The organism is Nostoc sp. LPT, from assembly GCF_017115165.1.
In the GTDB taxonomy this organism is placed as follows: domain Bacteria; phylum Cyanobacteriota; class Cyanobacteriia; order Cyanobacteriales; family Nostocaceae; genus Nostoc.
On sequence record NZ_JABXKF010000123.1, the window covers coordinates 57,672 to 111,509 of the forward strand.

Annotated in this window: 53 protein-coding genes, 1 tRNA gene and 5 pseudogenes (1 of these 59 cut by a window edge); 24 read left to right on the forward strand and 35 right to left on the reverse strand. The window is 42.0% G+C overall.

Going from position 1 to position 53,838, the window contains the following annotated elements; translation table 11 throughout:
• Both HWQ58_RS22785 and HWQ58_RS22790 read left to right on the forward strand, forming a co-directional pair.
• Nucleotides 1-315, forward strand: the 3' portion of a protein-coding gene (locus tag HWQ58_RS22785) for a glycoside hydrolase family 15 protein (RefSeq protein ID WP_292867473.1). Its footprint begins 2,892 nt before the window's first position; 315 of the gene's 3,207 nt are visible here — the last part of the coding sequence; the start codon falls outside the window, past its left edge; the stop codon is at nucleotides 313-315.
• Nucleotides 316-361: 46 nt separating this feature from the next.
• Nucleotides 362-724 (forward strand): annotated as a pseudogene (locus HWQ58_RS22790) (GxxExxY protein).
• A 117-nt stretch (nucleotides 725-841) separates the two neighbouring features.
• On the opposite strand, the gene HWQ58_RS22795 reads toward HWQ58_RS22790, so the two are convergent.
• From HWQ58_RS22795 to HWQ58_RS22805, 3 genes are all read right to left on the reverse strand, one after another.
• A complete protein-coding gene (locus tag HWQ58_RS22795) occupies nucleotides 842-1,156 on the reverse strand; it encodes a YkvA family protein (protein WP_292867476.1) in 315 nt (104 codons plus the stop codon).
• A 331-nt stretch (nucleotides 1,157-1,487) separates the two neighbouring features.
• On the reverse strand, nucleotides 1,488-3,209 hold the full coding sequence (locus HWQ58_RS22800) for a serine/threonine-protein kinase (protein ID WP_292867479.1): 1,722 nt from the start codon (nucleotides 3,207-3,209) through the stop codon (nucleotides 1,488-1,490).
• A 236-nt stretch (nucleotides 3,210-3,445) separates the two neighbouring features.
• Nucleotides 3,446-4,294, reverse strand: coding sequence for an alpha/beta hydrolase (locus HWQ58_RS22805; RefSeq protein WP_292867616.1), 849 nt, complete (start codon nucleotides 4,292-4,294; stop codon nucleotides 3,446-3,448).
• 323 nt (nucleotides 4,295-4,617) lie between these two features.
• On the opposite strand from HWQ58_RS22805, the gene HWQ58_RS22810 reads away from it, so the two are divergent.
• Nucleotides 4,618-6,150, forward strand: coding sequence for a SagB/ThcOx family dehydrogenase (locus HWQ58_RS22810; RefSeq protein ID WP_292867619.1), 1,533 nt, complete (start codon nucleotides 4,618-4,620; stop codon nucleotides 6,148-6,150).
• Between the two features lie 120 nt (nucleotides 6,151-6,270).
• Here HWQ58_RS22810 and HWQ58_RS22815 read toward each other — a convergent pair.
• The 3 genes and pseudogenes from HWQ58_RS22815 to HWQ58_RS22825 form a co-directional block, all read right to left on the reverse strand.
• Nucleotides 6,271-6,462, reverse strand: a pseudogene (locus HWQ58_RS22815) (IS4 family transposase); the annotation flags it as partial.
• A gap of 342 nt (nucleotides 6,463-6,804) precedes the next feature.
• Nucleotides 6,805-7,533 (reverse strand): ABC transporter ATP-binding protein, encoded by a 729-nt coding sequence (locus tag HWQ58_RS22820; protein ID WP_292867482.1) that lies wholly within the window; start codon nucleotides 7,531-7,533, stop codon nucleotides 6,805-6,807.
• A gap of 77 nt (nucleotides 7,534-7,610) precedes the next feature.
• A complete protein-coding gene (locus HWQ58_RS22825; RefSeq protein WP_292867485.1) occupies nucleotides 7,611-7,835 on the reverse strand; it encodes a ferredoxin family protein in 225 nt (74 codons plus the stop codon).
• 288 nt (nucleotides 7,836-8,123) lie between these two features.
• On the opposite strand from HWQ58_RS22825, the gene HWQ58_RS22830 reads away from it, so the two are divergent.
• Both HWQ58_RS22830 and HWQ58_RS22835 read left to right on the forward strand, forming a co-directional pair.
• Complete coding sequence (locus HWQ58_RS22830; RefSeq protein ID WP_292867488.1) at nucleotides 8,124-9,125, forward strand: TIR domain-containing protein; 1,002 nt, start codon at nucleotides 8,124-8,126, stop codon at nucleotides 9,123-9,125.
• 56 nt (nucleotides 9,126-9,181) lie between these two features.
• Nucleotides 9,182-9,397 carry a hypothetical protein gene (locus HWQ58_RS22835; protein ID WP_292867491.1) on the forward strand — a complete coding sequence of 72 codons (216 nt, stop codon included), beginning with the start codon at nucleotides 9,182-9,184 and terminating at the stop codon, nucleotides 9,395-9,397.
• Nucleotides 9,398-9,414: 17 nt separating this feature from the next.
• Here HWQ58_RS22835 and HWQ58_RS22840 read toward each other — a convergent pair whose 3' ends face one another.
• The 6 genes from HWQ58_RS22840 to HWQ58_RS22865 form a co-directional block, all read right to left on the reverse strand.
• Entirely contained in the window at nucleotides 9,415-9,642 is a 228-nt protein-coding gene (locus tag HWQ58_RS22840) for a putative toxin-antitoxin system toxin component, PIN family (RefSeq protein WP_292867494.1), read from the reverse strand.
• A gap of 5 nt (nucleotides 9,643-9,647) precedes the next feature.
• On the reverse strand, nucleotides 9,648-10,862 hold the full coding sequence (locus HWQ58_RS22845; RefSeq protein WP_292867497.1) for an ATP phosphoribosyltransferase regulatory subunit: 1,215 nt from the start codon (nucleotides 10,860-10,862) through the stop codon (nucleotides 9,648-9,650).
• Nucleotides 10,862-11,818, reverse strand: a complete 957-nt coding sequence (locus HWQ58_RS22850; RefSeq protein ID WP_292867499.1) for a J domain-containing protein — start codon at nucleotides 11,816-11,818, stop codon at nucleotides 10,862-10,864. Before HWQ58_RS22850 ends, HWQ58_RS22845 begins: the two co-directional genes overlap by 1 nt.
• 74 nt (nucleotides 11,819-11,892) lie before the next feature.
• Nucleotides 11,893-12,705 carry an inositol monophosphatase family protein gene (locus HWQ58_RS22855; RefSeq protein WP_292867502.1) on the reverse strand — a complete coding sequence of 271 codons (813 nt, stop codon included), beginning with the start codon at nucleotides 12,703-12,705 and terminating at the stop codon, nucleotides 11,893-11,895.
• A gap of 166 nt (nucleotides 12,706-12,871) precedes the next feature.
• A complete protein-coding gene (locus tag HWQ58_RS22860; RefSeq protein WP_292867505.1) occupies nucleotides 12,872-13,417 on the reverse strand; it encodes a thermonuclease family protein in 546 nt (181 codons plus the stop codon).
• A gap of 99 nt (nucleotides 13,418-13,516) precedes the next feature.
• Nucleotides 13,517-13,885: a 2Fe-2S iron-sulfur cluster-binding protein gene (locus HWQ58_RS22865; protein WP_292867508.1), complete on the reverse strand. Its 369-nt coding sequence runs from the start codon at nucleotides 13,883-13,885 to the stop codon at nucleotides 13,517-13,519.
• A 106-nt stretch (nucleotides 13,886-13,991) separates the two neighbouring features.
• Between HWQ58_RS22865 and HWQ58_RS22870 the strand changes: the two genes are divergently transcribed.
• Nucleotides 13,992-14,076, forward strand: a tRNA-Ser gene (locus tag HWQ58_RS22870).
• A gap of 449 nt (nucleotides 14,077-14,525) precedes the next feature.
• On the opposite strand, the gene HWQ58_RS22875 is transcribed toward HWQ58_RS22870, so the two are convergent.
• From HWQ58_RS22875 to HWQ58_RS22900, 6 genes are all read right to left on the reverse strand, one after another.
• Complete coding sequence (locus HWQ58_RS22875) at nucleotides 14,526-16,004, reverse strand: alpha-amylase (RefSeq protein WP_292867511.1); 1,479 nt, start codon at nucleotides 16,002-16,004, stop codon at nucleotides 14,526-14,528.
• Nucleotides 16,005-16,116: 112 nt separating this feature from the next.
• Nucleotides 16,117-16,743 carry a DUF1003 domain-containing protein gene (locus HWQ58_RS22880; RefSeq protein ID WP_292867514.1) on the reverse strand — a complete coding sequence of 209 codons (627 nt, stop codon included), beginning with the start codon at nucleotides 16,741-16,743 and terminating at the stop codon, nucleotides 16,117-16,119.
• A gap of 184 nt (nucleotides 16,744-16,927) precedes the next feature.
• A complete protein-coding gene (locus HWQ58_RS22885; protein ID WP_292867517.1) occupies nucleotides 16,928-19,162 on the reverse strand; it encodes a glycoside hydrolase in 2,235 nt (744 codons plus the stop codon).
• A 116-nt stretch (nucleotides 19,163-19,278) separates the two neighbouring features.
• Entirely contained in the window at nucleotides 19,279-19,509 is a 231-nt protein-coding gene (locus tag HWQ58_RS22890) for a NifU family protein (protein ID WP_292867520.1), read from the reverse strand.
• A 448-nt stretch (nucleotides 19,510-19,957) separates the two neighbouring features.
• Entirely contained in the window at nucleotides 19,958-21,721 is a 1,764-nt protein-coding gene (locus tag HWQ58_RS22895; protein WP_292867523.1) for an ATP-binding protein, read from the reverse strand.
• A gap of 173 nt (nucleotides 21,722-21,894) precedes the next feature.
• Complete coding sequence (locus HWQ58_RS22900; RefSeq protein WP_104909959.1) at nucleotides 21,895-22,131, reverse strand: hypothetical protein; 237 nt, start codon at nucleotides 22,129-22,131, stop codon at nucleotides 21,895-21,897.
• Nucleotides 22,132-22,713: 582 nt separating this feature from the next.
• On the opposite strand from HWQ58_RS22900, the gene lepA reads away from it, so the two are divergent.
• The 4 genes from lepA to HWQ58_RS22920 all read left to right on the forward strand — a co-directional run bounded on the left by lepA (nucleotide 22,714) and on the right by HWQ58_RS22920 (nucleotide 26,701).
• Complete coding sequence (gene lepA / locus HWQ58_RS22905) at nucleotides 22,714-24,525, forward strand: translation elongation factor 4 (RefSeq protein ID WP_190891937.1); 1,812 nt, start codon at nucleotides 22,714-22,716, stop codon at nucleotides 24,523-24,525.
• Between the two features lie 304 nt (nucleotides 24,526-24,829).
• Nucleotides 24,830-25,108 carry a hypothetical protein gene (locus HWQ58_RS38555; RefSeq protein ID WP_366838464.1) on the forward strand — a complete coding sequence of 93 codons (279 nt, stop codon included), beginning with the start codon at nucleotides 24,830-24,832 and terminating at the stop codon, nucleotides 25,106-25,108.
• A gap of 135 nt (nucleotides 25,109-25,243) precedes the next feature.
• Nucleotides 25,244-26,431: a glycosyltransferase family 4 protein gene (locus HWQ58_RS22915; protein ID WP_292867531.1), complete on the forward strand. Its 1,188-nt coding sequence runs from the start codon at nucleotides 25,244-25,246 to the stop codon at nucleotides 26,429-26,431.
• A gap of 78 nt (nucleotides 26,432-26,509) precedes the next feature.
• Entirely contained in the window at nucleotides 26,510-26,701 is a 192-nt protein-coding gene (locus HWQ58_RS22920; RefSeq protein ID WP_292867534.1) for a hypothetical protein, read from the forward strand.
• Here the strand turns inward: HWQ58_RS22920 and larC are convergent.
• Nucleotides 26,659-27,942 (reverse strand): nickel pincer cofactor biosynthesis protein LarC, encoded by a 1,284-nt coding sequence (gene larC / locus HWQ58_RS22925; protein WP_292867537.1) that lies wholly within the window; start codon nucleotides 27,940-27,942, stop codon nucleotides 26,659-26,661. The two genes, HWQ58_RS22920 and larC, sit on opposite strands and share 43 nt — an antisense overlap.
• An 81-nt stretch (nucleotides 27,943-28,023) precedes the next feature.
• Between larC and HWQ58_RS22930 the strand changes: the two genes are divergently transcribed.
• The 4 genes and pseudogenes from HWQ58_RS22930 (at nucleotide 28,024) to HWQ58_RS22945 (ending at nucleotide 32,093) form a co-directional block, all read left to right on the forward strand.
• On the forward strand, nucleotides 28,024-28,683 hold the full coding sequence (locus HWQ58_RS22930) for an L-threonylcarbamoyladenylate synthase (RefSeq protein WP_292775607.1): 660 nt from the start codon (nucleotides 28,024-28,026) through the stop codon (nucleotides 28,681-28,683).
• Between the two features lie 405 nt (nucleotides 28,684-29,088).
• On the forward strand, nucleotides 29,089-30,309 hold the full coding sequence (locus HWQ58_RS22935; protein WP_292867540.1) for a HetZ-related protein: 1,221 nt from the start codon (nucleotides 29,089-29,091) through the stop codon (nucleotides 30,307-30,309).
• Between the two features lie 100 nt (nucleotides 30,310-30,409).
• Nucleotides 30,410-30,619, forward strand: a complete 210-nt coding sequence (locus tag HWQ58_RS22940; protein ID WP_292867543.1) for an addiction module protein — start codon at nucleotides 30,410-30,412, stop codon at nucleotides 30,617-30,619.
• Nucleotides 30,620-31,618: 999 nt separating this feature from the next.
• Nucleotides 31,619-32,093, forward strand: a pseudogene (locus HWQ58_RS22945) (PD-(D/E)XK nuclease superfamily protein).
• Here HWQ58_RS22945 and HWQ58_RS22950 read toward each other — a convergent pair.
• A complete protein-coding gene (locus HWQ58_RS22950; RefSeq protein ID WP_292867546.1) occupies nucleotides 32,065-32,922 on the reverse strand; it encodes a DNA adenine methylase in 858 nt (285 codons plus the stop codon). The pseudogene HWQ58_RS22945 and the gene HWQ58_RS22950 sit on opposite strands and share 29 nt — an antisense overlap.
• A 165-nt stretch (nucleotides 32,923-33,087) precedes the next feature.
• Here HWQ58_RS22950 and HWQ58_RS22955 point away from each other — a divergent pair, with 165 nt between their 5' ends.
• The 3 genes from HWQ58_RS22955 (at nucleotide 33,088) to HWQ58_RS22965 (ending at nucleotide 35,052) form a co-directional block, all read left to right on the forward strand.
• Nucleotides 33,088-33,294, forward strand: coding sequence for a DUF751 family protein (locus HWQ58_RS22955; RefSeq protein ID WP_292867549.1), 207 nt, complete (start codon nucleotides 33,088-33,090; stop codon nucleotides 33,292-33,294).
• Between the two features lie 124 nt (nucleotides 33,295-33,418).
• The gene (gene rbfA, locus HWQ58_RS22960) at nucleotides 33,419-33,838 is read left to right on the forward strand and encodes a 30S ribosome-binding factor RbfA (RefSeq protein ID WP_292867552.1); all 420 of its coding nucleotides are present in this window, start codon (nucleotides 33,419-33,421) and stop codon (nucleotides 33,836-33,838) included.
• 977 nt (nucleotides 33,839-34,815) lie between these two features.
• Nucleotides 34,816-35,052 carry a DUF4327 family protein gene (locus tag HWQ58_RS22965; RefSeq protein ID WP_012407481.1) on the forward strand — a complete coding sequence of 79 codons (237 nt, stop codon included), beginning with the start codon at nucleotides 34,816-34,818 and terminating at the stop codon, nucleotides 35,050-35,052.
• Nucleotides 35,053-35,577: 525 nt separating this feature from the next.
• Here the strand turns inward: HWQ58_RS22965 and HWQ58_RS22970 are convergent.
• Nucleotides 35,578-35,931, reverse strand: a complete 354-nt coding sequence (locus HWQ58_RS22970; protein ID WP_292867555.1) for a hypothetical protein — start codon at nucleotides 35,929-35,931, stop codon at nucleotides 35,578-35,580.
• Nucleotides 35,932-36,079: 148 nt separating this feature from the next.
• A pseudogene (locus tag HWQ58_RS22975) lies at nucleotides 36,080-36,226 on the reverse strand (SDR family NAD(P)-dependent oxidoreductase); the annotation flags it as partial.
• Between the two features lie 356 nt (nucleotides 36,227-36,582).
• On the opposite strand from HWQ58_RS22975, the gene HWQ58_RS22980 reads away from it, so the two are divergent.
• Nucleotides 36,583-37,488, forward strand: coding sequence for a cation diffusion facilitator family transporter (locus HWQ58_RS22980; RefSeq protein WP_292867561.1), 906 nt, complete (start codon nucleotides 36,583-36,585; stop codon nucleotides 37,486-37,488).
• A 100-nt stretch (nucleotides 37,489-37,588) separates the two neighbouring features.
• On the opposite strand, the gene HWQ58_RS22985 is transcribed toward HWQ58_RS22980, so the two are convergent.
• Nucleotides 37,589-38,419, reverse strand: coding sequence for a class I SAM-dependent methyltransferase (locus HWQ58_RS22985; protein ID WP_292867564.1), 831 nt, complete (start codon nucleotides 38,417-38,419; stop codon nucleotides 37,589-37,591).
• 737 nt (nucleotides 38,420-39,156) lie between these two features.
• A complete protein-coding gene (locus HWQ58_RS22990; protein ID WP_292867567.1) occupies nucleotides 39,157-39,561 on the reverse strand; it encodes a response regulator in 405 nt (134 codons plus the stop codon).
• Between the two features lie 518 nt (nucleotides 39,562-40,079).
• Here HWQ58_RS22990 and HWQ58_RS22995 point away from each other — a divergent pair.
• Complete coding sequence (locus HWQ58_RS22995; protein WP_292867570.1) at nucleotides 40,080-40,397, forward strand: hypothetical protein; 318 nt, start codon at nucleotides 40,080-40,082, stop codon at nucleotides 40,395-40,397.
• Nucleotides 40,398-40,602: 205 nt separating this feature from the next.
• Nucleotides 40,603-41,081, forward strand: a pseudogene (locus HWQ58_RS23000) (transposase); the annotation flags it as partial.
• 57 nt (nucleotides 41,082-41,138) lie between these two features.
• On the opposite strand, the gene guaA reads toward HWQ58_RS23000, so the two are convergent.
• From guaA to HWQ58_RS23045, 9 genes are all read right to left on the reverse strand, one after another.
• A complete protein-coding gene (guaA, locus tag HWQ58_RS23005; protein ID WP_292867573.1) occupies nucleotides 41,139-42,761 on the reverse strand; it encodes a glutamine-hydrolyzing GMP synthase in 1,623 nt (540 codons plus the stop codon).
• 228 nt (nucleotides 42,762-42,989) lie between these two features.
• A complete protein-coding gene (cbiD, locus tag HWQ58_RS23010; RefSeq protein WP_292867576.1) occupies nucleotides 42,990-44,105 on the reverse strand; it encodes a cobalt-precorrin-5B (C(1))-methyltransferase CbiD in 1,116 nt (371 codons plus the stop codon).
• 236 nt (nucleotides 44,106-44,341) lie between these two features.
• Nucleotides 44,342-44,812 (reverse strand): hypothetical protein, encoded by a 471-nt coding sequence (locus HWQ58_RS23015; protein ID WP_292867579.1) that lies wholly within the window; start codon nucleotides 44,810-44,812, stop codon nucleotides 44,342-44,344.
• Between the two features lie 205 nt (nucleotides 44,813-45,017).
• Entirely contained in the window at nucleotides 45,018-45,242 is a 225-nt protein-coding gene (locus tag HWQ58_RS23020; RefSeq protein ID WP_292867582.1) for a DUF433 domain-containing protein, read from the reverse strand.
• Between the two features lie 12 nt (nucleotides 45,243-45,254).
• The gene (locus HWQ58_RS23025) at nucleotides 45,255-45,506 is read right to left on the reverse strand and encodes a hypothetical protein (RefSeq protein WP_292867585.1); all 252 of its coding nucleotides are present in this window, start codon (nucleotides 45,504-45,506) and stop codon (nucleotides 45,255-45,257) included.
• A complete protein-coding gene (locus tag HWQ58_RS23030; protein WP_099099501.1) occupies nucleotides 45,493-45,681 on the reverse strand; it encodes a hypothetical protein in 189 nt (62 codons plus the stop codon). The genes HWQ58_RS23025 and HWQ58_RS23030 overlap by 14 nt, the downstream gene beginning before the upstream one ends.
• Before the next feature lie 48 nt (nucleotides 45,682-45,729).
• Complete coding sequence (locus HWQ58_RS23035) at nucleotides 45,730-46,026, reverse strand: hypothetical protein (RefSeq protein ID WP_292867589.1); 297 nt, start codon at nucleotides 46,024-46,026, stop codon at nucleotides 45,730-45,732.
• 36 nt (nucleotides 46,027-46,062) lie between these two features.
• Entirely contained in the window at nucleotides 46,063-46,659 is a 597-nt protein-coding gene (locus HWQ58_RS23040) for a DUF3177 family protein (RefSeq protein ID WP_292867593.1), read from the reverse strand.
• Nucleotides 46,660-47,138: 479 nt separating this feature from the next.
• Complete coding sequence (locus HWQ58_RS23045) at nucleotides 47,139-47,384, reverse strand: Calvin cycle protein CP12 (RefSeq protein WP_069074399.1); 246 nt, start codon at nucleotides 47,382-47,384, stop codon at nucleotides 47,139-47,141.
• Nucleotides 47,385-47,760: 376 nt separating this feature from the next.
• Between HWQ58_RS23045 and HWQ58_RS23050 the strand changes: the two genes are divergently transcribed.
• Nucleotides 47,761-48,993, forward strand: a complete 1,233-nt coding sequence (locus HWQ58_RS23050; protein ID WP_292867596.1) for an FIST N-terminal domain-containing protein — start codon at nucleotides 47,761-47,763, stop codon at nucleotides 48,991-48,993.
• A 77-nt stretch (nucleotides 48,994-49,070) separates the two neighbouring features.
• Here the strand turns inward: HWQ58_RS23050 and HWQ58_RS23055 are convergent, their stop codons facing one another.
• Nucleotides 49,071-50,198 carry a metallophosphoesterase gene (locus HWQ58_RS23055; RefSeq protein WP_292867599.1) on the reverse strand — a complete coding sequence of 376 codons (1,128 nt, stop codon included), beginning with the start codon at nucleotides 50,196-50,198 and terminating at the stop codon, nucleotides 49,071-49,073.
• 398 nt (nucleotides 50,199-50,596) lie between these two features.
• Here HWQ58_RS23055 and HWQ58_RS23060 point away from each other — a divergent pair, with 398 nt between their 5' ends.
• The 3 genes from HWQ58_RS23060 (at nucleotide 50,597) to HWQ58_RS23070 (ending at nucleotide 52,830) form a co-directional block, all read left to right on the forward strand.
• The gene (locus tag HWQ58_RS23060) at nucleotides 50,597-51,469 is read left to right on the forward strand and encodes an S-methyl-5'-thioadenosine phosphorylase (RefSeq protein WP_292867601.1); all 873 of its coding nucleotides are present in this window, start codon (nucleotides 50,597-50,599) and stop codon (nucleotides 51,467-51,469) included.
• Nucleotides 51,470-51,602: 133 nt separating this feature from the next.
• Nucleotides 51,603-51,857 carry a hypothetical protein gene (locus HWQ58_RS23065; RefSeq protein WP_292867604.1) on the forward strand — a complete coding sequence of 85 codons (255 nt, stop codon included), beginning with the start codon at nucleotides 51,603-51,605 and terminating at the stop codon, nucleotides 51,855-51,857.
• 169 nt (nucleotides 51,858-52,026) lie between these two features.
• The gene (locus HWQ58_RS23070) at nucleotides 52,027-52,830 is read left to right on the forward strand and encodes an Rpn family recombination-promoting nuclease/putative transposase (protein ID WP_292867607.1); all 804 of its coding nucleotides are present in this window, start codon (nucleotides 52,027-52,029) and stop codon (nucleotides 52,828-52,830) included.
• Between the two features lie 370 nt (nucleotides 52,831-53,200).
• Here the strand turns inward: HWQ58_RS23070 and HWQ58_RS23075 are convergent.
• Nucleotides 53,201-53,838, reverse strand: a 638-nt coding sequence (locus HWQ58_RS23075; RefSeq protein ID WP_292867610.1) for a WD40 repeat domain-containing protein, incomplete at its 5' end; no start/stop codon positions are given.

The following is a 53,838-nucleotide window of genomic DNA, read 5'->3' on the forward strand; positions in this document are numbered from 1 at the left end:
CTGTTAGTTGAGCATTTGCTGAATAAAATAGAAGCTCCAGAATACCGCCAAGTTAATATTGAAGCATTAATCGAATTAGCTGCGATCGCTGCCAATAATCCAAAGTTGCAAATTGAAGAATATATCGTGTTGGATGTGTTAATTGGCCATGCAGTGCGATTAGCGTGGCTGGAAAACCATACTCATCGTAGCGATCGGTATGATGAGGATAAGGCGAGTGCGTGGCGATCGTTTTACAATACTTCTCCTAGAGATTGTGCTAGTTATATTTTGAAGGCTTTCCGTTTCTTAACAGAGTTTGTGAAAGATTTTTAAACGCAAAGGGGCGCAGAGGGAAACGCAGAGGAGCGCAGAGAATGAGTTGAGTGGGGTGATTATTGGTTGTGCGATGAGGGTGCATACTGCTTTGGGACCTGGTTTGTTGGAATCGGCTTATGAGGAGTGCTTGGATTATGAGTTGAAGAAAGCCGGGTTGAATGTTGGTAAGCAAATTCCATTGCCTTTGGTTTACCAAGATGTGCAATTGGAATGCGTTTATAAATTAGATTTGATAGTCGAAAACCAAGTAATTGTAGAGATTAAATCTGTAGAATCCTTCCATCCAATTCATTCCGTTTAACTCCTAACCTATCTCAAACTTGCAAACTACAAACTAGGTCTTCTCCTCAACTTTAACGTCCTCCACCTCAAAGAAGGCATTAAACGCGTAGCCAACAACCTCTAACTCCTCCTCTCACTCTCTCTCATCCTCTGCGAACCTCTGCGCTTCCCTTTGCGCCCCTTTGCGTTGAAAAAAAAATATCCCCCACCTCAGATTCCAAAAGCAGGGGTTTTATTAAAACTACTTAACAGAAACAGCATCAACATCAACAGTGCTTCCACTAGAGGTAGAGCCCTCAGTAGTATTAGGTACTTCAGTACCCACCTCACCCTTACGAGCTTTCCAGCCCTCAATTACTAGCCCAGATACCTCACTAACTAGCAGAGTCAAAAGGAAAACATCATCAATTTGCCCCACAACGGGTATAAAATCTGGGAGAACATCAAATGGGCTAACTAAATAGACCAACGTTCCTAAAATTACCCACCAACGGTATTTAGGGTTACGAAGTACACTGCGATACCAGGTGTAAAGTGATTGGATTGAAAATTTCATATTTTGAACCTCCAGTTATCTTTTATTTTGACAAATTATGCTAAAAACTCACGGTGCGAATAACCGTCCTAGTTAGTTAGGAAGACGCTACTAGTAATTTGTCAACAAAGATAAATAAGTAGGTAGCGGGTTCATCCTAAACAGACATGAGTCCAATATAGACCGAACAAGAACAACCCCTTTCCTACTAGCGTTGGCGAGTAAGATTCAAAGCCTTTCTCCTTTTTTACCCAATTTTCGGGTGCAAGGCTGATTAATCGCTTGGTGCTGATATTTGCTGCTCTAGCCATAAGAGATATGCCTATGTACTGATTTTACTTTGCTAGAGATTTTATAAATTGCTCGGTATAGTCTTGAACTTCTGTGCAGACCCCAAAGAATAATCTTCTAATTTAAAATCAGCAAAAGGCTTCTTTTCTAACCTATTCCGTAGCGCCTCGTCAATAATGACACTTGATGATTCTCTTTTAACACCAATAAGTATTACACTTGTCTGATATGTAGTTAAATCCTGATTTGCCTGACAATCACTCCGTTGAAATTGACCCAAATTCAATAAGCGATAACTTTTGACATTTGGTGTATTAATAAATAAATTTTTAACCAAAAGTTGTACTTGTTTAGAACGTTCTAAAGCCACACGTTCTTGAACTAATCTATCACCTTTACAAGAAGCTGTGCCGACAGAGATAATCTCATTGGGAGCTTCCATTATCTTCTCTATACCTTCTTGTTCTAAGTTCAACTTTAAAAGGTCAACACTAATAATTTCATCATTGTATTTAATTTGAAAGTTACTACCTAAAAGCCATTTATATTTTAGTGATAAAACCACTATATTAAACTCAGCTATCCTTCCCTGACTATCCCTACCTTCTTGATAAGAAAAGTAATCGATATTACCTTTTTTTTCTGGATATTGTCTGTAATAAGATGTTTCAGAAAAATCTGATTTCCGCGTTGCTAAAGCCACTATACTAAGTAATCCTAATACCACAAATAGAACTGCAAAAAATACCAATAACGGCACTTTTTCCGGCTGCTTATTTGGAGGTAATGAGTTGTGATTAATATCTACAGGGAAATGTTCAAGGTTAGAAGATTCTAGTATATTACTATTTGTCGGAGTAGTGTCTGTTAATTGAGTTTCGATTTCTTCTAGGGAATGCAAAATTTCTTGAGTACTGGCAGGACGTTTTTCTATATTCAATGCTGTTAGCCAATCAATTAAATTCAATAGTAAGGGTGAAATATGGGTAGCATGATTTTGCCAGTGCAACAAATTTTGCTGGACATCATACATCTCCAAAGGATGATATCCTGTCAGCAAAAATACAAAAGTGCGTCCCAAAGCAAAGAAATCTGACTGCGGTACTGCTTGACCATTCATTTGTTCTGGGGCGCTGTAGCCAGATGACATAAGTGCTGTCATCTTGTCGCCATTGCTTAGTTGGTCTTGGTAGGTTTTATTAATTTCACTGGCGGTGCCAAAATCAATCAGTACTAGATTCCCCCAATCCTTCTCAAGAGGGGGTCTAACCATGATATTAGATGGCTTAATATCTCGATGTAGGTACTGTTTGCTATGTACTACATCTAAAATTTCTATCAACTGTCTTAACCAGTCTATGGCTTGTTCTTGGGATATGGAGCTATTTTGCTGCTGTAGCCACTGTTCTAAGTTGTAGCCATCAATTTTTTCCATTGCAATGCAATGTAGCACTAAACCATTTCGGGTTTGATACTGGAAGTAACTATCTTCTTTGGGAATTCCAGGATGCTTGAATTGTCCCAACACCGTTACTTCTTGCTGAAATAGTTCTACTGCTTTGGCGTCGCCTGATAAATCCTCTTTAAGTATCTTGAGAATTTTGGAGGTATCTTGCTCGTATGCCTCATAAACTTTACTAAAACCTGTTTTGTCACTTAACAGGCGCGTCACCCGATAACGCCCTAGCAATTCTAGATGGGAACCACAACTTTGACAAAAGCGGTTTTGCTGATTATTCGGGTGATTTGGTTTAGGGCAAACAGGGTTGATACAAAGGCTCATGACAGGAGAGTAGGGAGTAGGGAGTGGGGGAGATGAGGGAGTGGAAAAGCAGGGGAGCATACTTCGACTGCGCTCAGTAACCAGGGGAGCAGGGGAGAAGTTGCAGTAAGTTTTTCCCCTCTGCCCCTTTGCACCTCTGCCTCTTGTGCCCAATGCCCCAATGCCCCATGCCCAATCCCCTTAAACATCGCTCCTATTAATTCTTCTGATGCTGTATGACTAATCCCGTCCAATAATCATGAGATTTTTGATCTGTGTTCTGCCAAGAAAGCTGCCACAGTTTGGTTAAATGCCTCTGGTTGTGTCAAAAACGGCCAATGATTACCGGGCACTTGGCAGATACGTAAGTTTTGAAGATAGGTTTTGTAAGGTTGAATTTGCCAATTTTGGCGGTTCAGTCCTTGTTGTGGTTGGACGAATAAGGCAGGAGTGTTAAGGGGAATTGTAAAACCAGGCACTTGCATTACTGCCTCAAAAATTCCGTCGCGGGCGGCTATAGTAAATTTGCTGCCCCAACTCCCATCGGGTTTTTGTTCTATTCCTGCTTGGAAAACTTGCTCTTGTAAGGAAGTCCATCCTTGATATTGCTTTAATTGCCGTGCTTGTTGTTCGGCTTCTTCGTGACTAGCAAAGGGGCCCATGCTTTTAAGAAAAGGCAAGAAGCGATATAACATTGGGAAAGTTACCCTGAGAAGACTGGGCATTTTCCAGATAAAAATCGGATCGACGAGAATTATACTCCGTAAACGCTTTGGGTTTTGTCTTGCCCAGATGGCGGCTAATTTTCCTGTCCACGAGTGACTTACAATATGGGCAAAAGTCCATCCAAGACTATCCATGAGTGCTTCAAGGTCTGCGATCGCACTCTCAAAGCTATAATCTATCTCTGGTTTACTACTTTGGCCATGTCCGCGCATATCTGGCGCAACTATGTTGTAATCCGCCGCTAAGTAATCTCCTAAACTAGACCACACCAGAGCATGATCGCCTAAGCCATGTAACAGCAGTAAAGGTTCTTGACCTTGATTCCATTCTAAATAAGAAAGTTGGATATCAGGCTTTGATAAAGTTTGACGTACAGGCATCATTGCATATCCAGGCTTAGATAGTTTTGCGTTTATATGGTAATGCGAAAGAAGATGGGGAGCAGGGGAGAAATCAATTCAAAATTCAAAATTCAAAATTCACGCATTAAAGAACTTCTGCCTTCTGCTTTCTGCCTCCTCTTTCCCAATGACCAATGACCAATGACAAATGACAAATGACCAATGCCCAATGCCCAATCCTCAATTCAATTGTTACCATTTACCACTTTATGACTCTGAGGATTGTACCAATTGACACGAAATAATGAGGCTAATGAATGCCAAGATCAAGAAAAGGATGCCCCAAGGATATTAAAAGTAGTATGCCAGAATTACACCAATCGATTGCCCAGCATTATCACGAACGGACTAAATACAACCCTGAGACTCTCGCTTCCAAAAGTCCGCGGTTAGACTGGACTAAACAGCCAGTCCCCTTCAAAGAGTACAAAATTGGCTCTACTTTTGATCTCAAACCCTATATCCAAGAAAAAGCAGAGGCTTATGCTAATAACCTAGATGCTCAATGGTGGCAAAGACTTTCACGGCTATTGTTTCGCAGTTATGGATTGACGGCGAAAATGCCTTCTATGGGTAGTGCAGTGTATTTACGCGCTGCTCCCAGTGCAGGCGGACTATACCCTGCCGAGGTGTATGTGGTTTCCCGTGGTACGTCGTTATTGCCGCCTGGTCTATATAATTACCAGTGTCGAACTCATTCTCTCATGCATTATTGGGAAAGTGATGTTTGGCAAACTCTCCAAGCAGCTTGTTTCTGGCATCCTTCTTTAGAAAATACCCAATTAGCAATTATTGTGACTGCGGTTTTTTACCGTTCTGCGTGGCGCTATGAAGATCGGGCTTACCGTCGGATTTTTCTGGATACGGGACATCTGTTGGGTAATATCGAGTTAGCTGGTGCTGTTACTGATTATCGCCCCCATTTAATCGGCGGCTTTGTAGATGAATCGGTCAATGATCTGCTTTATATCGATCCGCAACAAGAAGGTACGATCGCTGTCTTACCTCTGGCAGACTTGTTAGAGGTGAATCAAAATTTACCATTAGGATGTACTGCTTTACCTTCCGCTACTGAAACCAGTTATCCTCAAATCCCCGATGGCGAACTACTAACATATTTCCATCGACACACCCAGATCCAATCAGGTGTAACTGGTAATCTTAATCTACCAACTATTAAACAAGAAAAATCTTTGGAGGATAAATACAATTTTCCTTTCTGTTTAAAAATTCCCACCACCATCGCACCTATAAACTGGGGACAAAAACTATCAGAACTGGAAAGCACTATGTATAAGCGACGCTCTACCCGCGCTTACAATGGTGATGATTTAAGCTTCGATGAATTGAAAAGTTTACTCGATTTCACTTACCAACCGCAAAATTACATTGACCAAAGCTTAGATATTTCTCCAGACTACTTCGATCTAAATTTAATCGAAACATTCATTGCTGTTTGCGGAGTCAAAGGACTAGAGGCGGGTTGTTACTATTACGCACCCAAAGCCCAAGAATTACGCCAAATTCGGTTTAAAAACTTTCGGCGAGAGTTACATTTTCTCTGTTTAGGACAAGAATTAGGACGGGATGCATCAGCGGTGTTATTTCATACAGCAGACTTGAAAGCTGCGATCGCACAATATGGCGATCGCGTTTACCGTTACTTGCACATGGATGCCGGTCATTTGGGACAACGCCTGAATTTGGCTGCAATGCACCTGAATGTAGGCGTCAGTGGTATCGGTGGATTCTTTGACGATCAAGTAAATGAAGTTTTGGGTATTCCTGCTGATGAAGCTGTTTTATATATCACTACATTGGGACGCCCAAGATAAAAATAATCCCAGAGGCGCTAAGAATCCAGAGAGTTCCTTTCTATGTACTTTACGTCTCTGTACAAGCTTACGGGGCTACAACTTGGGCTAGAATGGAGATCAAATAAGCCTCATCGCCCTTTATCCTTGTTGATAGTACTTGCGCTTGTTAGGACTTAGTGTCAATAATTCGGCAACTAACTCGTAGTCATCTTCCATAAAATTTACCCAATTAGATCCATATAATCCAATATAAAAACTGCTATGACGGCGAATAGTCCGTCCAGATTCTTTAATTCGACCGACATATTTTTGGATACCCATACATTTAATTTATGGTTGGGGTCTAAATACCCATCCATGACCTAATTGAGAATTGCGAATTGCGAATGGGGATTTTGGTAAATCCGGGTAATTTACGTTTTTGTCAGTTTTTCCTGAATGAATGTCCTGTTTTGCATCTCGACTAGCTGTAGATGTGATTAGAAACGGATTATTAGGGAGAATTCTTTGAGCATCGAAAACGACGGTCGCGGCAGTGGCAGGTAGTGTTATGGCTTTTGTATTAGTTATAGATAGCGTCGGCGCAGCCCAACCTAGTCATCGCTATAGACTGGTGAAGCTCCGATATTAAGCTGGTGTTATGTTGAATGGGGCAAGAGTGATTAAAAAGGGTTAATGTCTCTTACCTGCTCCCAGATATAGCTCACCCACTTTCGGGTCATTCAACAATTCTTCACCAGGGCCGGAGATCGCATCACGTCCCGATTCTAATACATATCCACGATTAGCCATCTCTAAAGCTTTACGAGCATTTTGTTCTACTAATACGATCGCAGTACCTGCCTGATTAATTTGTTTAATCTGCTCGAACACTTGTGTCACCAAAATCGGCGACAAAGCAGCAGATGGCTCATCTAAAATCAGCAAACCAGGTTCCAACATCAAAGCTTTGCCCATGGCTAGCATCTGGCGTTCTCCTCCAGAGAGAGTACCAGCGCGTTGACGACGGCGATCGCTTAGTCTGGGAAACATAGTAAATATTTTATCTTTAATTGGTTTCAGAGGAACGTTAAGCACAAAAGCACCCATCTCCAAATTCTCTTCAACACTCAAAGAAGGGAAAACATTGGCGATTTGCGGTACGTAGCACATTCCTCGCTGAACTATTTCATTGGACTTTAGCCCGACGATATTTTCACCTTTGAAGGTAATTGTGCCTGTGTGGGGGAGCAAAAGCCCAAAAATTGCTTTTGCCAAAGTAGATTTACCCGCACCATTGGGGCCAATCACTGTCACCAATTCCCCCGGTGCAACCCGAAAATTTACACCTTGCAGGATATCTACATCTTTGATATATCCAGCGTAGACATTTTGAACTTCTAATAAATAGTCATTTGTCATTGGTCATTTGTCATTGGTCATTGGTCATTTGTCAACAGTCAAGTCAAACATCACTATTGACTGTTGACTATGAACTATTACGGAGTTTTTTGCAACTCTGGCCGTTCTTCTGGAAGAATCGCTCCTTCTACAGGGCAAACTTGGAGACAGATGCCACAGTCGATGCAAGTGGCAAAATCAATCCAGTACCAATCAGTTCCCTTGGCATTTTTGCCTGGGCCACCATGAATACAAGCTACTGGACAGGCATCTACGCAGTCTGCGACGCCTTCACAGACTTCTGTAACAATTGTATGTGGCATGTTCTCGATTCCCTTTGTTGTGTATCGGCTGTTTCTAGCCTAGCAGGGGAGTGGGGACTGGAGATTGGAGATACTGGTGTCAAGGTGAGTCTGCATAAGACTGCAATTTTTATTCATTACTAGCTCAGAACTTGGAATTTTCAAATTTACCCTTAGTAGTAACAAAATCAAGGTTTTTGGCGTAAGTAAGCCTTCTTGGCTATTGCCGTTAGGTTCTAGGGAAATTCAGGCAAAAATACTATAATTAATTTGTTACAAGTGTAATTTATCCTACTCCTGAAACGCAAAATGCCAGAGGTATCGCTACAGCTTTTCTTCTCCTACTCTCACAAAGACGAAGCTTTACGGGATGAACTAGCTAATCACCTGAGGACTTTGACACGGCAAGGTGTGATATCAAGCTGGCACGATCGCAAGATACTACCAGGAGACGAGTGGGATCACCAAATTAATGACAATTTAAACACAGCCGATATTATTCTGTTACTCGTCAGTTCAGACTTTATCGGTTCCAGTTATTGCTGGGATGTTGAAGTCACCACAGCAATAGAACGTCACAATACAGGAAAAGCTCGTGTCATCCCAGTTATTCTGCGAAGAGTTGATTGGAGTGATACACCGTTTGCTAAACTGCAATTTTTGCCCAAAAATGCCGAACCTGTTACCTCTTGGACTAATCGAGACGAGGCATTTACAAATGTAGCTCAGGGAATTAGGGCTGCTGCTCAACAACTCAAGGCAGAACGTCAACAAAAACTGATACTGGCACGAAAGGAAACTGCTATAGCTGAATATCGCCAGTTGGTCGAGGAATTTGCGGCTGATGGCGAGATTTCTTTTGTGGAATCCGAAATATTGAAGGATTTACAGGAAAGACTAGGATTAACTGATGAAGAAGCTCGTACAGTGCGAGACAAAGCATTAGAACCTTATGGGAAATACAAAGAAAATCTGGACAGATATAAGCAAATTTTTACGAAGTTAGTAAATGAACAAGAGTATCCGTTAAAGGAAAAAGATAAAGCTGATTTGAAGAAATTGCAGCAATATCTGAAGCTTAAAGATGAGGATGTAGCCTTAATAGATAATGAAGCTGAAGTACAAAAGCAAGAAGCAGAAATACTCCAGCAACAACAGGAAGCAAATAGACTGCAACAACAGCAATCTCCTCCCAATGACCTGTCCTCTGAGAAGGATGTAGACTACACGTGGTTGCGCGATTTACTCAAAGCTGTTCATCCCAAGGTAGTTTCATTTGTCCTAGAGAGGATTTCTTCGGCTTTGTTTTAGCCTTCAACCATACTAATAATTTGTTTTCCGAGCAGTTACGAACTAGAATAAAAATTATGAAAATTAAAGGCATCAAGCGCAAAAACACTATAGAAATATTTGAAGAACTAAACGTTCCTGATGGGCAAGAAATAGTCATTGAGATTTTATACGAAGACTCTACAACTAGTGTCAGTGCTGAATCGCAATTCTGGAAATCCCTAGAAAAATTTCGCCAAAAACAAGAATTAGAATCCGCAGGTATTGAACCAGAAGTTTTTGCAGATGTATGAGATTCTTCACCAGGACTTTAGAATATCTCAGGAAAATACCAATTGAGAAATTCCTGCGGTGTCAAAATGGGAATTGCGTTAAATGCTGTCAGCACCAATAAATCTAAATCGCCAGTTATAATAACTTCAGCATTAGCTGCTACAACAGTTTTTAAAATTACATTATCATCTAGGTCATGTAGCTGGGGAGTGGGGGAGATTAGGGGAGATAAAGCAATGCCCCATACCCCATGTCCAATCCCCAACTCACTTAACGCAATGATTCAATGGTTGGTGAGCCATCAGCTTTGATCCAAGCAATTTGGGCTATGCTGCGATCGCCTGCATATTGGCGAATCGCCTCTGCATTTCTTCCCCCCAAGTCAATTTCTACTCGCACCAAATCAGTAGAATCTCTGAGTTTTTGCGCGTAGACAAAGGCGGCGGCGTTAGCACTAGGCGTTTCTGGTGCTACCAACCAGTCACTCGCTGGAGTTTCCTGTGGTAATTGCTGAGTAAATAGCAGAACTTGGTATAAATCTTCGATACTTAGTCCAAAACCAATTCCGGGAATGTTTTCACCTTGAGGATGATATAGTCCCAAAAGCTGGTCATAGCGACCACCGCGCCCTAAAACTCTGGCTTGGGATTCGGTATCATTGACAACCTCAAAGACGATACCAGTGTAGTAATCTATGGTTTGGATCAGGCTCAGATCGAGGATTAACGGAAATTTTTTCTCTGATTCTAGTAATTCTACTAGGGATTTGAGGTTATTCACTGCCTCTCGCTGTTCTTCATCTAAATCCAAACTACTGACTTTTTGTAACACGTCTGCACTTGGCCCGCGCAAATCCAGGATGATTTGGGCGCGATCGCGCAGTTTGTCACTTAGGGGTAAATTATCTATGGTGATGCGGTCAAGATGAGCGATCGCACTGCGAACTTGATCTTGTAAATTATCAGGAAAGGCACTCAGGAGCGATCGGGTAATTCCCGCCTCACCTAAAATTAAATGCCATCCCTGCAAACCCAATGCTGCCAAACAATCTGCTACTAACAGCAGTACTTCCGCATTTGCCAGCAATCCACCAGCACCTAACAATTCCACCCCAGCTTGATAAAACTCTTGCTGGCGATTGTGTCTACTTTCCCAAGTGCGGCGAAACACATTGGCGTTGTAATACAACCGTTGTGGATAAGTGACACCAGCCATCCGAGTGACAACAGTACGAGCAATAGATGCTGTTAATTCTGGACGTAGCCCTAATTCATCATCTTCGCCATTTTGTTGTAGTTGAATCACCATCTGACGCTGGATTGCTTCCCCCGCCATTAGGGTATCCATGCGCTCTAAAGTCGAGGTGATTATCCTGTGATATCCCCAACGATCAAACACCTGCTGTAACCGATCTTCAATCCAGCGTTTTTTCTCCACATCCAAGGGTAGTAAATCCCTGGCTCCCGCTGCTGGTTGATACACCATTATTTTTTCTTCCCACCAAACAAACCACTGAACAAACCACTACCAGATTTATCTGGTTGCTTATCTCCATTATTGGGGGATGAAGTCACCTTCTGATCGCTAGGTTGTTGTCCTAAAGCCTTATCTATTTTAGGTTTCCATTGCAGAGCCGTTTCGTCACTGGGGTCTAATTTTAGAGCGTTGTCAAAGTGGATTTTGGCCATTTTTAACTGATTTTGCTTCAAATACACCATTGCAATTAAGCTATGACAGCGACTATTTTTCGGTTCTAGCTTCAGGGCATCTTGCAACTCTACTTTGGCTTGGGCAAATTGATTTTTGTCAATTAAAGATTGAGCGCGACGAATATACTGTTCTACAATCAAGTCTTCTTTTGGTGGCGCTGGTGCTGGTGCTGGTGCTGTATTTTTTGGTGTATTTGGCTGAGGTGTACCTGATTGGACTTTGGGTTGAGCAGGTGGTGGCGCTACGGATGCTTTACCCGCACTCCGCATTAAATACACTAAATTCAACTCACTAGCTTGGGCAATGACTTGCAGCGCTTGTTCTAAAGAATCATATTGGGTTTTGGCTAGTTTCGCGATCGCAGTTTTATAGAAATGATCGATATTAACTGCCTCGACTAACTGTTTAGCCAAGTCGGTGTTTAGAGTTACCGAAGTAGACTCTTGTACCAGACGCTTGCCAATTTGCGACAAAATTAGAATATATTCAGTGCGAGTGCGATCGCCAGCAAGTTTTTCGTAAGCTGGGTTAACCAGCTTTGATAACAATTCATTACCGAGATGTTTTTGAGCAGCAGTTTCAGTAAGATTACTGTCTGGGTGCAAACGACGGGCGACTTGGAGATAGCGTTTGCGAATCTCTTTGACATCAGCATCAACTGGAACGCACAACACTGCGTGATGATCTATGAAATCATATTTAAATAGTCCACGATCTATTTTGAAAGACATATAGAGTTTTTACACCAAGGGAGCAGTTAGATTGCTTTTAGTTTACCCAAAGTCAGGCAGAAAGCCCCCATCTGCTATACCCAGGCTGACAGTGGTGGAACCTGTAAAAGTTCGTTACTGAGGGAGTCGTGAATATAACTATTTGTGGCAAGAATTCTACCTGACTCAATTTTGACAGCAGTGCCATTGTAGGCGGTGATTTTGCCCCCGGCTTCTTGTACCAAAATTATCCCAGCGGCAATATCCCAAGGAGAAAGTCCCCGTTCCCAGTAACCATCAACACGTCCACAGGCAACATAAGCCAAATCTAGCGATGCCGAACCGCTACGTCTGACTCCTTGGGTAAGATGGGTGAGGTGAGTAAATTCTGCGTAGTTGTTATCAGAGGTTTCACGGCGATCGTAGGCAAATCCTGTCACTAGTAGGCTTTTACTCAGTTCAGATGTTGCCGAAACCTTGATGGGTTGACGGTTACGCGTTGCTCCTAAGCCAGCAGCAGCACGGAATAGCTCATTGTGAAATGGGTCATAAATTACACCAACCTGGGGAACGCCATTAATTAACAGCCCGATGGAAACGGCAAAAAATGGGTATTGATGAGCGTAGTTGGTTGTGCCATCGAGAGGATCTATTGCCCAGAGATATTCATTTTCTTGATTACCTAATTTCCCTGATTCTTCAGCGAGGATCGAGTGCTGGGGAAAGTGGCGGCGCAAAATTTCTAAAATCAACTCCTCTGAGGCTTTATCAGCAGCAGTGACTAAATCACCAGGGCGTCCTTTTTCAATAATTGCGTCTTCTAACTTACCCAAGTAACCTTGCAAAATAGCACCAGCAGCCAAGGCCGCTTCTGTGGCAATATCGAGAAAAATTTGTACATTAGTCATTAGTCATTAGTCATTTGTGATTTGTCATTTGTCATTGGGAAAGAGAAGGCAGGAGGCAGGAGTTCTTTAATTTTGAATTTTGAATTTTGAATTTTGAATTTTGAATTGATTGCTTCCTCATCTCCCCCTCAGCACTCAGCACTCAGCACTCAGCACTCAGCACTAATTAAAGATTTTGGCGGCGAAACTCAGCAGGAGTAAGGCGCATGGGATTTTCTGAGCTCCAAATTCCTTGCCCCATGAGTCTAGCCCATTGTTGGGCACGTTCTAAACGCAGGTCATACTTATGGTTAGGCGATCGCCCCACAAACATTGCATTCCCTTGTTTGACTAATTCTTCATTCAATAACACCTTATTTTTCCACACATAAGCTAGAGTTCGCCCGATTTTGTCTTTTGCTTCTAAATCAAACTCTAGCGTTACCGATTGTTCTACACCACCAATTAGATTCTCTAACTGTTCTTTTGCTGCTTCCCCCCAAGGGCGCTGTCGCAAATCTGGTGCATCAACACCCACTAACCGCACTTGGGAAATCAAATTTGGTTGTTCAGCCATGCCCAACACTTCCAAACTTTGCCCACTAACTACCCGCGCTACTTTCACCTGGGCTTCATTGTTTGGCAGCTGGTTTTTACCTTGGCAACTCACCAAGAGCAATAAGCAAGCCAAAATCGCTATTTTTCGCACCCAGTCATCAAGACTTACAACCATTACAAATTCGGTGATTTTGAATTGTTTATCGAAACAGAATTCAGGAGTCAGAATACAGAATGACTCCTGACTCCTGAATTCTGACTTCTGAATTCTTCTTCATTCCTCATCTAAGGGTAAACCCGCTTTAATTCTTCCCCTAGCAAAATAGCGTCCAAACTGGAGTTCGTAGACTTCATCTTCATCTTGCGTCTCCACTTCCAAGTCAGAACGGGGGTAACTCACACACAACAAGGCATAACCTTGCCGACGTAAATCTGGTGACAAGCCGATCGCCTCTGGTTGGTAAATTTCTCCTGATAACACTCTCACAGCACAAGCAGTGCAAGCCCCGTTGCGGCAGGAAAACGGTAGTTCCACCCCTTGTTTTTCGCCAGTGTGTAGGATGTAGCGGTCTTCTGGCACTTGTAGGGTGTATGTTTTGCCAGTGGCGCGATCGCGAACTTTAATTGTGTATGTACGGGACATCTGGATTTGCGTTTTAGAATTAGGACTATCAAATTCAACCTAGAATATCTTTCTTTATCTTTGCATTTTCTGGGATTGTATAGTATAATTGAAAATTGTGGCACCTGGAGAGGTGGCCGAGCGGTTTAAGGCGCAGACCTGGAAAGTCTGTTTAGGGAAACTTAACGAGGGTTCGAATCCCTCCCTCTCCGTTGAATGTATACAATTGAATGTATACAATGTAAAGCTTTCAAACTATAGGTATTTGCCATTTTACCGTTTTATACACTGACTTGTCGTTTAGTAAAATGGTTTAGTTGGTTTAGTGAATTGTTGTATCAATAACACCAATTGCTATTGCTTGTAAGCTAATGAGCATTTAAGTTACATAAAACCAGGGCTGTTCGCGAAACGTTTCCGTAGGGTAGCCCTTACTATAAGAGAATCAGCCTGGAAAAATGAATGACGATTAGCTTACTACTGGCAATCATAAAAAATTGTCATTTAAGTTGAGCAATAAGGATGGTTTTGCTTATAACGGGTGACTGATAAGTATACCTTTACTCCTTTCAGTCGTGGGCAGAAGGCAGAATGTATCCTTCTGTCTCCTGCCCTCTGCCTTTCTTGGTAACTTTCTGCATGAATGCTACTAAAACCCCGACTACGACTGTGGAACCCACACAGAAACAGAACCAGCATTACAGCGAAAATCAGCCCAGCCCTCATCATTGGTTGTGACAGGTTCGCTGATATGTTCGGTGATGTCAATGTAAGTGCTGTTGGGTTGCCCAACTTCCATCCACTTAGTCCCCTCTCCTCCATTACTCAGAACAACTGCCATACCGCCAGGGTGTTCTTCATCTCCTTTGCGTGTCCAGCCGATTGTATTAGCGTGGTCGAAATAATCGTATTGGTCGCCATAGGCATAGGTTTGACGAGCGTGCAAAAATTTATCAATTATCCATTGATGACTATCGAGCCAAATCTCGTACTCATTGCCATCTGGGCCCTTATCCTTGTAATTAGCACCATAGTAATCGGCGTAGAAGATACAGGGATAACCCTCACTTCGCAATAGAATCAACGCATAAGCCAACGGTTTAAACCAGCTTTCTACTACAGACTCCAACGACTGCAAGGGTTGAGAATCATGATTGTCTACTAAGGTGACGGCTAAAGCAGGTTGCTGTTGCACCAAGGTGTTATCAAATATCTGCCGCATATCGTAGTCATTGCCTTGTGTACTGGCAGCGCTAAAGTTATAGTGCAATGGCGCATCAAACAGCATCACATCACCATCGGTGACGTTAATAAAATTGTGCAGCGCTTCAACTTCATAAGACCAATATTCACCAACAGCAAAGAGATCGCGACCTGCCTTTTGGCGACAGTGAACTAGCCATTCTGGAAAAAAGCCAGCTCTCACGTGTTTAACGGCATCAAAACGAAAGCCATCTATATCAGTGGTTTCTACAAACCACTCACCCCAGTCATTCAACGCCTCGCGCACTTCTGGACTCTCCATATCCAGATCGCATCCCATGAGATAGTCGAAAGCGCCTTTTTCTAAGTCAACATTGTCGTCAAAATGTTTATCTTTGAACAGATAAACTGCGTTCTCACCTTCGTTGTAAATGTTGTAATCAACTGCATCGAAGTGCCACCAGTGCCATTCCATATCGGAGTATTTGCCTTGACGACCTGGGAAGGTAAAGTGAGTCCAGACTTTAATCTTTTGCATCTCACCGATGGGCTGGTTGCGATCGTCTGGATTATAAGGCGTTGCTTCTACCTCTTCGGGTTCGTCTGCACCTAACTTATGGTTGAGGACAACATCAGCATAGACTCGAATGCCAGCAGCTTTTGCCGCCTTGATAGCAGCGATATATTCGTCTTTTGTGCCGTACTTTGTCCGAACCGAGCCTTTCTGGTCAAACTCGCCTAAATCGTAGATATCATAGACACTGTAGCCGACATCGAAGCCACCTGTTGTTCCTTTGTAAGCTGGGGGTAACCAAACAGATGTAACACCAGCATCAGCCAACTCTTTGACTTTATCTTTCAATTCATTCCAAAGATTGCCATCTGGAGGGATATACCAATGGAAGTACTGCATCATTACACCATTCAGTTGAGCCATGTGCATCCCCCTAGTAAAATTTCCGATAAATTGTGATTTAAGACACAAAAACTGTACATTAAGTTTTATTTTTTGTCTTTCATTAGAAACAAAAGTCTACTAAAAACTGGGATCAACTCATATTGTTTTCTTCTGTGGATGACAGCTCTTCAGCTAGGTTTTTCTGGAGTACTGACAATACCGCGATCGGGTCAGTCGGTTCCTGCATCAATTGGGCTTCAGCATCATGCCGATTTATGACATTAGGCAAATCGGTACGGAGTTCTTCTAAGAGAGCAATAATCTTGGCAATTTTTTGCTCAGAGAGCAGGTTAAGCTGTAGCATCAATTGCGCCCGTTGTTCGGCAAAGTTTTCTTGGCGAGTTTGTCGTACCAGTACTCCGGTTGAGATCACCAATGCAGCTGCGTCTAAGCCTTGACCTGACCAGCTAAACGAGGGCAGATTGAATGGTAAAAAGCGATCAAAAAAACTGCTAAAAATCCAGATCGCCAGTATGACTAGCAAACTATACAGAAATATTGATCGCCCAAAGAATGTAGCGATCGCTTCTAGTATCCGCTGGTGGACGGGAATATCTCGAACTTCCTGGGTATGAAGTGAAATAATCGCTTCAATATTTTTTGCAATCGGGTCTGGTAATGGAGCCGTGATCACTTGATTTCGAGAAGCTTTCTCCTTGGGTTTGTTGACACTTGAACGGAAGTATCTGTTGGCTGTGTTGTCTGCGTTATCGGTCATGCACCAACTCCTGAATCTCAATGTTATTCGATTATTGCTTATCTTCCACTGAGGATAGCGTTATACCCTACCGCAGGCGATCGCATCCTAATACTGCTCGGTTAAGAATATAGGACTTACGCAATTAGGGGCGTACAGATGTACGCCCCTAATTGGTATTTCGTAAAACCAATGGTATTGAGTTCTAAGGTACCTCAATGGGAATCAAAGCATTTTCTGGCAAATAGTTGGAAAAACGCCCTTCATCTGCAAGCACCAAAATCAGGCGTAGAGGATAATCTGGCGGAACTTGCAAGTCTGCCCACGGCACTGCTAACTCTAAACAACTATTTAAAGCTACTTGAGCACGACTGAAACGGGGATGCCATTGATGATTGTCTCCAGCTTCTCGAAACTGAATCGATTGCGTCAGCAAGTTAACTTCTAAAAGATGGTGGAAAAGGTAATTAAGTGGGGCTGCATCTGGTACATCTGCCAAGGGAACTGGGCTATTGACCATTGTTTTTTCTGGATAGAACCACAGCAAATTCAACTCTGTTGGCAAATCCTGCCCTGGTGCAGCGCCACTTTTAAAGTCCAGTCGCAAATAGAAATTTAAGTGATCTACCCCATACCAAAGTCGCTGGATGACGCTGCTATTGTGCATCGTTCCCCGCGCCCCGCCGATTTCTATGCGTCCAGCTTTGTCCCAGTCTTGTTCATCACCCCTACCATCAATCACGGGATGAATAAACCCTTGTGGGGTGTGGTTTCCCTGTGCTTGGTGGTTTTCCACTGGTTGCTTGAGATAGGGCGGTACAGGTTCATTTAATGCCTTGTAAATACCAAATAAGTGTTCTCGAAACAACCGATCAAAGATGGCATCCTGATTTGAGGAGTGTCCTGCACCAAACCACCAGAACCAGTCGGAACCCTCTGCGGCATACAATGCTTCCCATGCTTCTGGATTGTTTTCTTCCGTCGCTTCGGGATGACTTGCGAGCATAATTCTGGCTTCTGTCAAATAATCCCAAGCACGATTTTTGGCGGGATCGCCTATCCAAGTGGTGAAACTGCCATCTACCCAAGAACCACTATGTAGTTGTCCTCCAGGAATGGTGGCTGTGGCTGGAAATTCTTCAAGAAATTCGGAGACAGTGACGAGTTTGAGGCGAGGTTCATCGCTCAGACTTTGATACAAAGCTTCTAGAAAGGGTTTGCCATCTTGGGGATAAAATTCCCAGCAATTCTCGCCATCTAAAGCGATGGTAACTAGCCAAGGTTGTTCGCTTTGACTATCTCTTTGCATTTTAGCGATCGCTTGCAAATGTCCCACTAAATCTGCTGCTGCCTTTTTTGCAGGCATTGCACTATAAGTAAAACCAATCAAATCTGATAATCTATGGTCACGAAACACAATTGATAAATCACCCTCAGCAGTTTGTAGGCGATAGGGTCGATACAACAGTTCTGGTTGCTGCACATTCCCCGCCCCATCCCGATGAAAAAAGTGTTTCAGCGTCCACCCTAAGACGGCTTCATCTGAGCATATCCACTTAAATCCTTGGTTAATAATATCTGGAAGTATCTGTGGACTTACTGACTGTTCCGAAGGCCACAAACCACGAGGTATCTGCCCAAAGCGGTCTTTATAGAAGTCCCAAGCTTTTCGTAAGTGGCGGGGGATATCTTCTGCCCACTGAAAACGTTGCTTAGGTAGTGTCATATTGGGCACAGCTACCCGACCGGAGTTAGTATCAGCTAGCAAAGGTAAAATCGGATGGGTGTAAGGCGTGGTGGTAACTTCTAGCTGCCCCGCCTCCTGCATTTTCCGATGTTGGGGAATAATCCGGCTCAAGATTTCTCGCTGTTTGGAATAAATGCGCTGGCGATCGCTTAAAGTAAAATTCCGTCCCTGTTTTAACCAAGCAGCAATTTCTGGGTCATCCCAAAACAGCGGATCGATCCAAGCCAAATTGTGCCAAGCTAGCAAATCGCCATAATCTGGCAATTCCCAATTTGCTAAACACCAAGCTTGCCCTTTTTCCTGCCTTTGCTGGTACAACTCGGCATAGCGCGGATGAGGATCGATCAGGGTATGGTGATTGGCATCGAAAAAGTGTTGGATAATAAATTCACGCTGTTGATAGGTGAGTTGTTCATCCGGCGTTAAGCTGGCTGCGAGGTAAGGGTCAAAAGCAGTGCCAGCAATATAATCTTCAAGTTGCAATATCAGCGATGGAACTAAATTCACCGTTTGGTGTAACTTTGGATATTGCTCTAAGAGCAATACCAAATCCAAATAATCTTTAGTTCCATGCAAACGTACCCAAGGAAGCCGGTACTGCTGACTAGAAGATAGCGAAACGCCGCTGCCAGGAGATTTGTACAGCGGCTGATGTTGATGCCAGATAAAAGCAATGTAGAGAGGATGGGGCATAGTGAGTGATTAGGAGTTAGGAATTGGGGATTAGAAATTAGGGATTAGGTATTAATGATAAATTATGAATGAAAAAATCCATTCTTCCTCAGTCCCCAGTCCCCAATCCCCAGTTCCTAGACTACTTGCTCAATTTCTGTAATTTCGGGAATCATTTCCTTGAGGCGGCGTTCAATACCCATTCTTAGGGTCATTGCAGAACTGGGACAAGAACCACACGCACCTTGCAACCGCAGTTTTACAACAGGCCCATCAAGTTCTACGAGTTCCACATTGCCGCCATCAGACATGAGATAAGGGCGCATTTCATCTAAGACTGTTTCAACGTTGTCGATTGTGAGTTCCATAGTTTTAGACCTGCTAAGTTAATGATAGGGATTGGGCATGGGGCATGGGGCATTGGGCATTGAATAATAATGATCTCTGTGCCCTATGCACGGTTATTCATTAACCATTATCCAAAATTTTATTTTTCAGCTTTGTTAAATCGATCCTAAATCTAATTGCCGCTAGATTGTCAGATGTCAGTTTTTAATGACTTTTGACTAAACCACTGCTGGTTTTAGCAACTTGATATTAGATTAGCTGAACAATTTGTCGTGCAAGCCCTCCTACTCTACTTTAGCGGTTAAAGTTCTGAAGAGAACGCTAGGAGGTGAGGACAAGGAAAGTTTTTTCCCAATACCCCATGCCCAATATGCTTGTTAAATAATAATTACTAAAAAATTTTAAAGTTTAAAACTCAAAACCCAGTACTGGTAATCTTCCAAATGACTAATGACCAATGACTAATGACTAACACTCAGCACTGTTTATTGAGTCGCTATCATTAGATGAAACCATAACTGGTTGTTGATATAGTGGCACGGTGAATGTGACTGTTGAGCCAAGTCCTTCACCCAAACTATAAAAATGTACCTCGCCGCCCATTGCCTCCACTAGCTTTTGGGATATTGCCAGTCCCAAACCTGTGCCGCCGTACTGGCGAGTGCGGGAACCATCCACCTGAGAGAATAATTGAAATAGTTTATCTTGTTTGTCTAAGGAAACACCAATACCAGTGTCTGCTACACGTACTCTAACCATCCCAGGAAATTGCTGCTCTTGAAAGTTCGCCTTTTTGAGTACTAAATCGGCACTGACGGTAACGCCACCCTCATGGGTAAATTTGATCGCATTACCTACCAAATTGAGCATCACTTGTAGTAACCGTTGGTAGTTGCTTTGGACAATGATTTCATCGGAGGTAGCAGGCATTTGCATCCGAAAGCTGAGGTTTCTCATTTCTGCTTGGGGATGCATGAAACCTTCTACATGACTGAATAGCTCATCTAGCTTGACTGGAGCGTAAGCTAGCTCCATTTTACCAGCTTCGATTTTGGCAATGTCCAAAATATCGTTGATGATATTCAGCAGATGTATCGATAAGTGGTGAGCTTCTGTCAAAAACTGATTTTGTTCTTCTGGATCGTCTGCCATCCCTTCTAAAATCAGCTTCAAAAAGCCAATCATACCGTTGAGGGGAGTACGAATTTCATGGGATACATTAGCCAGAAACTCACTTTTGAGGCGGGAAGCTTCTTCGGCTTTTTGACGCGCTATTTCTAATTCTTCATATAAAGTAGCATGAGCAATCGCAGTTCCCAATTGATCTGCTGCTTCTTTTGCCAATTCTAATTCCGATTCTGTTAATGTATAGCATTCATCCTGCCAATTCAAGGCAACCATTCCATTAGCTTGGTCTTGATAGCAAGTCGCAACTACCAAAGTTTTCTGCCGCCCAGACTCTTTGTATCCAGGCACTTCCATCATAACCGGTTCTAGGGTTGCCAAGGCTTGAGCAAAGGCAGGCTCAGAAGCTATATCTATATCTAAGCCAAGCATTGATTTGAGTTCTGGCTGGCGATATTCAGCCTTCACCTGCACTTTTGAGCTTGAAGGCTGATAAGGACAAATAATGCAGCGTTCTAGCCGCAGTGCTTTCCCCAAACTATCAACTGTTTGCTGCCAAATAATATCTAAATCCAATGTCCGGCGAATATTTCTGGTAATGCGATTTACCAGTTTTTGGTGTTGCTGCGATCGTAAGGCCAACTCTATTTGTGTGGGCGTTTTTGATGCCGCACGCGCTTGTTTTTTATTGAGTGTCGCTTGTACTAAGCGTCCCATCACTAAAACGGTAGTGGCAGTGGTTCCTAAACTTGGCATAATCGGACTAATCACTAAGTCCAACTCAAATAATTCCTTGTGATAGCTAAACCAACACTGAAACCTTTCTGGCACCAGACTTGTCAAAATTCGGTGCAATCGTTCCAAATAAGTAACTTTATCCACCGGGGCAAAGGTTTGCGTCTGGTTCAGCTCGTCAACTATTTTTTCAGTATTTAATCCCAGGAGTTCGCTGTACTGCCAACAAAAGGTCAGATAGCACCCTGCCCCATCTTGCGTATACACCAACTCGGCTCCTAGAGTTGGTAATGAGCCATCAGTCTTACTGGTAATAGATTCCAGATTTTGGGAAAATACATTCGACAATTGGGAATTGGCAGTAATAGTCATTAATTGAGTTGGATAGACAAAGGGTATCCGACCGTAATTTTACTAAAGCCGCTGAAATTTATACATAAATTTTTACAGCTTTTTTGTGTTTTATTGGGTATTTTTTGATGTTCTGAAAACCAGATTGGTAAACTTTACTTTTTTTTACTTGCATTGACAGTTAAATAATGGCGTCAATCGTTCCATTCACCGCGAGGAGGAACAGGAGTACGTACAGGTGTACGCGTTAGTTCGTCATCTCTAAGGATTTCACCCCGTAACCACTGGCGAATCGCCACCTCAATTACTTTGCTTGGGTCATTGGTGAGATGCTGAATTTGCTTTAGTAACTCGGAGTCTAGGCGGACAGCAATTTCTACCTTATCGGCTTGTGTATTTTCCGCTTCGGTAGTTTTCTCTCTCATATTCATAGGTTTATATACTCTGAATTCTTGGAATTGGTTTTGTCTAAAGCTTTGTAAAGTAGTTATATTCATTATTTGGGCTAATTCGCTGAAAAATTTTCAAGGGCACAGTTAAATAGTTCCCTGAAATAGCACCAAAGTAACAGCTTTAAGTTTTAAATCGCATTTTTCATATAACTGACTAGACAATGGCTCTAGAAATTTTGCCGATAGATCAGCGATTGTGGGCAATTACCGATCGCAATTGCCCACGATCCCTACATGATCCCTACATGTACTTATTTACATTTATTGTACGCTCCTAGCTGTTGAATACTAGCAGCGACAAATAGACTTTCATAATATTCTTAAATGTCCACCTATTTAGATCGAAAGTTAAAGATGGGGTGAAGGGAGTGCTGAGTTAAGAGTTAGGAGTTAAGAGTTATTCTCCCCTCTGCCCCACTCAGCACGGGCTAAACCTTAGCTATCCGCTAACGGAACTCGGAACTCAGCACTAAAAGCGGAGCGTCTTGGCTAAGAAAGCATTAAAATACATTAAGTAAATTGCCCTTTTAACTTTGGTTGCTGCTAAGGCAAAGATAGTATATGACTGACGTTCCCGCAGTTCGCATTCGCAATTTTTGTATTATTGCTCACATCGACCACGGGAAATCAACCCTCGCCGATCGCTTGCTACAAGCTACTGGCACTGTTGAAGACCGACAAATGAAGGAACAGTTTCTCGACAACATGGATCTGGAACGGGAGCGCGGCATTACAATTAAGCTGCAAGCTGCCCGGATGAACTACACAGCTAAGGATGGTCAGCAGTATGTGCTGAACCTAATTGATACTCCGGGACACGTGGATTTCTCTTATGAAGTCTCCCGCTCTCTTGTTGCTTGCGAAGGAGCGCTATTGGTAGTAGATGCGTCCCAAGGTGTGGAGGCGCAAACTTTGGCAAATGTATATTTAGCGTTAGAGAATAACCTAGAAATTATCCCGGTTTTGAATAAAATTGATTTGCCAGGGGCTGAACCAGAACGGGTAATTGGCGAAATTGAAGAAATTATCGGTCTAGATTGCAGCGGGGCGATTCTGGCTTCTGCTAAAGAAGGAATTGGTATTGATGAGATTTTAGAAGCAGTTGTCGAGCGGATACCGCCACCACCCAATACGATAAATGAACGCTTACGAGCGTTAATATTTGATAGCTATTACGACAGTTACCGGGGAGTAATTGTGTATTTCCGGGTGATGGATGGCACCGTGAAAAAAGGCGATCGCATTCATTTAATGGCATCGGGTAAAGAATTTGAAATTGATGAGTTAGGTGTCCTTTCTCCGACTCAAAAGCAAGTTGAAGAACTACACGCTGGGGAAGTAGGCTATTTGGGAGCGGCAATTAAAGCTGTAGCTGATGCACGGGTAGGAGACACAATTACCCTCAGTAAAGCAAAAGCAGAGTCACCCTTACCAGGTTACGCAGAAGCGAACCCAATGGTTTTTTGCGGGATGTTCCCCATTGATGCCGATCAATTTGAAGATTTGCGGGAAGCCTTGGAAAAGCTGGAACTCAACGACGCAGCACTGCACTACGAACCAGAAACTTCCAGTGCAATGGGGTTTGGCTTCCGTTGCGGGTTCTTGGGTTTGCTGCACATGGAAATTGTCCAAGAACGTCTAGAGCGAGAGTATAACCTAGATTTAATCATTACAGCCCCCTCGGTGGTTTATAAGGTGATTACCCTCAAAGGTGAGGAACTGTACATCGATAATCCTAGCCGTTTACCTTCTCCCAACGATCGCGAAAAAATTGAAGAACCCTACGTCCAAGTAGAGATGATTACGCCGGAAACTTATGTCGGCAGCTTGATGGAGTTGTCACAAAATCGCCGGGGCATCTTCAAAGATATGAAATATCTCGCCCAAGGACGAACCACCCTCACTTACGAACTACCCTTGGCGGAAGTTGTAACTGACTTTTTCGATCAGATGAAATCGCGATCGCGCGGTTATGCCAGCATGGAATATCACATCATTGGCTACCGTGAAAATCCTCTGGTGAAGCTCGATATCATGATTAACGGCGATCCTGTGGATTCCTTGGCGATGATTGTACATCGAGATAAAGCTTACAACGTTGGGCGGGCAATGGCAGAAAAACTCAAGGAACTAATTCCCCGCCATCAATTCAAAGTGCCAATTCAGGCATCTATTGGCAGTAAAGTTATTGCCAGCGAACATATCCCCGCTCTGCGGAAAGATGTGCTAGCCAAATGTTACGGTGGTGACATCAGTCGGAAGAAAAAACTTTTGCAGAAGCAAGCAAAAGGTAAAAAGCGGATGAAATCTGTAGGTACTGTAGATGTACCCCAGGAAGCCTTTATGGCAGTACTGCGCTTGGATCAAAGCTAATAGAATTCAGGAGTCAAAAGTCAGAATTCAGAATTCAGCTAAATCACGTATTGGCGCTAGAAGTCAAAAATAATGAGTGCTAAAGCCAAAAAGCGCCAAGTGCGTGCGGACAGTTAAGAGCGTTGTCGCAACTTGGCAAGACTTGGCAAATGGAGAAAACAAAAAGCTGGTCTAAACAAATCGATTCTTGATGTTGGCATGGGCATGATAAAGGATGCTCTAAAAGCTAAGTTATCAGATATTGATGGCTTTTTTATTGAGGTTCCTGCTTGTAAAGTTAAGCCATCTCAAACTTGTCCTAAATGTGGTCTATCAAGAAAAGAAAACTTTAGACCAAAGAACTCACGTTTGTCACAACTGTAGATATACTCAACAGCGTGATATTGCTGCTGCGGAAGTTATGCTGCTTTGGCACTCAAATAATCTACAGGGGTTAGGAACTAGCCTCAAAGACGTAGATGATTCTGACTCTACTTCACGTACCCGTAAAAGTGCGGTGATCTTGAAGCAACTAGGTCGCGCGAAACGTCAAAAATCAATCCTTATTGGACTAGATGTAGAAACCAGCCCACGGGCGGAGTAAGGGCTGGTAGTTGATCAAAATCACTGTTAAAAAATCTAAAAATTTTAGTAAAAGTACTCACTGCATTGGCCAGACTTGTATCTTTAGGTAAATGTAGTTTATTAGATATTTATAAAGTGTTGGGGAGGCTAGTAGATGAAGATACTGGTACTGAGTTGGGAGTTTCCACCAAGGATTATTGGGGGAATTGCGCGACACGTGGCGGAGTTGTACCCGGAACTAGTAAAGCTAGGACATGAAATTCACCTGATTACAGCGGAGTTTGGTCATGCATCGATGTATGAGTTAGTTGAAGGAGTAAAGATACATCGAGTGCCAGTGGCATATAGTAATGACTTTTTCCACTGGGTAGTCAATCTCAACCTGAGTATGGGAGATCACGGTGGTAAATTGATTTTAGAAGAAGGGCCCTTTGATTTAATTCATGCCCATGATTGGTTAGTCGGAGATGCTGCGATCGCTCTTAAGCATAATTTTAAAATACCACTAATTGCTACAATTCACGCTACAGAATACGGACGCTATAACGGTATTCACACAGATATCCAAGGTTATATAAATGGCAAAGAAACCTTGCTAGCTTACAATGCTTGGCGAATTATTGTTTGTAGCGACTATATGCGCCAAGAAGTAGAACGAGCGCTCTACAGTCCTTGGGACAAAATCGATGTCATTTATAATGGTATCCGAGCCGAAAAGAAACAGCATCACATAGATTTTCACGCTCTGGATTTTCGCCGCCAATTTGCCACAGACGATGAAAAAATAGTTTATTACCTCGGTCGTATGACCTACGAAAAAGGTGTACCTGTATTGCTCAATGCTGCACCCAAAATCCTTTCCCAAATAGGAGGGAACGTGAAATTTGTAATCGTTGGTGGTGGTAATACTGACCATCTCAAGCGCCAAGCCTGGGATTTGGGAATTTGGCATCATTGCTATTTTACTGGTTTTCTCTCCGATGAATACTTAGATAAATTTCAAACTGTTGCAGACTGCGCAGTTTTTCCGAGTCTTTACGAACCCTTTGGAATTGTAGCTTTAGAAAGCTTTGCCTCGCGTGTACCTGTAGTAGTTTCTGATACAGGTGGTTTTCCAGAAGTAGTGCAACATACCAAAACAGGCATTGTAACTTGGGTGAACAATCCCGATTCTTTAGCTTGGGGAATTTTGGAAGTGTTGAAAAATCCAGGTTATCGCCAATGGCTGATAGATAACGCTTATGAGGATTTAGAGCGACGCTTTAGCTGGCCCAAATTAGCCAAGCAAACCGAGCGAGTATATCAGCAAGTTGTACAAGAGCGATCGCAAATAGCGTGGTAATATAGATCCCCGACTTCTTGAAGAAATCGGGGATCTAAAATTTTATTTAAACTTGCATAAATCTTTAATCAACCTTTGATGAGTATAGCCTTAACGGTAGATTGGGGCTTTTTAGCAATTCGCTATTTTGGTGTAAATGAACGATTTGGTAAAAGAAAAGATTTACAAGGTTTAATTGATGCGGCACATCAAAATATAAGACTATATGGGGTTGCGATCACAAACTATCAGCCATTGACTAAATACCAACGCTGTAGCGCCAGTCGTTGAATTTCGCGCCAGGGAATATTATGCTTTCGAGCTAAGTCTGCACAATCTTCATATTCTGGCTGCACATTTGCAATAACTTTTTCTGGTGATTGCCCTTTCCATGCTATTTTGACACGCACTTTGCCATATTCCGTTTCCACTTGTTGAATTTCCCGTTGTAAAATGGCACGTTGCTGAGTTGTTCGCCGAATGCCCAAAGTTGTAGTTTCGCGGAAGATAACCGCTTCACAACTGAGTAAATTTTCTGGATGACAAATCACAGTTAGTAAAATCCCCGGACGGGACTTTTTCATACCGATCGCTTGGGTAAAAACATCCAGCGCACCAGCCGCAAACAACGCCTCAAACGCATAGCCGATCGCTTGTGGACTTAAATCATCAATTTGGGTTTCTAATACCGAGATGGTTTCCAAATTTGAGCTAGTTTCTTCATAATCACTGAAATTTGACTGTAAACTTGTATTTTCACCCAACCAGAGGCGTAAAATATTGGAAATGGGTAAATTTATAGTTCCTGCTCCCAGTCCTATCTGCTTGATAGCGATCGCAGGTGGTGAACCAAAATCTCTTGCCAAAGTAGTGGCGATCGCAGCTCCTGTTGGTGTTACTAATTCTCTGTCAATGCCATTACTATAAACTGGACAACCCCGCATTTCCCACAGCTTTAATACCGCTGGGACTGGTACTGCCATCTGACCATGTGCAGCGCGAACAGTGCCGCCACCAGTCGGAAACGCCGAGCAGTAAAGCAGGGGCAATCCTTCCTGATTGCTTGCAATCCCCAACCAATCCAACCCCAGGCAAGTACCCACAATATCTACGATCGCATCTACAGCACCCACCTCATGAAAATGAACTTTTTCAGGCGAAATGCCATGCACCGCCCCTTCTGCCACCGCTAGCTGTCGGAATACCGCCAAACTCCAAGCTTCTGCCCGTGATGGCAACTGAGCTTTGAGAATCATCTGCTCTATTTCTGGCAAGTGGCGTGTGTGATGGTGACTGTGTTCGCGATCGTGGTGATGGTGGTGATGATTGTGTACTAAATCCACATGGACTTTAGTCGCCTGCTGACCATTCCGTTGGACAAGTTCTGCCCTTAACTGATATTCCTGTTCAATACCCAACCCATTAAGTTTTGCAATTAAATACTCCACAGGAACACCCAAACTTACCAAAGCACCCAGGCACATATCACCAGAAATTCCTGTCGGACATTGAAGATAAGCGATTTTATTCATAAAAAATTAGTCATTTGTCATTTGTCATTTGTTAAGAGTTAGTAACTCTCTCCCCAGTCTCCAGTCCCCAATCCCCGTCCTATGGCAAAAATTTTCCCAGTTCATCCGGATAATCCTCAAATTCGCCGAATAGAGGAAATAAAGTCGGCGCTCTCTAGTGGCGCAGTCATGCTTTACCCTACTGATACAGTCTATGCGATCGGTTGTGATTTGAATGCCAAGTCGGCGGTAGAACGAGTGCGGCAAATTAAACAGCTAGCAAACGATAAACCATTGACATTTTTATCTCCCTCGCTTTCAAATGTGGCAACTTATGCCTTCGTAAGTGACACAGCCTATCGGATTATGAAACGCCTGATTCCAGGGCCATACACGTTTTTGCTCCCAGCTACGAAGTTAGTACCGCGATTGGTGCAAAGCCCCAAGCGGAAAACTACTGGAATTAGAGTACCAAACCATACTGTATGTTTGGAGTTGCTGGCAGCATTGGGCAATCCGATTATTTCAACTTCAGCACATCTGCCACCAGATGAAGCAGATAATGGCATGATTCGGATAGATCCTGAAACGATTCAGTCGCGGGTAGAGCTATTTGATCGTTTGGACAAGTTGGTAGACATAATTGTAGACACTGGCGAAGAACCTACTTATGAAGTATCTACCATCTTGGATATGACCGGAGACGAAGCAGCAATTATACGGAGGGGTTTAGGTTGGGAAACAGCAGCAGCATGGGTATAAGAATTCCACTTCACAGGCGCACCTTTCCGTTTCGGAAATTGTGATAAAAATAACTCCAGTTTTAAAATTGTCATATTTAAAAGCGATGTCTAGGATGGGCTGAACGGTTACGGCAGTGGATATAAGAGGATGGTGGCAAAACTTGGCACGGTAAGGTATTTGACAACTTTAAGAAAATGGCGGGTACTCGTGTGCCAGCGTTGAGATGGTGGCTTGTGAAAAAACCGACACATTGCCAGAACTGTAACTCTTTCGTATTTCCTATAGTTTTGATATATGAGCTTTAGATGTGAGCATTATATACGGCAAGTCTTGATGGATGAATGCCTAAAGATTCACAAGCCTTGGACGGTCTTGATTGCTGTGTCTGCGTTGTAATTACGGTGCAATACTACTGGAAAAGTCATGAAAGCTAACGTCGTCAATCTACCAAACTCTACACCCATTTTTGACAACCACATTTCAACTGAAGAATTTTCAGATAGCAGCAGCGATCGCTTGATTCAATTGCTGTCTGAGGAAATGCAAGCGCAAGTGAAAGCAACACCCAAGTGTGTAGAAGCTTTAGCAAAGCGCATAGCCGTAGAAGTAGAACGCATTTGTGACAAAAGCTCCCGCATTCAAACATCTGGGGAAATCAAGTCCTGGCAGATGACGTTGGGAAGGCATCGGATGCAAAAGTGCTTACGTTACTACCAACTAGGTTCCAAACAAGGGCGGGTGGAATTACATAGCAATTTGGGTGCTATGGTTTACCGCCATGTAACTATGTCTGGTTCGGAGTTGGGCTTTGATGCTCGTTACAGCCTGATTGAAGATTTTTTACAAGCATTTTATATCGAAGCGATCAAAGCTTTCCGTAGAGAAAACGAACTACCAGAGAATCACACGCCGCGTACTCAGCTGCAATTAGCTGAATACATGGCTTTTACAGAGCAGTATGCCAAACGCCGGATCAATTTACCTGGTGGTGCAAATCAGCAATTGATTATCTTGCGCGCCCAAGGTTTTGCTCGTCGTCAGCCCCAAGAAACTACCGTAGATATTGAAATGGCGGTAGAGTCTGCTAAGGGTGAAGAAGCAGAATCTTACCAGCGCAACTCGGCGGTGCAACAGCTGCGATCGCAAATGATCGCTCAAACTAATTTCGATCCATCTGAAGAATCAGAACGCGATCGCGTCATCACTGAATTGATGAAATATCTGGAGTCTCAAGGTCAATCTGATTGTATGAACTACCTCAGCTTAAAACTTCAAGACCTCTCAGCCCCAGAAATTGACCAAATCCTCGGTTTAACTAGCCGTCAGCGCGATTATCTCCAACAACGGTTTAAATACCACGTCGAAAAGTTTGCCAAACAACACCATTGGCAATTAGTACATCAATGGTTAGGCGCGGGTTTAGAGCAAAAGTTGGGTTTATCTTCCCAGCAGTGGGAAATCTTTGTGAATCAACTCACAGAACAGCAACAGCAAATATTACAGTTAAAAACTGCACGGGAAAACGACGTTGCGATCGCCAAAGCCATCAAATGCACCCCCAAACAGTTACAAAAGCGCTGGACTCAACTTTTAGAACTAGCATGGGCTATCCGCAACGGTCATACTGAGGCACAAACGGGCTAAACCAAAGCAAAATAACTGAATTCATCTAATCTCAGTCTTAGTTACTACATATAATTTTACAAATGATGTAATAATAAGGTGGGTTAAATAACACAAGACTATGAACCCTGTATTTTCTGAACTCTCCAGTCTTTCTAGAGCCGAAAAACTCCAACTGGTAGAGAATTTATGGGATGACATCGCTGCTACACCAGCAGCACTCCCGATTTTAGATTGGCAGAAACAAGAACTAGCCCAGCGCAAAACCAAATATCTGCAAAACCCTACTATTGGTAGTAATTGGGAAGATGTAAAAGCTAGAATTTCTTAAAGGCATGGCTAGACAATTAACTATAGCAATTCTGAATCATTCGTGAGAAAATTCTGAAGTACATAACATAAAAGATATATAGGACTCATATCTGATTTTTGAACAATATTTTAGATAAAACCTAGAGAAAACAGGCTTTTCAGTCTCAGTATGTTTTCAGAAATCAAATCGGAGTCCTAATATATGCTACAAAAATACAGGGCGTAGCTCTGAAGATGCAATTATTGGAAGATTTTATAAAAAATAGCTAAGACAAGCGTGAAATCACGTAAACAATAGCAATTAAAATGCTACTATATAGATACAAGCATAAAGAGATAATACCAGTACTAAGTGTTTTGTCTGGCTTAATCAGTACGTGGAAAAAAGCATTTTTCAAAAATGAAATAGCCCTGGATAATTTACAAGGATAGTTATGGGGATACTGTTTATAGTTTTTTTGGGGTGGTTTTTGATTTCTTTGTTAATTTATAAATTGACAAATTCACGTAAAAGACGCCTAGCCGATGTGATCATCCTGGTTATAATTGTTACAATGTGGCTTGTAAACTATCAATTAGTTGCGTTGATGATGCTATTTGTTGCTGGGTTTAATTACAGTATGGCTACTATACTATATTTATTTGTATCTTTAATAGGTGCATTTCTGAGCAGGAATCTGGTTAGATAACTTTTGGTTCACTGCTCCCCACTAAGAATGTTTTCGACTTCCTCTAAAGCGCGATTACATCCACATTTTCACAATCCCCTTTTAGTTACAAATATTACTTATAAATTTATTCAGTATTTTTTCACGAATGATTTAGGATTGCTATATCCTTTTCCTTGTCCAAATTATTAATACATTTGTATTTATCTAGTACAAAATTACTAAATTATCTTTCTATTTATCTTGTTTGGGTATAGCCAAAATTAAAAATTCATATTAAGCAACTGACTATTTGTTACAGCTTCTGTGAAATCCTATAATAAGCAGGACTTTTGGCACAGGGATTTAGGATGGCTCTGACTCAAGGCGGACGGGCAAATAAGTCTGGTAATATTTTAGAAGCAAATGTAGAAGCAATCTTGAATGGGCATAATTATTTCCAAATAGGGAACTATGTCCCAAAAGAATTTATACTAAATGCTACTTTATTACCAAAACGCTATGGAAAAGAAGTTTATATTGGAACTGGAATTTAATACGTATCTGAAGGTTGATTTTTATGTTGTAGGCTCATCTGTAATGCCATCTGGTTTAATTTTCGAGTGCAAATGGCAAGAAAGCCCCGGTTCAGTTGATGAAAAGTTTCCTTACTTGAACATGAACATTCAGCACTATTACCCTGCACCAACTATCGTAATTTTAGGGGGTGAAGGTATGCGAGAAGGCGCAAGCAAATGGCTGAAAGCAAGAGTTAACGATAACCATAATTTATTAGCAGTTTATAGCTTAGACAGATTCATTGCTTGGGCAAATAAAAATCTTTAAAAGATGTAATTAATAGTTCGTCAACCATGCCTCTATTTTTTATGTTTGAGTTAATTGAACGCGCCGCTTTAATTTTATAGGTTTCAAAATTGATATCAGTATAAATTTTTCTAATAAATTCACTATCAGAATTGCATACCATAACTTTGACACCACGACTTGCTAACTCTGCACAAGCATCTCTTAAAAGTTCTTGGTCTTTTTTACTAAAACAATTTTGACTATAAGCAGTGAAATAGCTAGTGTCACTGATAGGATGGTAGGGCGGATCAAAAAATACAAAGTCATCACTGCTAGTCGCATGATTTAGGACTTCTGTAAAATCTGCTTGTTTAATTTCTGCATGGGAAAGCGCTTCGGAAGCTGCTTTTAATAAAACCTCAGCACAAATATTGGGATTGTCATATCTGCCTAGTGGCACATTGAATTTACCCTGTGAGTTGACTCGATAAAGACCATTAAAACAAGTCTTATTAAGATAAATTAGACGAGCAGCTTTTTCTATATCAGTACCACTAGAGTTGTTTCTGACGCTATAGTAATAATCTTTACCATGTCGGCTTTTATGCTCTTTTAATAGATAAATTAATTCTTCGAGACGATTTCTAACACAACAATAAGCGTTAATTAATTCGGCATTAATATCAGTTAAAATGGCAGCACTTGGTTGGAGATAGAAAAAAACAGCACCACCACCTAAAAATGGCTCATAGTAATTTTTATAACTCTTGGGAAAATAAGGAATATATTGCTGTATTAACCGACTTTTACCCCCTGCCCACTTCAAAAATGGACGCGGGTTAGTTTCCTTTGAGACTTGAATTACCATTTATTTACAATTTAACTGAAAATAATTATGACTAAATAAAGCCAATATAACCGACGAACCAAATTTTAGATTAACTGGCTAATTTTCCAGCCGCATATATTACAATTGAGTAGATAAAGCATATCAAAACAAACGTAAGTATATAACAAGGCAGTTTACATTCAGATGTTTGATGGATTTTGGGATAACGTCTTTCGCTACCCTCGGTACTTAATTAGTATTGTCTTAGGCTTGTTTCTGAACACCTTTGCGCCATTAGTGCCATTATTGAAACGCCCTGTCACCTCGATCGCTATCTTGGGTTTATTTGTGAGCGGCCTAGTCTTCCTTACTTTCACCCTACGGGCAATGTTGGGCTTGAGTACAATCTAGACTAGCGTTATATCGGGGCTATACCCCACAGACAGTTGCTCTTGGCGTTGCTCCCGCTATCGTACTGTCTACCCAACTTGCATCTATTTTTGTCGTACAACCTCTGTGATGAGGCAAAATTTTTATGGCTACAAATCGTCGGGTTTCCCGCGTTGCTGAACTGATCAAACGGGAAGTTAGCCAAATGCTGCTTAACGGAATTAAGGATGACCGTGTGGGTACTGGAATGGTCAGTGTAACTGATGTTGATGTTTCCGGCGATCTCCAACACGCCAAAATCTACGTCAGCATCTATGGTACAGATGAAGCTAAGGTAGAAACAATGGCAGGCTTAAAGTCGGCCACAGGTTACGTCCGCAGCGAACTTGGGGCGCGGGTACGGCTACGTCGTACACCAGAAGTCATATTTCTCGAAGATCGCTCCATAGAACGCGGTAATAAAGTATTGGCACTACTAAACCAACTTAACCACGATCGCCCGCCAGAAAATCTGCTAGCAGTAGAAGACAGCACTGTTCAAAATGATGAAGAATTTTCCGAATAAGTAACTAAAACAACAATGTAACTTCAGAACAATTAATCTCAGCAAATCCGCCAAACAGTTTACAGACGTGACTAGATCGCGTCTGTTTTAATGTAAACATAACCTTATTCAGCAAGACACCTCTCTTCTTGTGAGCAAAACAAGGTTTAAACATTTTTCCTTGCTAAAACTCTATTCCTTTATGGTTGGAATATTCATTAATTCTGAATTCTGAATTCTGACTCCTGTTTATGTGTGTCCTGATTCCGAATTATTATTACTCCACCCTTTTACAGATGTTTTTCAAAAGAAAACTGATAATGTTAGTGCTGAAATTAACTAATAAATTACGGGCTTACTTAAGAAATTGTTAACAGATGCTATGGTTAAAGCCTTCGTAAGCTGATGCGCGTCTAGGTTGTACATTTTTGCATTCAGACCGTCCTTACGTCAATTGGTCATCTGTCCTTTGAAATACAAATGACCAATGACAACTCTCACGATTAAATATATAAATTAAATGCGTAACAGCTTAGTATACTTTAGCCGTTATGTTTTGCAACAGTTTATACCCTAGTAACTGACAAATATTATTGTGTTGTTTACCTTAGATAAATACCAGCAGTTATAGATCCAGCTTTTAAGGTGATTATTTGATATGTAAGCAATCGCGATATAAACTCTCCCCACCCACCAAATCTTGCCTAAAGACAGTAATGGCAAGACTTTCAGACTTGTGGCATCAAAGTCATACAGCTACATAAGCAGGTTAAGTTAATTACTCGGAATTTTTTTTGTAAAGCGGATTTTCCCGAAATGTCAGGATTCTTTGACTTTCTTAACATTTCTTGAGATAATTTCAGGAGATATAGCGTCAAAATAAAAATAGTTCCGTATAGCAAACTACAAAATTGTAGCCACAAGTCTAATTTCTGTAATGTTTGTTCCTAATTTTTAACGGGAACACTATCGTAAGTGTTAATTTGTGAGTAAAAAACATGAGTGTGAATACGGTGCCTTCTATCAATTACTACTCTCTAGATCTGATTCAAGACGAAGCACGCCGACTGGTGCAAAAGGGAATGATTAGCCGACAACAGCCAATATATACCCTCTGCCAATACATTCCAGCGAGAGAGTGGGTTTGCGTTGAATGTGAATTAGAGAAATGTGACTTTTTGTTACGCGATCGCATTGGCGACCTAATTGGTCGCGAACAGTGGGATAACGACTAAATCAATGTTTGATTTCGGGTTTGGGATTGGAAGTTTATTTTTGATGTGTGGATGTCACCATCAACGATTTAACGTTTAATCAGGAGGACAATCTCTGGTTTTTGATGAGCATTGCCCTATACAGAATCTTGCGTTTTTGATTAACACAGAAGCAGTTGAGTCTGAATTTATACAACTTTTCAAGTTAAAGAAGGCATCAAAACCATTTGTTCTGTACATCTGGTGTCATGGCTTGAGTTTAGTATGTAGATTCAGTGAAGTTCCTACATCGATCCAATAGAAGGGTAGGAACTTCACTTTTGACTCGCAATTTATTGCATCGCTTCTCTCAAGTAAGTAATAACCTGCTTGCTGTTCAAAGCCAAAATCTGTCTGAAAAAGTTTGCTAAGTCGGGCTAACGGACACCAGTTGCGACAACAAAGGGAAACTCCGCCAGCAACTGGCTCAACTTTCACAAAATCCAAAATTTGTATCGTATTTTTTCTGAAAAAATCTCGAAAAGCAGAGAAAAATCGGATGAACTATTATCCTACTTGCTCTAAATACTGATTAACGTCTTCAATGATGCGAGTAAGTTCAGCTTCAGTAGTCAGGCGGATGTTGACATTGCGGACAGTCAGCAAAACTTTGGCTGCGAAGGGCGTCGGCCAGATATTCGGATTACAAAAAACTTCTAAAAATACTTCACCCGTATAACGATATTCCAGGGGAGGCTGGGGAGTGACTCTACCACCGCCAGGAGTGGGTTTAGCAGCGATTGCTTTCAGGCGTTCCATCAGTTGATCCGTCGCTGTCTTTAATTCTCGTGCTGCTTGGGGTGAAAAACTGAAGGAGACTGAACCTTCAATTAAGTTCAATGTTAGAGGAATTGAAGACATATTTTTTTTATTAAAACTTCTTGATAAGTACTTATATTACCGGAAGAAGGGGTCTGAATCCCACTCTGATAGTTCCCGGTGTCTTCTTCAAAGACCATTAGTACCGCTTGGCGTAATTCGTTAGTCTGTCACTTTGATCGCAAGCACCAACCTCGTTGGCTTTTTGCAGCGAGCTAGTGTAGGTGAGGGCGACAGCTGCCCCATCCTGGACGAGGCGTTTAGCGATCGCCGCCCCTAGAACGCGTGAGCCACCAGTTACCAATGCCACCTTACCTGTAAGTTTTTTGTTACTCATAATATTCTTTTGTCGTTAAAGTTTTGTATCGTCTGGTATAGATATAAAGCGTGGGGGTAAGCCTGTCAATAAATTATTATACTGATTGACATCTGATGTATTAATAACAAAGTTAATTACAATATTACTTAAAAATTAATGCTAAAAATACGCGGTTATTTCTAAAGCCATTAACAATAAATATCCAGCTTGTAGCTGGCGTTAGTTAAAAATAATCTCAACAAAACGATCTAAAATATAGAGGCTATAGAGAGACTTAGCTCTTACTGCGTAAGACTTTGATACACTTTGTTTGTGTTTATTTGTATTTTGAGGTCTACATTAGAAGTCATAGAATTTGATGTGATAAATTATCTATGACTTACGATAACCGCGCTGAAGTAAGAAAGGTTTTAATTATTACCCTACTACTCAACCTATTTGTAATGGGATTGAAAGCACTTGTGGGCTACTGGACAGGCTCTTTGAGTTTGCTAGCTGATGCCTTGCATAGTGTGACAGATAGCGCCAACAACGTTTTAGGATTAATTGCGAGTAAATTTTCTTCTCCACAACCCGATCGCGAACATCCCTACGGACACAGCAAGTTTGAAGCTGTGGGCGCTCTAGGAATAGCCTCATTTTTAGGAATAGCCTGTTTTGAAATTCTGCAAGGAGCAATCGAGCGAATTCTCAAAGGTGGTGGTGAACCGATAAAAATATTGCCACCTGAGTTGTGGTTATTACTAATTGTGCTGGGTGTAAATATTTTTGTGGCGTTTTATGAACGTGCTGTGGGTAAGCGGGTAGGTAGCTCAATTCTCATAGCTGATGCGACACATACGATGAGCGATATTTGGGTAACAATCTCTGTAATTGGTGGCTTGATAGGAGTTTGGCTAGGTTATCAATGGATGGATTTGGTGTTAGCTTTTCCTGTCGCCTTGTTGGTATTTTGGAGTGGCTGGTCAGTTTTAAAAGAGAATTTGCCTTGGCTTGTAGATCAAATGGCGATCGCACCAGAAGCAATACACGCGATTGCTACTTCTGTTCCAGGCGTAATTAACTGTCATGCGATCGCTTCTCGCGGTGTTCTTAGTCGTCAAGTGTTCATTGAAATGCATTTAATAGTGGATGCAGCAGACGTAGAAACCGCCCACCACATCACTGAAGAAGTAGAAAGCCGATTAGAAGAACGGTTCCGTCCAGTGAGGATTTTAATTCACGTCGAGCCACCAGCATATAAGTCTGAGCAAATTAGCTTTGAAACTGGAGCAAAATAGTCTCAACAATTGAAAATCACGCCCTGTTCTGATGTTCGGAAACCTTATACTCGTAGGGTATTATTAATGACCAATTATTTTAATACTCTTGGACGAGCTACTAGATTTTACGGGCTACAACGTACATATTTACAGTTGCATAGTCTTCAAGTCCAGGAACTTTTCTCAGAAAGTGAAGCAATGGCATCAATTTGGAAGCTCCTTCAACAGCATTTATCCTCTCGCTTACAATAGTAAATCCAGCTTGATCAAAGGCTTGCAGGAAGTCGCGGCGCTTGAGTTTATTGAGTCCAAGTTCATAGACCGAATGGCACTCGACTCCGGGATGGCATTTATTGTAAGCTGCGACAACACGCGCATCGCCAATAATCAGATGCCCCCACGGTAGCTTGATGGGCTGTCCGATTGCGTGAAATCCATGATCGCCATAGGGACTGTAGTAGAGTGGACTAAAACCAGTTATCAGTAAGCCCCCTTCCCGTAAAAGCCGTCTGATTGAGAGAAGAACTCTATCTATGCCCATGATGTGTTCAAAAGTGTCTTTGGAAATTATGACATCAACCTTGCCGTCAAGCGTCGTTATGTTGTCAATATCCAACTGATGAAACTCTATTCTGTTGGCGATATCTGGGAAGCGTTCCGCTACTATACGCTGGGCAAATGATATGCGACTACCAATGAGGTCAAGACCAATCACCTGCTGCGCTCCCGAAATTGCTGCATCAATGGACAGGGCGCCATGTCCACAGCCGATCTCAAGGACGACTTTGCCAGAGAAGTCTGGCCGGCCGCCGAAGCGACGCCAGTACTTCTGCGAATCAATGATTTGTTTCTCAAAGTATTTAAGGGAGAGGGACTCATCTTCTACAGCAAAAATGTCTTCACTAAATTTGTAGTTTACAGATGGATGTGTAAAAGTTTCCTTATTCATCTAAATTAAATCCTTCAAAGGGTGATGTGTAAAAAGCTGAAACAACGTATTTACGTTGATACACAATATGGTTCTTTTGTACAGTCTGTAAGTACTATAGTTAGCCCTTTTAAGGTGGGTAAAATGTTGGTCAACAAATTCCTTTTTAACCTATGCTACTCTGTGTCCTCTGTCTTCAAAAGTGACGCTCATACATTGCTAACGCTGCGTTAAGAGATTCCTGGAAGCTCGTGTTCCGATTTTTCGTTCACTCTGGAGTGGTCAGGTAAACTACTTTGAAACCTCAGATAATGTTTTAAAACAGAAGGTGCAATTTTGCCGATGACGACAAATCAAGGTTTTATCCGTGTATTGAGATACTTAGGTGTGCTAATTATGAAAGCAAAAGACCCTTTTAAAACATCTTTTCAGAGTTACAGAGAACGTAGAGAGAAAAAAGAGATTTTTTGAGTTACTCGAAAGGGCTAATTCTATGTATGTTCCTCCGTTCAAAAAACAGTGTCAGAGTTAATGGGTGTTATGGTGGAAACAGCTAGTTACTTTACTTTTGCCACAAGCGATGTCAGCTTTGTGTGTTAAAGCTTTTAGCTATTATTGAAAATTCAAGCTCTAAGCCGTTTTTAGTATATTTACGCGTCCCCCTGTGTTGGAATGGAAACCGTAGTATGTTAGCATAACTATGGAGATAATAACTCTTTTTGGAGTTTTGATCAATAAAAAATAATTCTATGTTGGTGTTAACTCGTGTAGGAAGCAACCAATTCTGCGACGATCGCAACTAGTTCTCCAGGATCGACAGGTTTAGCCACATGAGTCTGAAAACCCGCTTCCAGAGCACGGTTACGATACTCGCGATCGCCATAAGCAGTTAAGGCGATCGCGGGGAGTTTTTCATAAATATCAGGCTTCAGTGCTCGGATTTTACGGATAAGGGTGTAGCCATCTTCATCAGGCATAGCAATATCACAAATCAAGACATCTGGTTGTAACTCAGGTAATACTTTCAATGCTACCCCTGCCGATGCAACTGCCATAATGGTGGCTCCATCAGCTTCCAACACAGTAGTAATGTAAAAGCGGCTATCATCATCATCATCAACTACGAGGATGTTTAAGCCAGCAAGGGGAAGAGCAGGTTCCATAACATCTCCATTAATGTTGATCGAATAAAATGTATTTCCAATCAGCTGCTTGTTTTTTTCTCTGTCACCATACCATTGGTAATTTTACTGCGATCGCGCCGGTTTTCCTAGAAAAAATTCAAGTCGTCCAGCTACCATCTAATTGACGGTTAATTCTTCCCTGGCATTTATATTTATTGCCTGTATAAAATCTCATTGATAAATTTCACCGAACAAGGCAAAAGTTAAAAGGTAAAAGATAAAAGAAAGAATAATTTTAGGACTTACGCAAGTGTCATATTTTTTTCGTAGAGGTTGTCCATAGTCAAGGGTCAAGAGTCAATTAACTAGTCCTATATAGACCTGGACTCTGGAACACCAGATGCTTCAAGTCGGCTTTGCTGACGCCAGTCGCTCATAAAGGAAACCATTTAAGACCGTGCTGGCTCCCCAACGCACCAAGGCATCTGGTTAGTCCAAATTATGGTGAAGATGCTTGAAAATATATATAGATATTGCTTTAAATGTGAGAGCCAACCATGACTGAAGCCAAGACTACCCGTACAGCCCGTCGGGGACGAATATTCCCTGAAATTCAGTGGACAAAGGAACAAAAAGCGCAACGTGAAGCCGAACGCGAAGCTTTTTACCAACGTTGTAAACCAGTATTTGATAAAGTTAAATCAGAATTAATTGAAACTCATTACAACTGGTATGTTACTGTTGAACCTCATAGTGGAGAGTATTTCGTCAATCAGGATTTAGAAGTGGTTTGGCAACAGTGTCGTGAAAAGCATCCTGGTAAAATACACCATACTTTCCGAATTAATGAGTCGGGAGCTTGCGGCACGATATGATAAACGGTTTTTTTGGTGATCAGGATGCGCTACTTTTCGAGATTAATTTAATAACATCCGATGGATTAGAATTACCAGTTGATGCAATGTTGGATAGGGGTTTTTCATCCTGCTTGGCAATTAATGACCAAGATTTAGACGCACTTAGTTGGACTTATTTTGACTGCAAAGAAGAGTATCTAGAAAATTTCGCAAGAGTCAATCACAATCTAATAACTACAAGAAAGCTTTGGATAAATTAGCAAGAATTCATTTGAAAGTCAGTAGGCAGCGTAAAGAGCAATGCTTGTGAAGTTAGCAAGGTGCGTTATTCAGTCGGCAGATTTGATTGCCTATGAAGACTTGCAAGTGCGTAACATGGTTAAAAACCATAAATTAGCCAAAAGTATCAGTGATGCGGCATGGCATCAGTTCCGATGTTGGCTTGAATATTTTGGAAATATTTATGGCAAGGTAACTGTTGCTGTAGCTCCACAATATACCAGCATCGACTGTTCATCTTGTGGCAGACAAGTTAAGAAAACTTTGTCAACTCGTACCCATAAATGTGTTTGCGGATCTGAGTTGTGCATGGATGAGAACACAGCGCTGAACATTTTGGCTAAATCATTAAGAACGGTGGGGCACACCGGGATCTACGCTTGGGGACAGAACGACCTATGTCTAGACTTGGAAACAAGTTGAGATAAGTCGGCTGGTTGAACCAAGAATCCCCCGACTTCAAGTTGGGGGAGTGTCAAATCATTCCCACTCAATGGTTCCAGGTGGCTTGGAGGTGATGTCATAAACCACCCGATTCACCCCTTTCACCTCATTCACAATTCGAGTAGAAATCACTTCCAGGACATCATAAGGCACTCTTGCCCAATCAGCAGTCATGCCATCTTCACTGGTAACAATCCGCAAAACAATGGGGTAGGCGTAAGTACGTTGATCTCCCATAACGCCAACACTACGAATTGGCAGCAATACAGCAAATGCTTGCCAGAAATCATGATACATACCGCGTTGGTTAATTTCTTGCCGCACAATCAAATCGGCATCGCGCAAAATATTTAACCGCTCAGATGTAACTTCCCCCAGAATCCGAATTGCTAAACCAGGCCCAGGAAAAGGTTGCCGTTGAACAATTTCTTCTGGTAAACCAATGGAACGCCCAAGTTTGCGGACTTCATCTTTAAATAGTTTCCGCAGAGGTTCCACTAATTTAAATCTTAAGTCTTTGGGCAAACCGCCAACATTGTGATGACTCTTAATTTTCACCGCTACCCGCTCACCAGTTTGGGGATCGACGTTGGTGTCCGCAGATTCGATCACATCTGGATAAAGAGTCCCTTGAGCTAGATAGTCAAAGTAACCGAGGCGCTTGGATGTTTCCTCAAATACACTGATAAATTCGTGTCCGATGCGGCGGCGTTTTTCTTCAGGATCTGTAATCCCAGCAACTTTAGCCAAAAAACGATCGCGAGCGTTAACATATTCAACAGGAATGTGAAACTGCTCTTGAAACAGCTTTACCAATCGCTCTGGCTCATATTTTCGCATAAAGCCTTGATCGATAAACACACAAGTTAGTTGCTCGCCAATTGCTTTATACAGTAAGAAAGCCAAGGTAGAAGAATCCACTCCACCAGACAGCGCCAACAGCACCCGCTTATCGCCAACTCTGGCGCGAATTTCTCGAATTGCCTCTTCGACAAAAGCCGCTGTTGTCCAAGTGGGTTCGCAATCGCAGATATGGTAGACAAAATTACGGATTAATGCTATGCCACCAAGAGAATGCACCACCTCTGGATGGAACTGAACGCCGTAAAGCTTCTTTTCGTGGTCAGCAATGGCAGCACAGGGAGTATTTTCTGTATGTGCCAGCAATTCAAATCCTGATGGCATTTGGATAACTGAGTCTCCATGACTCATCCACATGGTAGTGCCATCTTCAACATTAGTAAGCAAATCTGTGGGATCGTCAATATATAATGAGGCTTTGCCGTATTCACCTCGATCGGCCTTTGCCACTTCCCCACCGAGTTGGTTTACCATCAACTGCATCCCATAGCAAACACCCAAAACGGGTATTCCCAAATTCCAGATTTCTGGGTCACAATGGGGAGCGTTATCACCATAAACTGAACTTGGGCCACCTGAGAGAATGATTCCCTTGGGATTAAGTTGGCGCAAATGTTCAGAAGTAGTGCGATAGGATAAAACTTCGGAGTATACTTGAGTTTCGCGGATGCGACGGGCAATCAGCTCAGAATATTGAGAGCCAAAATCCAGAATTACAATCAATTGGCGATCAAGCCGCCCAAAATTTTCCAATGTTTGGGGCGCTTGTTCTGTTGGTAGAGTCACCGCTGTATTCATGACGGGAGAATTATCTCTGTTAAGGATAAATAGATGCTTTGTGGTCTATGGTGATACTATTATCCAGCCTGGATAGGCTGATAATGGTATAGAAAGCCTTGACAAACGCTAATTTACGTGCATTTGTCAAACCCCGAAGTTGGATATGGTATTAAAACGATAAATCTACCCTAGAGTGGTTACTTAAAGTATTATTTTTTTGGATTGTTTACGATTATTCATAATAAATTAACATAATTTTCCCATCAACAGACCAGCAGTTTTACTCTTCACGATAATTTTGCGATCGCGATCAAAGAGAATAGAGCCACAGACTGTTACTTTTGTGCCGCTTTCGCTATGACTTTGGATGTATTCTTGGGCACGAACATCGATAGTTTCGGCGATCGCACTGTAAACTTTATTTACCCAATCACTACCAGTTGCAGTATCTATGGATTTTAGGTGTGTGAGTGCTGCTTCAGCAGTTGCACTGTTAAATACAGCTTGGATATCTGGTGATTTTAAACCTGCGATCGCACAGTGCGCTGCCAAAATTTCCCGGCGTCCATCAGCTAAGTAATGGTGGGTGTGAAAAATCCCTCCAGCCAGCTTCATCAGCTTACCATGATAGCCAAATAATAAGATTTCTTTTACACCCAGTACATCAGCTTCTACTAACATTGGCCCAAGCCAGTTAGCAGTTTTGACTAATTGTTCAGGATTAATCCCTAGTTTACGCGCCAAATCTAGGCCATTTTCCCCGATACAGAATACCAAAGTTTCAAAACGATTGGCTTTATTTTGTAATTGGGCCCGAAAAACGGCAAGTTGATCTGGTGTACTTAAAGGTTGAGAAATACCGGTTGTGCCTAAAAGAGAAAGTCCTTCAACCACACCAAAAGCAGAATTTGAAGTCCGAACAGCAAGCGATCGCCCTTCGGGTAAAATAATCGTCACCGTGATTTTTTCCCCAGGTGCTAGCATCCGTTGCAAATTCTCTTGCAACAGCTTTTGAGCATAAGCATAAATAGCAGGCTCGTCATCAGCATTTAATTGCTTACCAATCCCTTCCCCACCTTTAATAATTACAGCTTCATCACCCTGTTCTCGCCATTCTACCAATGCCCAAATCGGCGTATTTCTGGTCAAATCGAGATTATCACCAGGATCGCTGCGAGTGATTGCCAAAGCTGTATTCTCAGATAGTCCTGCTACCTGTTCAATTGGTATTTCTGCAATTTGAGCGGGTTCAATCAAATCTACTGATGCTATGCTTAGGGGTTGGCGATCGTGTAACCAATGTAAAGCTGCAACAGCAGCAGCACAGGCAAAGACGGGAAGTGTGTATCCAGAAAGGGACATTTTTTAAATTCAAAAGTCAAAATAATTCTTCAAAATTGTTCGCCCAGCGTTTCCTAGAGAAGACAGTTTCAGATGGCAATTTAGACCGCAACTGTAGCTTACTTTCTTCAGGGTAACGTTCCTGGTCAGGGATGTAAGCAACATTAAACTCAGCACTAAGAATCTAAGAACTCTCTTCATTTTGCTGCAACGCACTTGTTAGACCGCTGCCAAAAATTATAAACTCTTTTTTAAAGCTATTTTACACTATTTGTAATTACTAAAATAGTAGATGTAGCTACTAGCAATAGTCCATAAAAAATAGCAAGTGACGGTGCTCGTAAAGCCTTAGATAGAGAAACTTGTGGTTCACTTTTGAGTGGTTGTAGTGGATAGACCAACCCTTCTGGCATTGATTCATTCTCAAAACTCTCATCTAGTGCTTTTTGATTGTTTAAATATTCAGTTAGAACGCTTGCCTTTCTAATGCAAGAGTATTGTACTCTCCAATAAAAAGCTTCTAAAAACCAAAAACTTATGATCACAACGTATCCAACTAATATAATTGGAGCAGATTTAATAGAAAAAGACCAGCCCATAGTAGCAGTCCAAATAGCAATTGCAGCAGTTTTTATTTGAAGAAGATTAACAGTAAAGTTTGCAATCTTTTTCTCTAGTTCCTCAGCACCTTGCTGGAGCATTGTTATTTGAAATTCAAAGCGATTCATTTAATTAGAACCATTATCTAATATTTTTTGTTGATCAGCCTTATAAATTAAATTCTGTAGGTAAGCAGAAGTGTGTAGTATCATATCGCTATTGAACAATACAAAAATATCAAGATTTTGAATGAACCATTCAAAACTAAATCAGGATACAGATCTACAATCCGTGAAATAATCCAATCAGACAGATTTTCATCTAGAAGGAGTTTCACAGGGATACCACAAACAACTTCTTCTCACGATCAGCAGCAAAAGCAAGACACGCTTTGATGTCTTCAGAAGTTAATTCAGAAAAATCCTCTAGGATTTCTGCTTCAGTCATTCCGCCTGCAAGATACTCCAAGATATCATAAACAGTGATTCGCATTCCCCGAATACAGGGTTTCCCACTGCGTTTTCCAGGTTCAATCGTAATAATGTCGTGGTAATTCATAAAAATCACAGATCACTCTTGGTCAGTTGGCTCCAACCCAGTATTAGGCTGCTGACTACTGCTTCTTGGTGCTTCTAACTTTTGGCGAATCGCTGCTTGAACCTTCTCATCAAAATCGGGATCATCGGGGCTTGCAACAATCCTACGCGGACGCTGATTAATCCTGTCCAAATATGCTTGAAAAGCAGCTTGATCCCCGCGATGCTTGAGAAAATACTGTTTCAATTCAACATCAGACATTGAATCGTAATTAATTTGGCTCATCAGACAACTCTCCGTTGGGTAAAATTTGAAATTCAATCTCTTCGTCATACCCAGCAAGGATGTATACATTACGAGTCCGATTATCAACACAAATGAGGTATATGGGTTGAAGCATGATATACGTCAGTTGATAGCTAATACGATACAAACTTGCTACTTGAGCAGCAGTAGGCATTTTACTTATTAATTACACCAAAATTACGAATTACGAATTAGTAATTAGTTAAACACCTACTTCTAATAATAGAGCTTCCATAGCTTCCCAAGAAATTCCTTGTTGAATATAACGGGGTGCTTCAGGATTGTAAGGACTGGCTACTCGGTCAATGTTGAGGATGTTTGCCCCATCTGGTAGAACTGGTACATCTGCATCAAATGCCGTTGGGCGCATCAAAGAACTAGAAAAGCCTTTGAAAATAGCAATTGTATCTTGCTCATCGGCAATTACCACCGTTATAATTAGGACTTCTTTGGTGCGTTTAGCGGTGTATTGTTCCAGTCGCTTGCCAATGGAATTCATTTTTTTAAGAGTAAGGGTAAGGTGGTGCAGCGACGGTTACTGTGGTGTGGCTGAACGTCCCTGCTTGCCCAGCTTAATCAAAACAAAATAGCTTAAGTAAAGGACATAAATTACTAAACTAGTTATGCCAAGAAAACCTAAGAACTCAGCCTTGCTGTTAGCATGAAAATATTCTTTGAATAGTAACGGAGCCTCGAACCAGACACTACAATAGGGAGTCTTCAGCATATTGGCAGAAAAAGCACAACCCAAAAAAGGGATAAAGGCTAGTGTGCCCAAAAAACAATAAACAGTTGTCGCCCAGCGCCAAGAGGTAAAAATAAATTTCAAAGATCCACTGGTTTGATACTCAATTTCATCGTTGATATCCACCCAGAACCACAGCGAAATCGGGATCAAAATCTGAGCTATCAACCCAGAGATAAAGCTAACTGGATACTGAGCAATCATTAAGTAAATTGTGATTGCCACCAAGCTTGATACTCGCCAGTATATAGCCAATAAGCGTTGTATGCCTTCCGCTTTTTGTACAAATGCCCAAATCAGAAGAATTAGCGGAATAATTACCAGGAATAATACTGCCAGTCGGTAATCAATCCAGACGAAAGGTCGAAACCAAATATCATAGTTCATATTTTTTCTCAAACAATAGATAAAAAGAAGTCAGGAGTCTGAATAAATCAAGTGAGATTTTATACCACTACCTGATTGTAGACTGCTAAATAAGGCAGGGGTATTAAACCCTTTTATTCAGGAGTCAGTCGGACTCCAATTCATCCTGAATTCTTCTTGATAATAGTTTATTGAACCTCGTATGACTAGAAGTCACGAGTATTACAAAAAATTTATAGGGGCGTACAGATGTACGCCCCTAATGCCAAATAATTTGTTGTTTAATTTATGAAAATCGCAACTTATCCTTTTAGAAGAAGCCTATTGATTCAAATAAAGAATTTATTTTTTGTTTCCACGACTAAAATCGGGGGCTTTAAATAAAACGCTTGCAAGTGGAGGATATTGGTGAGTTTCCGCGTCCCCCACTCTAGGCGTCTTCTTTAGTCAATGCTGGTTGTTTGCTGACCAAACAACAGAAAATCCAGTTGCCTCAATTTCTAGTCGTCGTAAACCCGGCATTCAATTGCATCTGGGTTGTCATCACAATACTGTTCTAGAGAGTTTTTTGGCTTGCTTTGGCGCTTGTGGGAAGCTTCGGCTTGCAATTCTTCTACTGCATCCCAAGCAGCAGCACACTCTGGTGAGTTGCTACCGTTAATATCACAGACAGTACGCGCTTGTTCCACTTCTTCTTGGATTTTCTCTTGGATATCGCCTTTTGCTGTTTCTTGGATGTTGGTCATTGCTTTATGTCTCGTTGTGTGCTGTTAATTCTAGTATAGAAAATGTTCAGAAATGGCAGTTTTTCGCTTAATTACTAACCATTCTAACCATTTAGCCGATGGTAAGTTAGTTTTTTAGCCTATTGATTTATAACCAATACAGCAAGCCTACCCTATCTATAATGCATTTACCTTTATTTTTTAAGATTTTGTGGAATTAGTAGCATAGATAAATAATCATACAATATATTTAGATGCCTATATTAGGGAATGACAACCCCAGCTTCTTGGGATGGAGGAGACAAAGGGCTGGCATCAATTATTGTAAGATGCAATTCTTCCCAAAATAAAAAGTCAAAACCTACTAGCCTAAAATAGAGAAAGAAGCTCAAAACTTATGGCAGACCAAATGCAGTGGGCAAATGCCCTATCAACCCGTCATTCTCTGGAAGCCGCTGTTACAGATGTGGTAGAACGAGCTGTTTCATCGTTAACAGCACCTGCGGATCTAGGACTGGTATTCATTTCGTCTGCTTTTACCAGTGAGTATTCCCGACTGTTACCCTTGTTAGCTGAAAAACTTTCTGTGCCTGTGCTAATTGGCTGTAGTGGTGGTGGTGTAATTGGGACGACAGTTAGCGGAGAAACCCAAGAATTGGAAGCTGAACCAGCTATTAGCTTGACTTTAGCACACCTTCCAGGAGTAAAGATTCAAGTTTTTCATATTGTTGCTGAAGAATTACCTGACTTAGACAGTTCGCCAGATGCTTGGCTTGATTTGATCGGTGTACCACCATCACCGAAACCGCAGTTCATCTTGCTGTCTAGTTCTTTCGCTTCAGGAATCAACGATTTGTTGCAAGGGCTAGATTTTGCTTATCCAGGATCGACGATCATCGGGGGACAGGCTAGTGGTGGAGGTATGGGTGGTCGTGTTGCCCTTTTTTGTAACGATACTAACGGCGAGAAACAGCAAAACTTGTATCGTGAGGGCACTGTTGGTATAGCTTTGACTGGCAATATTGTTTTGGAAACGATTGTTGCCCAAGGATGCCGACCGATTGGCAAGCCATTGCAAGTTACAAAAGCCGATCGCAATATTATTTTAGAGTTAGATGAGAAAGTGCCTTTGGTGGTGTTGCGAGATTTGATTGCCAGTCTCAGCGAACAAGAACGCATTTTAGCACAGCACTCTCTGTTTGTTGGTGTGGCAATGGATGAATTTAAGCTGGCTTTGCAGCAAGGAAACTTTTTAATTCGTGGTATTCTTGGAGTCGATCCAAATGCTGGGGCGATCGCAATTGGCGATCGCGTTCGTCCTGGTCAAAGGCTGCAATTCCACCTCCGCGATGCCCAAGCCTCTGCTGAAGACCTCGAATTACTCCTCCAAAGTTATCAACATCAACGAGAATCTGAACCCTCGGCTGTAGCTGCTTTAATGTTTTCTTGTCTGGGACGAGGTGAAGGACTTTATGGTAAACCTAACTTCGATTCTGAACTATTTCAGCGCTACCTTAACGATATTCCTATAGGTGGCTTTTTCTGTGGCGGTGAAATCGGCCCTGTTGGTGGCAGAACCTTTTTACACGCCTACACTTCAGCATTTGGAATTTGTCGCCAAAATCAGTAATCAGTGCTGAGTGCTGAGTGCTGTTAGCGGAAGCGGGGCGTTTAGCCCGTGCTGAGTATTGAATCACCTTGTAACTCTTAACTCTTATTCAGTACAAGCGTGCTGTTATTATCAATCATCGTCAAATTTCCATTAGTGACGATGCTTGGATTGGGTTGTGATGCACTATATGTCTGAATGTAGCGCCGCACTTCTGGGGGAAAATGAGGGTAATCTAACACCGCATCTCCATCGGCAATAGTTGCCCAGAAGTCGCGCAAACCAGGAGCTAATTCTTTTGCCTGTGATAATGGTAAGTTTAATGGAGAGTGAGTTAATAGCTTGATTAAAAAAGGGAAAGAGCGATCGCCCATCCACTGCCTTGATGACTGTTGCAAGTCGGGGAACTCAGGCACTGACTCTACGCGATGGGATAAAATTTGCAACGATTCTTTACCTTGGTTATCCCGATGAAACTCCAGCACTCGATAAGGGTGAGGATAGCTAACTAAAGAACCAGTGGTAATATCATATACCCCATCGGAGTAAGCAATATCCTGAACGTGCAAATGCCCCGTAAACACTAACTTGACTCCGTAGCGCCTCAACAGCTGCAATAGTTCTGCTGAATTCGACAACATATAGCGATTTGCCAGTGGATGGTTCGATTGATTGGGCAAATGTTCCACTACATTATGATGCACCATCACCAAAACTAAGTCATCACCAGATTCTGCCAGCACCTCTTCTAACCACCATAGCTGTTTGGCATCCAAACATCCCACTTGCTCACCCTGGTCATTAAAGGAGTTAGAATTTAGTCCAATCAGCTTAACTCCAGGCAGTAATTGACGAATGTAGTAAATCTGGCGTGGATCTTCGTAGCCAAACTTCGTGTAATAGTAGGGAAAATCTGCAAAAGCAATTGATTGCCGATCGCCCAACAGCACAGGAACGTCATGATTACCAGGAATAACATAGACAGGAAAAGGTAGTTGGGCTAAACATTGTTGTAACCAGGCGTGATTCTCTGGTTCGCCGTGCTGGGTTAAATCTCCTGGCAACAACAAGAAATCTAAATCGAGTTGTGTTAAATGTTCTAGTACACTTTTAAATGCTGAGATACTTACTTCCACCAGATGAAATCGGCTGGGATGATCCCAGATTGTGTGAGGAAGTGCCAGGTGTAAGTCGCTGACTACCGCAAAGCGAAAATTGAGAGTCATTGATTTATGAAAATGTTAAAAGCAGGGGTTAAAATAAGCCTTTTCCCAAAAGTATAACGCTTGCTTTGTTTCCCTGCGTAGGAGTGCGTATACTTAATATTTGTATACATTAAGCATTGATTACACATTGTGGTGACAATTGACTTAAGGGTTAATCATAAGTATTTAATCTCCAAAAATTATTGGAAATTTGATTGCTAAAAATTATTAATTAACGCTCGAATAACTGGGCGATCGCTTCTATCTGCACCTAAACAAACAATTAATGGGTAATAATTCAATAGTGTTAGTGGTACGAAATGCGATCGCATAGCTCATTGTAGACATCGCTTTGTTTTCTGCTACTCCCCTTTTCGATAAAATAACTGAGCAGATCGGTAAAGAACAGGTTCAGAATCATGGCTCAAGCTAGTATTGGGATTATAGGTGGTAGCGGTCTTTACAAAATGGATGCGCTCAAAGATATCGAAGAAGTGCGAGTCGAGACTCCTTTTGGTTTACCATCTGATGCTTTGATTCTGGGAACTTTGGATGGTACACGGGTAGCGTTTTTGGCGCGTCATGGCCGCAATCACACGCTTTTACCCTCTGAGTTACCGTTTCGCGCTAATATCTATGCAATGAAGCAATTGGGTGTGAAGTATTTAATTTCAGCTAGTGCTGTGGGTTCCTTGAAGGAAGAGGCGAAACCACTGGATATGGTGGTACCAGATCAGTTTATTGACAGAACAAAAAATCGAATTTCAACGTTCTTCGGTGAGGGAATTGTGGCTCACATTGCCTTTGGCGATCCGATTTGTCAGAATTTGGCGACTGTGTTGGCAGATGCGATCGCATCTCTCAATTTACCAGAAGTTACTCTCCATCGCGGCGGTACTTATGTGTGCATGGAAGGGCCAGCTTTTTCTACTAAGGCAGAATCGAATCTTTACCGCAGTTGGGGTGCAACAATCATTGGGATGACGAATTTACCTGAAGCGAAGTTGGCAAGGGAAGCCGAAATTGCATACTCAACTTTAGCGCTGGTGACAGATTACGATTGTTGGTATGCAGAGCATGACACAGTGACAGTGGAGATAGTAATTGGCAATTTGCTGCGGAATGCAGTGAATGCTCAAAGAGTGATTCAAGAAACTGTGCGGCGCTTGAGTGAAAATCCACCACCGAGTGAGGCGCATTCGGCGTTGCAACATGCGATTTTGACTCAGTTGGATAAAGCACCAGCAGCGACGAAAGAAAAGTTAGGGTTATTGTTGCAGAAGTATTTGTAGTGTTGGTGATGAATGAGCCATGTCTACGCCTACGCAGTTTCTTAGTACAGTTTTGCGTAAAAGCATAGCGTTTTTAATGCAGAGGAACACATTGGCATTGTTAGCCAACGCATTGGCATTGTAAGCCGACACAATGGCATTGTTAGCCAACGCAATGGCATTGTTAGCCGACGCAATGGCATTGTTAGCCGACACAATGGCATTGTTAGCCAACGCAATGGCATTGTTAGCCGACACAATGGCATTGTTAGCCAACGCAATGGCATTGTTAGCCGACACAATGGCATTGTTAGCCAACGCAATGGCATTGTTAGCTGACACAATGGCATTGCAGGGGATTGCAAAATTTAATTTGTTAGGAATTAATGAAATACTGTATTTAGATTAGAGCAAGAGCGATCGCTACGACGGGCTATTTGGTGACGCACCATCATTTGAAATTATAGAGGTGATCGCTTAATCCTAAGTTCGGGCGCAAGCGTAGCCCGTTGTAGATATCGCTCATTACTAAAATCTCTTTGTGACAGACAATACCTCGCTGATATAATCACCTGTCTATGTTTGATAACGTCTGTCGCTTTTTAGCAGAGTCATTTTCAGCCGATTTCGCTACTTGGTTACTTGGCGAATCTATTGCACTCACCCAACTCAGTCCATCAGAATTATCCCTCGAACCGATTCGAGCAGATGCGTTAATTCTGTTACAGTCAGATGAAATTGTTCTGCATATCGAATTCCAAACCGAAGCAAAAGCCGAAATTCCCTTTCGGATGACTGATTATCGGTTACGGGTATATCGCAGATTTCCCCGAAAGCGGATGCATCAAGTTGTCATTTACCTGCAACCCACCACATCCGAATTAGGTAAGCATTCAGCTTTTGTTTTAGAAAATACTCGTCATGAATTTGGAGTCATTCGTCTTTGGGAGCAACCAAGCGAGATATTTTTAAATACACCTGGTTTGTTACCGTTTGCAACCCTCAGTCAAACTGAGGATAAAACGCGAACATTACAACAGGTTGCACAAGCTATTGAGCAAATAAATGATACTCGGATACAAAGTAATATTGCTGCGTCAACGGCAATATTGGCTGGGTTAGTATTAAACAAGGAACTGATTAAAAGGTTATTACGGAGTGATGCTATGCGCGAGTCTGTAATTTATCAGGATATCCAGCAGGAAAAAGCTTTATCGATTGTTATGCGACTACTTCGCCGTAAGGTCGGAACTGTTCCACCTGCACAGCTATTGAAAATTCAAGCTTTAGACTCAATACAGTTGGATGATTTAGCAGAGGCTTTACTTGATTTTTCGGATTTAACCGATTTAGAAGCTTGGTTAGCGCAAACTCAAGGTTAATACAGCAGAATTGCTAATGAGCAATCGCAACAATGGGCTAATCATACAAGCGATCGCACTTCATCAGATAACAGCAACAGCGATCACAACAACGGGCTATTGTGCGATCGCACCATCATCATGAAATCATACAAGCGATCGCAGTTTCTGAAATTAAAGCAAGAGCGATCGCTACGACGGGCTATTGTGCGATCGCACCATCATCATGAAATCATACAAGCGATCGCTTTATTCTAAGTTGGGGCTGCTCATTACAGAAATCTCTTTGCGTAGCCAATCAAAGACCTCTCCCTGGTTTTACTACGCAAAACCGTCCCTCTCCGACTCGGAGAGGGACTGCCTTGAACTTTAGTTCAAGGCAGGGAGAGGTTTATTCCCTGCGTGTGCCAATATCATCACATAAACGCTTATCGCTATCACTCACATTAGGATTGTTTTGCAAATAATCGCGCACCCAAGCACAACCCTTAACCATTAAATCATCCACATCCAAATTGAGATTCCACAGCTTCACTGTCTTGTCATCACTTGCAGAGGCAATGGTTTGACCGTCGGGGCTAAATATCACACTATTAACCGAATCGCTATGACCTTGGAGAGTTTGTAAGAGTTGCCCGTTGCGATTCCACAGCTTCACCGTGTTGTCACCACTGGCAGAGGCAATGGTTTGACCGTCGGGGCTAAATGCCACGCCCCAAACCGAATCGCTATGACCTTGGAGAGTTTGTAAGAGTTGCCCGTTGCGATTCCACAGCTTCACCGTGTTGTCACCACTGGCAGAGGCAATGGTTTGACCGTCGGGGCTAAATGCCACGCCCAAAACCGAATCGCTATGACCTTGGAGAGTTTGTAAGAGTTGCCCGTTGCGATTCCACAGCTTCACCGTGTTGTCACCACTGGCAGAGGCAATGGTTTGACCGTCGGGGCTAAATGCCACGCCTAAAACAAAATCCCTATGACCTTGGAGAGTTTGTAAGAGTTGCCCGTTGCGATTCCACAGCTTCACCG

Excerpts from the sequence above, each read along its gene's own strand:
- HWQ58_RS22880 (WP_292867514.1), bottom strand. The coding sequence starts at position 16,743 with ATGACCGATAACGCAGACAACACAGCCAACAGATACTTCCGTTCAAGT.
- HWQ58_RS22900 (WP_104909959.1), bottom strand. The coding sequence starts at position 22,131 with ATGAATATGAGAGAGAAAACTACCGAAGCGGAAAATACACAAGCCGAT.
- HWQ58_RS22990 (WP_292867567.1), bottom strand. The coding sequence starts at position 39,561 with ATGGAACCTGCTCTTCCCCTTGCTGGCTTAAACATCCTCGTAGTTGAT.
- larC (WP_292867537.1), bottom strand. The coding sequence starts at position 27,942 with ATGAATAAAATCGCTTATCTTCAATGTCCGACAGGAATTTCTGGTGAT.
- HWQ58_RS22895 (WP_292867523.1), bottom strand. The coding sequence starts at position 21,721 with ATGACTATTACTGCCAATTCCCAATTGTCGAATGTATTTTCCCAAAAT.
- HWQ58_RS22970 (WP_292867555.1), bottom strand. The coding sequence starts at position 35,931 with ATGTCTTCAATTCCTCTAACATTGAACTTAATTGAAGGTTCAGTCTCC.
- HWQ58_RS22830 (WP_292867488.1), top strand. The coding sequence starts at position 8,124 with ATGCCAGAGGTATCGCTACAGCTTTTCTTCTCCTACTCTCACAAAGAC.
- HWQ58_RS22965 (WP_012407481.1), top strand. The coding sequence starts at position 34,816 with ATGAGTGTGAATACGGTGCCTTCTATCAATTACTACTCTCTAGATCTG.
- HWQ58_RS22915 (WP_292867531.1), top strand. The coding sequence starts at position 25,244 with ATGAAGATACTGGTACTGAGTTGGGAGTTTCCACCAAGGATTATTGGG.
- HWQ58_RS23020 (WP_292867582.1), bottom strand. The coding sequence starts at position 45,242 with ATGAATTACCACGACATTATTACGATTGAACCTGGAAAACGCAGTGGG.
- HWQ58_RS22885 (WP_292867517.1), bottom strand. The coding sequence starts at position 19,162 with ATGCCCCATCCTCTCTACATTGCTTTTATCTGGCATCAACATCAGCCG.
- HWQ58_RS22935 (WP_292867540.1), top strand. The coding sequence starts at position 29,089 with ATGAAAGCTAACGTCGTCAATCTACCAAACTCTACACCCATTTTTGAC.
- HWQ58_RS22950 (WP_292867546.1), bottom strand. The coding sequence starts at position 32,922 with ATGGTAATTCAAGTCTCAAAGGAAACTAACCCGCGTCCATTTTTGAAG.
- HWQ58_RS22855 (WP_292867502.1), bottom strand. The coding sequence starts at position 12,705 with ATGACTAATGTACAAATTTTTCTCGATATTGCCACAGAAGCGGCCTTG.
- HWQ58_RS23050 (WP_292867596.1), top strand. The coding sequence starts at position 47,761 with ATGGCAGACCAAATGCAGTGGGCAAATGCCCTATCAACCCGTCATTCT.
- HWQ58_RS23030 (WP_099099501.1), bottom strand. The coding sequence starts at position 45,681 with ATGCCTACTGCTGCTCAAGTAGCAAGTTTGTATCGTATTAGCTATCAA.
- HWQ58_RS22985 (WP_292867564.1), bottom strand. The coding sequence starts at position 38,419 with ATGAATAAGGAAACTTTTACACATCCATCTGTAAACTACAAATTTAGT.
- HWQ58_RS22825 (WP_292867485.1), bottom strand. The coding sequence starts at position 7,835 with ATGCCACATACAATTGTTACAGAAGTCTGTGAAGGCGTCGCAGACTGC.
- HWQ58_RS22920 (WP_292867534.1), top strand. The coding sequence starts at position 26,510 with ATGAGTATAGCCTTAACGGTAGATTGGGGCTTTTTAGCAATTCGCTAT.
- HWQ58_RS22995 (WP_292867570.1), top strand. The coding sequence starts at position 40,080 with ATGACTGAAGCCAAGACTACCCGTACAGCCCGTCGGGGACGAATATTC.
- HWQ58_RS22875 (WP_292867511.1), bottom strand. The coding sequence starts at position 16,004 with ATGGCTCAACTGAATGGTGTAATGATGCAGTACTTCCATTGGTATATC.
- HWQ58_RS22805 (WP_292867616.1), bottom strand. The coding sequence starts at position 4,294 with ATGCCTGTACGTCAAACTTTATCAAAGCCTGATATCCAACTTTCTTAT.
- HWQ58_RS23070 (WP_292867607.1), top strand. The coding sequence starts at position 52,027 with ATGTTTGATAACGTCTGTCGCTTTTTAGCAGAGTCATTTTCAGCCGAT.
- HWQ58_RS22930 (WP_292775607.1), top strand. The coding sequence starts at position 28,024 with ATGGCAAAAATTTTCCCAGTTCATCCGGATAATCCTCAAATTCGCCGA.
- HWQ58_RS22860 (WP_292867505.1), bottom strand. The coding sequence starts at position 13,417 with ATGGTTGTAAGTCTTGATGACTGGGTGCGAAAAATAGCGATTTTGGCT.
- HWQ58_RS23035 (WP_292867589.1), bottom strand. The coding sequence starts at position 46,026 with ATGAATTCCATTGGCAAGCGACTGGAACAATACACCGCTAAACGCACC.
- HWQ58_RS23025 (WP_292867585.1), bottom strand. The coding sequence starts at position 45,506 with ATGAGCCAAATTAATTACGATTCAATGTCTGATGTTGAATTGAAACAG.
- HWQ58_RS22940 (WP_292867543.1), top strand. The coding sequence starts at position 30,410 with ATGAACCCTGTATTTTCTGAACTCTCCAGTCTTTCTAGAGCCGAAAAA.
- HWQ58_RS23045 (WP_069074399.1), bottom strand. The coding sequence starts at position 47,384 with ATGACCAACATCCAAGAAACAGCAAAAGGCGATATCCAAGAGAAAATC.
- HWQ58_RS22850 (WP_292867499.1), bottom strand. The coding sequence starts at position 11,818 with ATGTCTTTCAAAATAGATCGTGGACTATTTAAATATGATTTCATAGAT.
- rbfA (WP_292867552.1), top strand. The coding sequence starts at position 33,419 with ATGGCTACAAATCGTCGGGTTTCCCGCGTTGCTGAACTGATCAAACGG.
- HWQ58_RS22865 (WP_292867508.1), bottom strand. The coding sequence starts at position 13,885 with ATGTCCCGTACATACACAATTAAAGTTCGCGATCGCGCCACTGGCAAA.
- HWQ58_RS23065 (WP_292867604.1), top strand. The coding sequence starts at position 51,603 with ATGGCATTGTTAGCCAACGCAATGGCATTGTTAGCCGACGCAATGGCA.
- guaA (WP_292867573.1), bottom strand. The coding sequence starts at position 42,761 with ATGAATACAGCGGTGACTCTACCAACAGAACAAGCGCCCCAAACATTG.
- HWQ58_RS22955 (WP_292867549.1), top strand. The coding sequence starts at position 33,088 with ATGTTTGATGGATTTTGGGATAACGTCTTTCGCTACCCTCGGTACTTA.
- HWQ58_RS22890 (WP_292867520.1), bottom strand. The coding sequence starts at position 19,509 with ATGGAACTCACAATCGACAACGTTGAAACAGTCTTAGATGAAATGCGC.
- HWQ58_RS23040 (WP_292867593.1), bottom strand. The coding sequence starts at position 46,659 with ATGAACTATGATATTTGGTTTCGACCTTTCGTCTGGATTGATTACCGA.
- lepA (WP_190891937.1), top strand. The coding sequence starts at position 22,714 with ATGACTGACGTTCCCGCAGTTCGCATTCGCAATTTTTGTATTATTGCT.
- HWQ58_RS22980 (WP_292867561.1), top strand. The coding sequence starts at position 36,583 with ATGACTTACGATAACCGCGCTGAAGTAAGAAAGGTTTTAATTATTACC.
- HWQ58_RS22800 (WP_292867479.1), bottom strand. The coding sequence starts at position 3,209 with ATGAGCCTTTGTATCAACCCTGTTTGCCCTAAACCAAATCACCCGAAT.
- HWQ58_RS22845 (WP_292867497.1), bottom strand. The coding sequence starts at position 10,862 with ATGGTGTATCAACCAGCAGCGGGAGCCAGGGATTTACTACCCTTGGAT.
- HWQ58_RS22820 (WP_292867482.1), bottom strand. The coding sequence starts at position 7,533 with ATGACAAATGACTATTTATTAGAAGTTCAAAATGTCTACGCTGGATAT.
- cbiD (WP_292867576.1), bottom strand. The coding sequence starts at position 44,105 with ATGTCCCTTTCTGGATACACACTTCCCGTCTTTGCCTGTGCTGCTGCT.
- HWQ58_RS22795 (WP_292867476.1), bottom strand. The coding sequence starts at position 1,156 with ATGAAATTTTCAATCCAATCACTTTACACCTGGTATCGCAGTGTACTT.
- HWQ58_RS23055 (WP_292867599.1), bottom strand. The coding sequence starts at position 50,198 with ATGACTCTCAATTTTCGCTTTGCGGTAGTCAGCGACTTACACCTGGCA.
- HWQ58_RS22835 (WP_292867491.1), top strand. The coding sequence starts at position 9,182 with ATGAAAATTAAAGGCATCAAGCGCAAAAACACTATAGAAATATTTGAA.
- HWQ58_RS23015 (WP_292867579.1), bottom strand. The coding sequence starts at position 44,812 with ATGAATCGCTTTGAATTTCAAATAACAATGCTCCAGCAAGGTGCTGAG.
- HWQ58_RS23060 (WP_292867601.1), top strand. The coding sequence starts at position 50,597 with ATGGCTCAAGCTAGTATTGGGATTATAGGTGGTAGCGGTCTTTACAAA.
- HWQ58_RS22810 (WP_292867619.1), top strand. The coding sequence starts at position 4,618 with ATGCCAGAATTACACCAATCGATTGCCCAGCATTATCACGAACGGACT.